At 64.3% G+C, this 55844-nt stretch carries 50 protein-coding genes, 1 tRNA gene and 2 pseudogenes (1 of these 53 cut by a window edge); 26 read left to right on the top strand and 27 right to left on the bottom strand.

What is annotated here, in order from left to right:
• From UW3_RS29365 to UW3_RS0108080, 3 genes are all read left to right on the top strand, one after another.
• Positions 1-505 (top strand): fimbrial biogenesis chaperone (locus tag UW3_RS29365; protein ID WP_010221827.1); only part of this gene is annotated, 505 nt, incomplete at its 5' end.
• A gap of 55 nt (positions 506-560) precedes the next feature.
• Positions 561-2894 carry a fimbria/pilus outer membrane usher protein gene (locus UW3_RS0108075; protein ID WP_010221828.1) on the top strand — a complete coding sequence of 778 codons (2334 nt, stop codon included), beginning with the start codon at positions 561-563 and terminating at the stop codon, positions 2892-2894.
• Complete coding sequence (locus UW3_RS0108080; protein ID WP_010221829.1) at positions 2891-3856, top strand: Csu type fimbrial protein; 966 nt, start codon at positions 2891-2893, stop codon at positions 3854-3856. Before UW3_RS0108075 ends, UW3_RS0108080 begins: the two co-directional genes overlap by 4 nt.
• Here the strand turns inward: UW3_RS0108080 and UW3_RS0108085 are convergent.
• On the bottom strand, positions 3820-5028 hold the full coding sequence (locus tag UW3_RS0108085) for an MFS transporter (protein ID WP_010221830.1): 1209 nt from the start codon (positions 5026-5028) through the stop codon (positions 3820-3822). The two genes, UW3_RS0108080 and UW3_RS0108085, sit on opposite strands and share 37 nt — an antisense overlap.
• A 92-nt stretch (positions 5029-5120) precedes the next feature.
• Here UW3_RS0108085 and UW3_RS0108090 point away from each other — a divergent pair, with 92 nt between their 5' ends.
• The 6 genes from UW3_RS0108090 to UW3_RS0108115 all read left to right on the top strand — a co-directional run bounded on the left by UW3_RS0108090 (position 5121) and on the right by UW3_RS0108115 (position 10751).
• Positions 5121-5570, top strand: coding sequence for a winged helix-turn-helix transcriptional regulator (locus UW3_RS0108090; protein WP_010221831.1), 450 nt, complete (start codon positions 5121-5123; stop codon positions 5568-5570).
• A 105-nt stretch (positions 5571-5675) separates the two neighbouring features.
• Positions 5676-7178, top strand: coding sequence for an APC family permease (locus tag UW3_RS0108095; RefSeq protein WP_010221832.1), 1503 nt, complete (start codon positions 5676-5678; stop codon positions 7176-7178).
• Positions 7138-7722 (top strand): DUF3156 family protein, encoded by a 585-nt coding sequence (locus UW3_RS0108100; RefSeq protein ID WP_010221833.1) that lies wholly within the window; start codon positions 7138-7140, stop codon positions 7720-7722. Before UW3_RS0108095 ends, UW3_RS0108100 begins: the two co-directional genes overlap by 41 nt.
• A 117-nt stretch (positions 7723-7839) precedes the next feature.
• Positions 7840-8784 (top strand): transcriptional regulator FeaR, encoded by a 945-nt coding sequence (gene feaR / locus UW3_RS0108105; protein ID WP_010221834.1) that lies wholly within the window; start codon positions 7840-7842, stop codon positions 8782-8784.
• Positions 8785-8915: 131 nt separating this feature from the next.
• A complete protein-coding gene (locus UW3_RS0108110) occupies positions 8916-10139 on the top strand; it encodes a multidrug effflux MFS transporter (protein WP_010221835.1) in 1224 nt (407 codons plus the stop codon).
• 27 nt (positions 10140-10166) lie between these two features.
• Positions 10167-10751 (top strand): TetR/AcrR family transcriptional regulator, encoded by a 585-nt coding sequence (locus UW3_RS0108115; protein ID WP_010221836.1) that lies wholly within the window; start codon positions 10167-10169, stop codon positions 10749-10751.
• An 82-nt stretch (positions 10752-10833) separates the two neighbouring features.
• Here the strand turns inward: UW3_RS0108115 and UW3_RS0108120 are convergent, their stop codons facing one another.
• Both UW3_RS0108120 and UW3_RS0108125 read right to left on the bottom strand, forming a co-directional pair.
• Complete coding sequence (locus UW3_RS0108120; RefSeq protein WP_010221837.1) at positions 10834-11199, bottom strand: cupin domain-containing protein; 366 nt, start codon at positions 11197-11199, stop codon at positions 10834-10836.
• A gap of 34 nt (positions 11200-11233) precedes the next feature.
• On the bottom strand, positions 11234-12532 hold the full coding sequence (locus tag UW3_RS0108125; protein WP_010221838.1) for an NAD(P)/FAD-dependent oxidoreductase: 1299 nt from the start codon (positions 12530-12532) through the stop codon (positions 11234-11236).
• A gap of 164 nt (positions 12533-12696) precedes the next feature.
• Here UW3_RS0108125 and hpaR point away from each other — a divergent pair, with 164 nt between their 5' ends.
• The gene (gene hpaR / locus UW3_RS0108130; RefSeq protein ID WP_010221839.1) at positions 12697-13119 is read left to right on the top strand and encodes a homoprotocatechuate degradation operon regulator HpaR; all 423 of its coding nucleotides are present in this window, start codon (positions 12697-12699) and stop codon (positions 13117-13119) included.
• 86 nt (positions 13120-13205) lie between these two features.
• Here the strand turns inward: hpaR and hpaI are convergent, their stop codons facing one another.
• From hpaI to UW3_RS0108170, 8 genes are all read right to left on the bottom strand, one after another.
• On the bottom strand, positions 13206-14009 hold the full coding sequence (gene hpaI, locus UW3_RS0108135) for a 4-hydroxy-2-oxoheptanedioate aldolase (protein ID WP_010221841.1): 804 nt from the start codon (positions 14007-14009) through the stop codon (positions 13206-13208).
• 10 nt (positions 14010-14019) lie between these two features.
• Positions 14020-14823 carry a 2-oxo-hept-4-ene-1,7-dioate hydratase gene (gene hpaH, locus UW3_RS0108140; RefSeq protein WP_010221844.1) on the bottom strand — a complete coding sequence of 268 codons (804 nt, stop codon included), beginning with the start codon at positions 14821-14823 and terminating at the stop codon, positions 14020-14022.
• A gap of 11 nt (positions 14824-14834) precedes the next feature.
• Positions 14835-16139, bottom strand: coding sequence for an MFS transporter (locus tag UW3_RS0108145; RefSeq protein WP_010221845.1), 1305 nt, complete (start codon positions 16137-16139; stop codon positions 14835-14837).
• Between the two features lie 51 nt (positions 16140-16190).
• A complete protein-coding gene (locus UW3_RS0108150) occupies positions 16191-16583 on the bottom strand; it encodes a tautomerase family protein (protein WP_010221846.1) in 393 nt (130 codons plus the stop codon).
• Between the two features lie 119 nt (positions 16584-16702).
• On the bottom strand, positions 16703-17560 hold the full coding sequence (gene hpaD, locus UW3_RS0108155; protein ID WP_010221847.1) for a 3,4-dihydroxyphenylacetate 2,3-dioxygenase: 858 nt from the start codon (positions 17558-17560) through the stop codon (positions 16703-16705).
• A gap of 103 nt (positions 17561-17663) precedes the next feature.
• Entirely contained in the window at positions 17664-19124 is a 1461-nt protein-coding gene (hpaE, locus tag UW3_RS0108160) for a 5-carboxymethyl-2-hydroxymuconate semialdehyde dehydrogenase (protein WP_010221848.1), read from the bottom strand.
• Between the two features lie 5 nt (positions 19125-19129).
• Positions 19130-19903 (bottom strand): fumarylacetoacetate hydrolase family protein, encoded by a 774-nt coding sequence (locus UW3_RS0108165; RefSeq protein ID WP_010221849.1) that lies wholly within the window; start codon positions 19901-19903, stop codon positions 19130-19132.
• Positions 19903-20574 (bottom strand): fumarylacetoacetate hydrolase family protein, encoded by a 672-nt coding sequence (locus UW3_RS0108170; RefSeq protein ID WP_010221850.1) that lies wholly within the window; start codon positions 20572-20574, stop codon positions 19903-19905. Before UW3_RS0108170 ends, UW3_RS0108165 begins: the two co-directional genes overlap by 1 nt.
• Before the next feature lie 143 nt (positions 20575-20717).
• Here UW3_RS0108170 and hpaA point away from each other — a divergent pair, with 143 nt between their 5' ends.
• Complete coding sequence (hpaA, locus tag UW3_RS0108175; protein WP_010221851.1) at positions 20718-21620, top strand: 4-hydroxyphenylacetate catabolism regulatory protein HpaA; 903 nt, start codon at positions 20718-20720, stop codon at positions 21618-21620.
• On the opposite strand, the gene UW3_RS0108180 is transcribed toward hpaA, so the two are convergent.
• The 3 genes from UW3_RS0108180 to UW3_RS0108190 are packed head-to-tail and all read right to left on the bottom strand — an operon-like array spanning position 21617 to position 25612.
• Positions 21617-23176, bottom strand: coding sequence for an ABC transporter substrate-binding protein (locus tag UW3_RS0108180; RefSeq protein ID WP_010221852.1), 1560 nt, complete (start codon positions 23174-23176; stop codon positions 21617-21619). The two genes, hpaA and UW3_RS0108180, sit on opposite strands and share 4 nt — an antisense overlap.
• Before the next feature lie 4 nt (positions 23177-23180).
• Entirely contained in the window at positions 23181-24377 is a 1197-nt protein-coding gene (locus UW3_RS0108185; RefSeq protein ID WP_010221853.1) for an LLM class flavin-dependent oxidoreductase, read from the bottom strand.
• Between the two features lie 11 nt (positions 24378-24388).
• Positions 24389-25612, bottom strand: a complete 1224-nt coding sequence (locus tag UW3_RS0108190; protein WP_010221854.1) for a lipase family protein — start codon at positions 25610-25612, stop codon at positions 24389-24391.
• Between the two features lie 273 nt (positions 25613-25885).
• Here UW3_RS0108190 and UW3_RS0108195 point away from each other — a divergent pair, with 273 nt between their 5' ends.
• The 6 genes from UW3_RS0108195 to UW3_RS0108220 all read left to right on the top strand — a co-directional run bounded on the left by UW3_RS0108195 (position 25886) and on the right by UW3_RS0108220 (position 32644).
• Positions 25886-26959: a sigma-54 interaction domain-containing protein gene (locus tag UW3_RS0108195; RefSeq protein WP_010221855.1), complete on the top strand. Its 1074-nt coding sequence runs from the start codon at positions 25886-25888 to the stop codon at positions 26957-26959.
• A gap of 184 nt (positions 26960-27143) precedes the next feature.
• Positions 27144-28826, top strand: coding sequence for a nitrite/sulfite reductase (locus tag UW3_RS0108200; RefSeq protein WP_010221856.1), 1683 nt, complete (start codon positions 27144-27146; stop codon positions 28824-28826).
• The gene (locus tag UW3_RS0108205; RefSeq protein ID WP_010221857.1) at positions 28814-29308 is read left to right on the top strand and encodes a DUF934 domain-containing protein; all 495 of its coding nucleotides are present in this window, start codon (positions 28814-28816) and stop codon (positions 29306-29308) included. The genes UW3_RS0108200 and UW3_RS0108205 overlap by 13 nt, the downstream gene beginning before the upstream one ends.
• A 198-nt stretch (positions 29309-29506) precedes the next feature.
• Positions 29507-31345, top strand: coding sequence for an amidohydrolase (locus tag UW3_RS0108210; protein WP_010221858.1), 1839 nt, complete (start codon positions 29507-29509; stop codon positions 31343-31345).
• Positions 31346-31393: 48 nt separating this feature from the next.
• A complete protein-coding gene (locus tag UW3_RS0108215; RefSeq protein ID WP_010221859.1) occupies positions 31394-31900 on the top strand; it encodes a GNAT family N-acetyltransferase in 507 nt (168 codons plus the stop codon).
• A 48-nt stretch (positions 31901-31948) separates the two neighbouring features.
• Positions 31949-32644, top strand: a complete 696-nt coding sequence (locus UW3_RS0108220) for a glutathione S-transferase N-terminal domain-containing protein (protein WP_010221861.1) — start codon at positions 31949-31951, stop codon at positions 32642-32644.
• A 71-nt stretch (positions 32645-32715) separates the two neighbouring features.
• On the opposite strand, the gene UW3_RS0108225 is transcribed toward UW3_RS0108220, so the two are convergent.
• A complete protein-coding gene (locus tag UW3_RS0108225) occupies positions 32716-34332 on the bottom strand; it encodes an inorganic phosphate transporter (protein WP_010221862.1) in 1617 nt (538 codons plus the stop codon).
• Positions 34333-34460: 128 nt separating this feature from the next.
• Between UW3_RS0108225 and UW3_RS0108230 the strand changes: the two genes are divergently transcribed.
• Together UW3_RS0108230 and UW3_RS0108235 are read left to right on the top strand one after the other, a co-directional pair.
• Positions 34461-34859, top strand: coding sequence for a DUF488 domain-containing protein (locus UW3_RS0108230; RefSeq protein ID WP_010221863.1), 399 nt, complete (start codon positions 34461-34463; stop codon positions 34857-34859).
• Positions 34860-34921: 62 nt separating this feature from the next.
• Positions 34922-35353: a GNAT family N-acetyltransferase gene (locus UW3_RS0108235; RefSeq protein WP_026001234.1), complete on the top strand. Its 432-nt coding sequence runs from the start codon at positions 34922-34924 to the stop codon at positions 35351-35353.
• Between the two features lie 240 nt (positions 35354-35593).
• On the opposite strand, the pseudogene UW3_RS29370 reads toward UW3_RS0108235, so the two are convergent.
• The 11 genes and pseudogenes from UW3_RS29370 to UW3_RS0108290 all read right to left on the bottom strand — a co-directional run.
• Positions 35594-36799 (bottom strand): annotated as a pseudogene (locus UW3_RS29370) (right-handed parallel beta-helix repeat-containing protein); the annotation flags it as partial.
• Positions 36800-36816: 17 nt separating this feature from the next.
• Positions 36817-37932 (bottom strand): polysaccharide lyase, encoded by a 1116-nt coding sequence (locus UW3_RS0108245; RefSeq protein WP_010221866.1) that lies wholly within the window; start codon positions 37930-37932, stop codon positions 36817-36819.
• Positions 37923-39332 carry an alginate O-acetyltransferase AlgX-related protein gene (locus tag UW3_RS0108250; RefSeq protein WP_010221867.1) on the bottom strand — a complete coding sequence of 470 codons (1410 nt, stop codon included), beginning with the start codon at positions 39330-39332 and terminating at the stop codon, positions 37923-37925. Before UW3_RS0108250 ends, UW3_RS0108245 begins: the two co-directional genes overlap by 10 nt.
• Before the next feature lie 3 nt (positions 39333-39335).
• Positions 39336-39980: an alginate O-acetyltransferase AlgF gene (locus UW3_RS0108255; RefSeq protein WP_010221868.1), complete on the bottom strand. Its 645-nt coding sequence runs from the start codon at positions 39978-39980 to the stop codon at positions 39336-39338.
• Positions 39981-39990: 10 nt separating this feature from the next.
• Positions 39991-41085 (bottom strand): alginate O-acetyltransferase, encoded by a 1095-nt coding sequence (locus tag UW3_RS0108260; RefSeq protein WP_010221869.1) that lies wholly within the window; start codon positions 41083-41085, stop codon positions 39991-39993.
• Positions 41086-41094: 9 nt separating this feature from the next.
• Positions 41095-42522, bottom strand: coding sequence for an MBOAT family O-acyltransferase (locus tag UW3_RS0108265; protein WP_010221870.1), 1428 nt, complete (start codon positions 42520-42522; stop codon positions 41095-41097).
• 14 nt (positions 42523-42536) lie between these two features.
• Positions 42537-43988 (bottom strand): alginate export family protein, encoded by a 1452-nt coding sequence (locus UW3_RS0108270; RefSeq protein ID WP_010221871.1) that lies wholly within the window; start codon positions 43986-43988, stop codon positions 42537-42539.
• Positions 43985-45436, bottom strand: a complete 1452-nt coding sequence (locus UW3_RS0108275; protein ID WP_010221872.1) for an SEL1-like repeat protein — start codon at positions 45434-45436, stop codon at positions 43985-43987. The genes UW3_RS0108270 and UW3_RS0108275 overlap by 4 nt, the downstream gene beginning before the upstream one ends.
• A 24-nt stretch (positions 45437-45460) precedes the next feature.
• A complete protein-coding gene (locus tag UW3_RS0108280) occupies positions 45461-46612 on the bottom strand; it encodes a PilZ domain-containing protein (RefSeq protein ID WP_010221873.1) in 1152 nt (383 codons plus the stop codon).
• 15 nt (positions 46613-46627) lie between these two features.
• Positions 46628-48160 carry a glycosyltransferase gene (locus UW3_RS0108285; RefSeq protein WP_010221874.1) on the bottom strand — a complete coding sequence of 511 codons (1533 nt, stop codon included), beginning with the start codon at positions 48158-48160 and terminating at the stop codon, positions 46628-46630.
• Positions 48161-48322: 162 nt separating this feature from the next.
• Positions 48323-49630 carry a nucleotide sugar dehydrogenase gene (locus UW3_RS0108290; protein ID WP_010221875.1) on the bottom strand — a complete coding sequence of 436 codons (1308 nt, stop codon included), beginning with the start codon at positions 49628-49630 and terminating at the stop codon, positions 48323-48325.
• A gap of 660 nt (positions 49631-50290) precedes the next feature.
• Between UW3_RS0108290 and UW3_RS0108295 the strand changes: the two genes are divergently transcribed.
• The 6 genes and pseudogenes from UW3_RS0108295 to UW3_RS28100 form a co-directional block, all read left to right on the top strand.
• Entirely contained in the window at positions 50291-50677 is a 387-nt protein-coding gene (locus UW3_RS0108295) for a helix-turn-helix domain-containing protein (protein WP_010221876.1), read from the top strand.
• Between the two features lie 99 nt (positions 50678-50776).
• Positions 50777-51415: a response regulator transcription factor GacA gene (gene gacA, locus UW3_RS0108300; protein WP_010221877.1), complete on the top strand. Its 639-nt coding sequence runs from the start codon at positions 50777-50779 to the stop codon at positions 51413-51415.
• A gap of 8 nt (positions 51416-51423) precedes the next feature.
• Complete coding sequence (uvrC, locus tag UW3_RS0108305) at positions 51424-53247, top strand: excinuclease ABC subunit UvrC (RefSeq protein WP_010221878.1); 1824 nt, start codon at positions 51424-51426, stop codon at positions 53245-53247.
• Between the two features lie 32 nt (positions 53248-53279).
• Positions 53280-53840 (top strand): CDP-diacylglycerol--glycerol-3-phosphate 3-phosphatidyltransferase, encoded by a 561-nt coding sequence (gene pgsA / locus UW3_RS0108310; RefSeq protein WP_010221879.1) that lies wholly within the window; start codon positions 53280-53282, stop codon positions 53838-53840.
• A 63-nt stretch (positions 53841-53903) separates the two neighbouring features.
• A tRNA-Gly gene (locus UW3_RS0108315) sits at positions 53904-53979 on the top strand.
• A 220-nt stretch (positions 53980-54199) separates the two neighbouring features.
• Positions 54200-54511: pseudogene (locus UW3_RS28100) on the top strand (Arm DNA-binding domain-containing protein); the annotation flags it as partial.
• A 45-nt stretch (positions 54512-54556) separates the two neighbouring features.
• Here the strand turns inward: UW3_RS28100 and UW3_RS0108325 are convergent.
• Entirely contained in the window at positions 54557-55453 is an 897-nt protein-coding gene (locus UW3_RS0108325; protein WP_010221881.1) for a LysR family transcriptional regulator, read from the bottom strand.
• Between the two features lie 98 nt (positions 55454-55551).
• Between UW3_RS0108325 and UW3_RS0108330 the strand changes: the two genes are divergently transcribed.
• Positions 55552-55844, top strand: partial view of a cyclase family protein gene (locus UW3_RS0108330; protein ID WP_010221882.1) — the 5' end (the start) only. Its footprint extends 706 nt past the window's final position; only the first 293 of its 999 coding nucleotides appear in the window; the start codon lies at positions 55552-55554; its stop codon lies beyond the right edge, outside the window.

Below are 55844 nucleotides of genomic sequence, written 5' to 3' on the forward strand. Positions count from 1 at the left end.
CGGGCAAAAGCAGTTGATCCGCCTGACCCGCACCGGCAACTCGCCGGTCGGCCAGGAGCAGGCCTACCGCATCATCATCGATGAAATTCCCCCGGCCTTGCCGGCGGTGGCCAGCGCCGACAAGGCCCAGGCCGCGATCCGCTTTCAGATGCGTTACTCGGTGCCGCTGTTTGTCTATGGCGAGGGACTGTGGGGCAAGCCGGACGCCAGCGGCCCGCGCGGCGACAGCGGGGTGGGCAAGCCGGCGCTGAGCTGGCGCCAGGTGTCGGTGCAGGGCAAGCCCTATGTGGAAATCCGCAACAGCGGGCCGGTGCACGCACGCCTGACCGATGTGGTGCTGCAGCAGGGCGGCCAGAGCCGGCCGCTGGTCGAGGGCCTGCTCGGCTATGTGCTGCCCGGCGCGGTCATGCGCTGGCCGGCGCCGCAGACGATGAGCGCCGCCTCGGTGCTCAAGGGCCGGGTCAATGGCCAGGAGCCGGCGCAAACCTTGAGTCAGGGCCAATGAGCCACTGCTAGCAGCAAGGGGCCAGGGAGGACCCGGTAATGGTCGGATACGGTGTGTGAGGCTCTTTTCGGCGCTGCAGGCCTGTGGCCTGACCGTGCTGGTTTGTGGCTCGCTGCTGGCCGGCGACCTGCCGCCGCCCCCGGCCAGCCTCGAAGCGGTTGCCGATGCGCCGTTGTTCCTGGAACTGCTGGTCAACCAGATGAGCAGCCCTGAGCTGGTAGCGGTGCAGCAGCGCGCCGGGCGCCTGTACATGGCCACGGCCGATTTGCACGCGGCCGGTATCGAACTGCCTGGAGAGTACGGCGCCGAAGTGGCCCTGGACAGCATCCCCGGGCTGCATACCGACTACGACAGCCAGGGCCAGCGCCTGCTCTTGCAGGTGCCGGCCAACTGGCTGCCGACCCAGCGCATCGGCAGCAGCCAATTGTACCCGGCCAGCGAAGCGCGCAGCAGCTTCGGTGCATTGCTCAACTATGACCTGTACCTCAACGACACCGACGACGGTGGTCGCTATCTCGCGGCCTGGAACGAGCTGCGCCTGTTCGACAGCTGGGGCACGCTGTCGACCACCGGCCAGTGGCGCCAGTCCCTGGGTGGCAACGATTACGCCGCCAGCCAGGAAGGTTTTCGCCGCTACGACACCACTTGGCGCTATACCGACGAAGCGCGCCTGCTGACCCTGGAGCTCGGCGACGTGATCAGTGGCGCCTTGCCCTGGACCGGCTCGGTGCGCCTGGGCGGCCTGCAACTGTCGCGTGATTTTGCCGTACGCCCGGACCTGGTCACCTACCCGTTGCCGGCCTTTGCCGGTGAAGCGGCGGTGCCGTCCTCGGTGGACCTGTTCATCAACGGCTACAAGAGCTCCAGCGCCGAGCTGCAACCGGGCCCTTACACCCTGACCAATGTGCCGTTCATCAATGGCGCCGGTGAGGCCGTGGTGGTGACCACCGATGCCCTGGGCCGCCAGGTATCGACCACCTTGCCGTTCTATGTCACCAGCAGCTTGTTGCAGAAGGGCCTGGCGGATTTCTCGGTCGCTGCCGGTAGCCTGCGCCGGGATTACGCGATTCGCGACTTTGCCTACGGCCCGGGGGTTGCCGCCGCCAGCCTGCGCTATGGCCTGAGCGACAGCTTCACCCTCGAAAGCCACGCCGAGGCGGCCGAGTCCCTGGCCCTCGGCGGGCTGGGCGGCAACTGGCAGGTGGGCAACTGGGGCGTGGTCAACACGGCCCTGAGCCAAAGCCGTTTCGACAGCCGCAGCGGCGAGCAGCTGAGCTTCGGCTACCAGTACAACAGCCAGCGCCTGGGCTTTAACTACCAGCGCCTGCAACGGCGGGGCGACTACGCCGACCTGTCGCTGGTCGACAGCCCCTACACGCGCCTGAGCCAGCGCAGCGAGCAGGTGACCTTGAGCCTTAACCTGGAGCGGTACGGTAGCCTCGGTGCCGGCTACTTTGATGTACGTGCCGGCGACAACTCGCGGACCCGCTTGCTCAACCTCAGCTGGAGCAAGCCACTGTGGGGCAATAGCAGCCTGTACCTGTCGGCCAACCGTGAAATCGGTGACAGCCAGTGGGCGCTGCAGGCGCAACTGGTGGTCCCGTTCGACCTGCGTGGCACCCTGAGCTTCAGCGTCGAGCGCAACAAGGACGGCGAGCGCCAGCAACGGGTCAACTACAGCCGCGCGGTGCCCAGCGAAGGCGGGGTCGGTTTCAACCTCGGTTACGCCGATGGCGACCGCGAAGCCTATCGCCAGGCCGACGTCACCTGGCGTCTGCAGTCCGTGCAACTGCAGGCCGGCGCCTATGGCAGCAGCGCCAGCATGACCCGCTGGGCCGATGCCAGCGGGTCGCTGGTGTGGATGGACGCCGGGGTGTTCGCCGCCAACCGCATCGACGATGCCTTTGTGGTGGTCAGTACCGAAGGCTTTGCCGACGTACCGGTGCGTTACGAGAACCAGCTGGTCGGTCGCACCGACCGCAACGGCCACCTGCTGGTGCCCTGGAGCAGCGCCTACTACCGGGCCAAGTACGAGATCGACCCCATGGAGCTGCCGGCCAATGTCCAGACCCCTGAGGTCGAGCAGCGCGTGGCCGTGCGTCGTGGCAGCGGCTACCTGCTGGAGTTCCCCCTGCAACGGGTGGTGGCGGCGAGCATCGTCCTGGTCGATGGCCACCACCAGGAACTGCCCTTGGGCAGCCAGGTGCGCCACGAGCAGAGCGGGGCGCTGGCGGTGGTCGGTTGGGACGGGCTGGTGTATCTGGAGGGGCTGGCTGCGGACAACAGCCTGCAGGTGCAGATTGCCAATGGCGGCAGTTGCCGGGTGCAGTTCACGCTGGCGCCCGAGCAGGACCAGGTGCCGCTGATCGGCCCGCTGGTGTGCCAATGAAGCGCCTGCTCGCGCTGCTGGCGTTATTGCTCAGCCAGCAGGTGCAGGCGCTGTGCTCGGTGGTCGATACCGCGCCGGCAAGCTTTGGCAGCGTCAGCTCGACCCTGGTGCGCACCACCGTACAGTCGGCTTCGACCCTCAATGCCGGGCTGCAATGCACAGGTTCCCTGGCGAGCCTGCTGGCCAGCGACGATCATTTCTATGCCACCTTCACCCCGCCCGCAGGCAGTACCGGCTTGCTCGGGCCCTCCGGCGATGTGATCACCTATACCCTGTACGCCAACAACACCAGCAACTTCCCGATCGCCCGCAGCCTGCCCTACGATTTTGCCCGCAACGGCATCATCGATGCCCTCGGCCTGCTCAACGGCACCACACCCAAGGCGGTGCCGATCTACCTCAAGAGCCTGACCGGCAGCAACGTCGCCGCCGGTTTCTATCAGGAAACCTTCTCGGTGTACTGGGACATCAGTTACTGCTGGGGCCTGGGCGTGGGCAGTATCTGCCTGGGCCGGCAGAACCTCACCGGCACCACCAGCCTGACCGTGAGCCTGACCGTGACCAATGACTGCCAGATCACCAGCCCCAATATCAGCTTCGGCAGTGCGCCGGTGGTCGGCGGCTTCAGCACGGTCAACAGCAACGTCAACGTCTCCTGCACCAAGGGCAGCAACTACAGCGTGGGCCTGGACGACGGCCAGAACGTTTCCGCCGGGCGGCGGCGGATGAAATCGGCGGCCAACAATTACCTCGCCTATGACATCTTCAAGAGCGCCGGCAGCGTGCGCTGGGGCAGCGTTACCACTGCCCGTCGGGCCAGCACCGATGCCGACATCAATCCCGGCGCGGGCACCGGTACCGGCAGCCAGGTGTTCAACTACAACGCCAAGGTCTACACCGACCAGAGCACCCCCCCAGCCGGTACCTACCTGGACAACGTGATACTCGACGTGCAGTTTTGAGCCCGCGCCCCTTCAGTCAGCCACCAGTAACCCAGGGCCAGGGCGTTGAGCAGGGCGCCGTAGGCACACACCCACAGCCAGCCGCCCCAGGCGTAGACCAGGGTCGAGGTCAGCGCGCCGAAGGCACTGCCCACTGAATAGAACAGCATGTAGGCGGCAGTCAGGCGGCTGTGGGTGGCTTCGGGCAAGCGGTAGATCAGGCTCTGGCTGGCGACGTGCACGGCCTGCAGGCCCAGGTCGAACAGCACCACGCCGAGCAGCAGCGCCCACAATGAGTAGCCGGTCAGGGCGATGGCCGCCCAGGACGCCAGCATCAACAGCAACGAGCCGCCACTGACCCACTGGCCCAGGCCGCGATCCACCAGCGCCCCGGCCCGTGCCGCAGCCAGCGCGCCCGCCGCTCCTGCCAGGCCGAACAGGCCGACTTCGCCGGTCGACAACGACAGCGGCGGGGCGCTCAGGGGTAGCACCAGCGGCGTCCACAGCACCATCGCCGAGGCGAAGCTGAGCAGGGCCAGCACCGAGCGTCGGCGCAGCAGCGGTTCATCGCGCAACAGCAGCGCCAGTGAGCGCATCAGTTCGCGGTAACTGCCCGCAGCCTGCGCCGGTTCCTGGCGCGGCAGCACGCGCCAGAGCAGGGCGGCAATCAACAGCGTCAGGGCCGCCGACAGCCAGTAGATCGAGCGCCAGCCGGCCAGGTCGGCCATGGCCCCGGACAAGGTGCGGGCGAGGAGGATGCCGATCACGATACCGCTGGTGATCACCCCCACCACCTGGCCGCGTTCGCTGGCCGCCGACAGCGTGGCGGCATAGGCCACCAACACTTGCGTGACCACTGCCAGCAAGCCGCTCAAGCCCATGCCGAGCAGCAGCCAGGGGGTACTCGGTGCCCAGGCAATCAGCAGCAAGGCCAGGGCCGACAGCAGTGACTGGCCGACAATCAGCCGCCGCCGGTTGAGACGATCGCCCAGCGGCACCAGCAGCAACAGGCCCAGGCCATAGCCGACCTGGGTCAGGGTCACCACCAGGCCGACCAGGCCCGGGTCGATGGCAAATTCCCGGGCCATGGCTTCCAGCAAGGGTTGCGCGTAATAGACATTGCCCACCGCCAAAGCGCAGGCCACGGAAAACAGCAAGACAACGGCGGACGACAATCGATGTGCGGGCTGCATGGGGTTCAATCCTTCTGGTTGCATAATGAAACCAGTTGTACGCTAGATAAACTGGTTTTATATTGCAACCACTTTCATTGGCGAGATTTCCCATGGTCCAACGCACCCGCCTGCAAGACGCCGAATGCCCGGTGGCCCGTTCCCTCGACGCCATTGGTGACTGGTGGTCGCTGCTGATCGTGCGTGATGCCTTCGATGGCTTGAAGCGCTTCAGTGAGTTCCAGCGCAACCTCGGCCTGGCCAAGAACATCCTCAGCACCCGTCTGCGCCAGTTGGTCGAGCACCAGATCTTCGAACTGGTGCCGGTGTCCGAGGGCAGTGCCTATCAGGAATACGTGCTCACCGAAAAGGGCCTGGGCCTGTTCCCCTTGATCGTCGGCTTGCGCCAGTGGGGCGAGGCGTTCTACTTCGCTGCGGGTGAAGCCCATTCGCAACTGGTCGACCGGCAACACGGCCAACCGGTCAAGGCCCTGGAACTGCGTGCGGCCGACGGCCGCCTGCTCGGCCCGCACGACTGTGTACGGCTGCCGGCCAGGGGCTGAACCTGGCAGCCAGCTACAACCGTCACGGCAGCCATGGGCAAGACGGCCATTGCCTCAACGCGCAGAGTAGGACCACTGTCATCCTTCTGCTCGAGGTCTTTTGCCATGTCGCTCAACGACACGCTCAGTGCGCACCTGAATCGCGGCACGGTCGGCTTTCCCACCGCCCTTGCCAGTACCATCGGCCTGATCATGGCAAGCCCGGTGATCCTCACTGCGACCATGGGCTTCGGCATTGGCGGCAGTGCCTTCGCCGTGGCCATGCTGATTGCCGTGGTGATGATGCTGGCGCAGGCGACCACCTTTGCCGAGGCGGCGTCGATCCTGCCGACCACCGGTGCGGTCTACGACTACATCAACTGCGGCATGGGGCGCTTTTTCGCCATCACCGGCACGCTGTCGGCCTACCTGATCGTCCACGTCTTTGCCGGCACCGCCGAGACCATGCTGGCCGGGGTCATGGCCCTGGTGAACTTCGAGCACCTCAACACCCTGGCTGAATCGGCCGGTGGTTCGTGGCTGTTGGGTGTGGGGTTCGTGATCATCTTCGCCATCCTCAATGCTTTCGGCGTCAGTGCGTTCGGCAAGGCCGAGATCATCCTCACCTTCGGCATGTGGACCACCTTGATGGTCTTTGGCGTGCTCGGCCTGGTGGCCGCGCCAGCCGTGGAGCTGGAGGGCTGGTTCGGGGTGTCGCTGGTGGGCACCGACCTGGTGACCATCCTCTCGCTGGTGGGCATGGCGATGTTCATGTTCGTCGGCTGCGAGTTCGTCACGCCGCTGGCCCCGGACCTGCGCCAGTCGGCGCGGAGCATGCCGCGAGCCATGGCCCTGGGCCTGCTCGGGGTGGCGGCGTGCATGTTCATCTACGGCGCGGCGATGAAGCGCCAGGTCGAGAACCTGTTGCTCGATGCCGCCAGCGGCGTGCACCTGCTGGATACGCCCATGGCCATCCCGCGGTTTGCCGAACAGGTGATGGGCGATATCGGCCCGCTGTGGCTGGGTATCGGCTTTCTGTTCGCCGGTGCTGCGACCATCAACACGCTGATGGCCGGGGTACCGCGGATTCTCTACGGCATGGCCGTCGATGGCGCCTTGCCCAAGGTCTTCACCTACCTGCACCCGCGCTTTAAAACGCCGCTGCTGTGCATCCTCGTCGCCGCCTTGATTCCATGCCTGCATGCCCTGTGGCTGGGTGGCAACACCGACCGCATCATGCACCTGGTGCTGGCGGCGGTGTGTGCCTGGAGTACCGCGTATTTGCTGGTGACCCTGTCGGTGGTGATCCTGCGCATCCGCCGCCCGGACCTGCCACGGGCCTACCGCTCACCGCTGTTCCCGCTGCCGCAGATCCTGTCGAGCGTGGGGATTGTCCTGGGCATGTGGTTCATCACCCCGCCAGGCATGGACCCGGCCGACATCTACGTGCCCTTCGGCCTGATGCTGGCCGGTACGGCGGTGTACGCGCTGTTCTGGACGCTGGTGGTACAGAAGGTCAATCCGTTCAAGCCGGCCTCGGTGGAAGAGGTGCTGGCGCGGGAATTCGCTCATCAACCGGGGACTGCACATGGCCATTACCCTGCGTCATCTGTGGCAAAGGCTGTCTGAACGGGCGCCGGCCGGCTATCGGCCGGGGCTGACCCTTGAGCGGGTGCGGCGCAACCTGGGTCTGGAGCGCTTTGAGGTCGTCGCCCCCGGCCTGGGCCGCTTCGACTGGGCCGGGCAGGCGGTGCAGGTGCGCGAGCGCTGTGAAGCGCAATTGCTCATGCACCTGGTGCTGACCGAGTTCAGCCTGACCCTGCCTGCCACCGGCCAGGGCAATGCCCGCCTGGTGCTGCACCACCGTGGGTCACTGCGGCGCACCGGGCTGCAGGTTCGCCTGCGCAAGGGCGAGCTGGCATTGCAGGCTGAACTGCAACGCCGCCTGCAGGCAGATAGCGCATTGCTGCAAGCGTTGATGCCGCTGGACTTCAAGCGCCTGTTGCTGCAACGGTGCGACGGCCAGTGGACCCTGAGCCTCGAACACATCGGTGCCAGCGAGGTGGTCAACCGCCTGCCGGCCTTTCGTCGCTACATTCGCCTGAGCCCCGAGCAACGCCAGCACCTGCTGGCCGCGCTGCAAGGCTTGCCGGCGCTAGTGGCCGGGCTCTGACCCGGCCACCTGGCATCAAACCTGCTTTCACCCTGGCTGCTTGACGCAAGTTGCGCGCACATAGATAACATGTTAACTATTGCCCAACAAAAACAAGATGCCACTGTGGAGGTACCCATGAGTATCCATCACGCCAGCAGCCCTGCGCTGGAACGCTGGAACGCAACGATGCAGAACATCTGCGGGGTGTACGAGACGGAACTGGCGTTCAACCCCTCGCTGTTCATCGGCGAGATTTCCACCTGGTCGCGCGGCGGCCTGGCCCTGGCCAACCTGCGCACCAATGCCGGGCTGATCCGCCGCAAGGGCCTGAACAGCGACCGCGACAACGACCAGCACTGCTTTCTGGTCAGCCAGCGCACCGGCTTTTCGCAGATCACCCAGAACGGCCTCAGCATCCAGCTGGCACCGGGCGAAATGCTTCTGATGGACGCTGCCGGCGCTTGCGAAATCATGCCCTTCGGCCTGATCGAACACGCCTCGCTGTCACTGTCGCGGGCCGAGGTGTGCAAGCAACTGGGCAGCGACAGCCGCACCTTCGGCAAGATCTCCCAGACCCGTGCCTGCGGGCGCATGCTGCACCTGTTGATGGACCAGCTGTGCAAGGAGCAAAGCGCCGGCGAAGACGAGCAGGGCGAGGGCCAGGCGCTGCACAGTGCCTTCCTGTCGTTGCTCGGTTCGGCACTTGAGGGCAGCGACGATCCGGCGGCCCTGCCGGCCTCGTTGCAGGGCGCCAACTTGCGCAGCTATGTGCAAAAAATCATCGATGACTCCCTGGGTCAGGCCAACCTGACCCCGGTCAACCTCGCCAACCGCCTGAACATTTCCGTGCGCCACCTTTACCGCCTGTTCGAAGAGCAGGGCGACAGCGTCTGCCGTTACATCCAGCGCGCGCGCCTCAAGCGTAGCGCCGCCGACCTGGCCAACCCGGTGCTCAAGCGCGAGTCGATCACCACCATCGCCTACAAATGGGGCTTCACCGACTCGGCGCACTTCAGCCGTTCGTTCAAGAAGCAGTTCGAGCAGTCGCCCAAGGACTACCGCGCCAGCAGCCTGGCCTGATCGTTGTTTCAACTGTGCTGACTTGACCGCAGGATGCGGTCTGTATAGGCTCGCTCGGGCTGGCTACCTACCGATAGGTAGGTTTAATGGTAAATGCCAGCCAGTTGCCGTTTTTATCTGGAATCGAGCCTATGCACAGTACAGCCCCCACGCCGACCGCCCAGGTCGGCTTCGCCATTTCCCTGGCCCTGATCGGCGCCCTCGGGCCCTCGGCAGTCGACATGTACCTGGCAAGCATGCCGAGCATTGCCAGCGAGTTCGCCACCTCCTATGCCGGGGTGCAGCTGACCCTGACCGTGTTCCTCCTGGCCATGGGTGCCGGGCAGTTGTTGTTCGGCCCGCTGGTCGATACCCTCGGCCGGCGCCGGCCATTGCTCGCCGGTTTGCTGGTGTTCGTCTGCAGCTCCCTGGCCGCTGCCGCCGCGCCAGACCTCAACAGCCTGCTGCTGGCGCGCTTCATCCAGGGCCTGGGCAGTGCCCTGACCCTGGTGGTGATCATGAGCATGGTTCGCGATGTCGCCGAAGGCGCAAGGGCGGCGCAGATCTTCGCCTTGCTGATGACCATCGAGGGCCTGGCACCGGTGATCGCCCCGGCGCTGGGCGGCTTTGTCGGTGCGCACTTTGGCTGGCGGGCGATCATGCTGGTGCTGGCGGCATTGGCGGTGCTGGTACTGATCAACTCGGCCGTGATGCTCAAGGAGACCTTGCCCGAGGACCAGCGCATGGCCTGGCAGCCCCGGGAATTCCTGCGTACCTATGGGCGTATCGCCTGCGACCGCCAGTTCCTGCGCCCGGCCCTGGCCTTGTCGGCGGTGTTCTTCTTTCTGTTTGCCTACATCGGCGGTGCGGCCTTGGTTTACCAGGAGCATTTCGGGCTGTCGGTGGAAGCCTTCGGCACACTGTTCGGGGCCACCGGCGTGGCCATTTTGCTCGGTGCCGTCAGCGCCGGCCGCCTGGTGGCGCGCAAGGGCCTGGTGCGTCTGGCCCGCTGGGGCGCGGCGTGCATGTTGGTCGGTGCCGTGCTGGTGCTGGCTGGCGCACTGAGTGCGGCGGGGCTGGTGGGTATCGTTGCCGGCATGGCCGTGGCCATGTTCGGCCTGGGCATGGCCGAGGCGACCCTGATGTCGCTGGTGATGGCGTCGCAGAGCAAGGCCCTGGGCTCGACCGCCGCCTTGCTCGGCGCCTTCCAGTTGATCATTTCGTCGTTCGCCACGCCATTGTCGGGCATCATGGCGCCTTTGGGTGCGGCGCACTGGGCGCTGTTGCTTGGCGTCTCGGCGGTGTGCGTCGCGCTGCTGGTGCACATCAGCACCCGCCATGCCGAGCCGCACCTGCACAGCCTGGCTGGGCATTGATCCGTATTTGTTGTGGGAGACACCGCTATGAGAAGCCTGACGCCGTCGGCGGAAAAAATCTGCGCGATTGCCGTCGAGCAGTTTGCCGAACTGGGTTATGACGCCTCGTCGCTGAACGATATCGCCGCCGCTGCAGGCATGCGCAAGCCGTCGTTGTATGCGCATTTCGCTGGCAAGGATGACCTGTTCCAGGTGGTCTATGCACGGGCCCTGCACGCCGAGCATGAGTACCTGGAGGCCTGCTTTGCCGAGAAGGTGACGGCCGGGGAATTGCCGGGGCAGCGCTTTGCCGAGCGTTTGAACCAACGTTACCAGGCGTCGGCGCACTTGCGCTTCATGCTGCGCACGGCGTTCTTTCCGCCGAGTGAATTGCGGCCGGTGATCTGCGCCGGGTTCGAGGCGTACCTGGCGCGTTTGGGCGAGTTGTTCACCCAGGCATTGCGCCGCTATGCGCCAGCGCTGGATGAGCAGCAGCAACGCTTGTATGGCGATGCCTACCTGGGGATTGTCGACAGTTTGAATGTCGAATTGATCTATGCGGGGGCGGGGGCGTTCGAGCGGCGCTTGGCGGCATTGTGGCGCTTGTTTGGGGAATCGTTGGCCAGGCTTTAGGGCCTCATCGCTGGCAAGCCAGCTCCCACAGGTTCGGTGCATGCAGTCCTTGTGGGAGCTGGCTTGCCAGCGATGCTTTTTGTCAGGCTACTGCAAAGTAATGCTTCACAAAGCTCTCGCTGAGAATCTCCCACAACACCGGCGTGCCCTTGGTCACGAACCAGCTGTCACCCTGGTTGTAGGTGCGGCTGACGCCGCTCGCTTCGTCGGTCAAGCGCACTTGGCCGGTGACCACCACGGCCTGTTCATTGAACGGGTAGACCATGCGGAATTTGCCCGTGGTGGTGCCAAAATAGGCGCTGCTGACCGGGTCGGTGGGGGCGCCGAAGGTCATTTTGCCGAAGGCGCGCACTTCGCCTTCGAGTATCTCAGAGCCCAGGTCGGCAACGGTGCCCCAGGCGTCGAGTTCGCTGAGCTGGAGGTTCTGTTTAACGGCAGTCAGGGTCATGGCAGTGTTCCTTGAGGGTTGAAAACAATGGGTTTCAGCGCCGGCCATTCCAGTAGCCGGACAACTGGTGCCAGGACTTGCCGGCGGTCAGCAGCACCGCGCGCAGTGAGTCCTTGGCCGGGATGGTCGGGCGTGGCACCGAACTGATCAGGTCATAGCGCGCAGAGCCTTCGCTCATGCCTTCGGCCAGTACCTTGCAGATGATGTGGCTTGGGGTGACGCCAAAACCGGAATAACCTTGCACGTAAAACGCGTTGCGCCGACCGGGCAGGGTGCCGATCTGCGGGAACAGGTTGGGGCTGCACGCCATCGGCCCGCCCCAGGCCAGGTCGATCTTCACGTCCTTGAGGTAGGGGAAGATCTTCAGCATCAGGTTGCGGTTCCAGGCCTTGAGGTCGCGCGGGATGTGCTCGACCAGCGGTGTGGCGGCACCGAACAACAGGCGGTTTTCGTTGGTCACGCGGTAGTAGTCGATCACCGGGCGGATGTCGCTGTAGGCGCCGCGAATCGGGCTGATGCGCTGGATCAGTTCGTCCGGCAGCGGCTCGGTCATCATCTGGAAGGCGTAGGTGTTGATGGTCGAGCGGTGCAGCTCCGGCTCCAGTTTGTTGAGGAAACTGTCGCAGGCCCACAGCAGCTTGCTGGCGGTCACCGAACCGCGCCCGGTGCGTACGCGAATGCGCTCGCCGTACTGCACCTGCAGCGCCGGGCTGTTCTCGAAGATGCGCACGCCGTGTTCGCTGAGGGCCTTGGCTTCACCGAGCAACAGGTTCAGCGAGTGCACATGGCCACCGCCCATGTGCAGCAGGGCACTGCTGTAGGCGTCGGAGCCGATGATCTGCTTGACCTCGCTGCCACCGAGAAAGCGGATCTCGTGCTGGGAGTTGACCGACTTGAAGTCCTTTTCCCAGGCGCGCAGGGTCTTTTCCTGGCGGGCATTGAAGCCCATGTAGCCGTAGCCATGGCAGAAGTCGGCATCGATGGCGTACTTGGCAATGCGCTGCTTGATGATGTCGGCGCCCAGGTCGCTGATCTCGAAGATCTGCCGCAAGCCATCGTCGCCGACGTGCTGCTTGATCTTCTCCAGGTCGTGGCCGATGCCGGCCATGATCTGCCCGCCATTGCGCCCGGTGCCGCCAAAGCCCAGGTACCGGGCTTCGAGCACGACGATGTTGGTGATGCCTTTTTCCGCCAGCTCCAGGGCCGTGTTGATCCCGGAAAAACCGCCGCCGATGATGACCACGTCGGCGTCCACGTCTTCTTCCAGGGTCGGGAAGCTGAGGTTGTATTTTTTGGTGGCGGTGTAGTAGGTCGGCGTTTCGATGTTGATCATGGCGCTGCCTGAAAAGTGAAGTACTGATGGGCTCTATTAAGGCCCTGCGCCGCGCTGGCGTCTTGATCCTGCCTGCCGCCGGGCTTGACTGGCGGTGCCAGGGCTGTGGCAAGGCGTTGATTTTGTTAAAGTGTTAACAAAATAGCCTGATGATTAGCCAAGCCATGCCCCAACCGCGCCCGTCCCTGACCCTGACCTTGTTGCAAGCCCGCGAAGCGGCCATGCGTTTCTTTCGACCCTCGCTCAACCAGCACGGGCTCACCGAGCAGCAGTGGCGGGTGATCCGTATCCTGCACCAGCAGGGCGAAATGGAGATCTACCGCCTGGCGGAACTGGCCTGCATCCTCAAGCCGAGCATGACCGGGGTGCTGGTGCGCATGGAGGCGGCCGGGCTGGTCAGCCGGCGCAAGGCCGAGCAGGATCAGCGCCGGGTGCTGGTCAACCTGGCGGCCAAGGGCGAGGAGATTTTTGCCTCGATGAGCCAGTGCATGTCGAGCAACTATCGGCGTATTCAGGAGCAGTTCGGGGAGCAGAAGCTGCAGGCGTTGCTGGGCTTGCTGGAGGAGTTGAAGCAGGTGGGGCGGTGACCGCATCGCTGGCAAGCCAGCTCCCACAAGGTCTTCTGTAAACCTAACCTGTGGGAGCTGGCTTGCCAGCGATGAGGCCAGTACAGTCAATACACAGAAGGGCCGGATGAAGCCGGCGCCACCCCCCCCTTGAACCTGCCCGCCAACCCCTGCAAGCCGCGCATCAGCACCGTGGTATCCACCCCCACCGCGACAAACCCGGCGCCCAGCTCCAGGTAGCGCCGTGCCAAGGCCTCATCGGCACTGAGAATCCCTGCTGCCTTGCCGGCCTTTTGAATCTGCCCGATCGCCTGTTCAATCGCCGCCTGCACCTCAGGGTGCCCGGGATTGCCGCGATACCCCATGGACGCACTCAGGTCCGCCGGGCCGATGAACACCCCGTCAACCCCCTCGACGGCGGCAATCGCATCCAGGTTCTGCAGCCCTTCAAGGCTCTCGATCTGCACCAGCAAGCACATCTGCTCATCGGCCTGGTCGAGATAACCGGGGATGCTGTTCCAGCGCGATGCCCGCGCCAGGGCACTGCCGACGCCGCGCACGCCGTTGGGCGGGTAGTGCATGGCGCGTACCAGTTGGCGTGCCTGTTCGGCGCTTTCGACCATAGGCACCAACAGGGTTTGCGCGCCGATATCCAGCACCTGCTTGATCAGCGCGGTGTCGCCGATCACCGGGCGGATAATCGCCTGGGCCGGGTAGGGGGCGATGGCCTGCAACTGGCCGAGCATGCCGCGCAAGTCGTTGGGGGCGTGCTCGCCGTCGATCAGCAGCCAGTCGAAGCCTGCGTTGGCGGCAAGTTCTGCGCAGTACGGCTCGGCGAGGCCGAGCCACAGGCCGATTTGCGCCTCGCCGCGTTGCAGGCGTTGTTTAAAACGGTTGATGGGCATGTCCATGGGCAAGTCCTCAAACGAAACGGCAGGCAATCGAACCGAGCATGTCGTAGTCGACATGGAAGGTATCGCCCGGGTTGGCCGCCACCGGGCGGGTGAAGGAGCCAGCGAGGATGATCTGCCCGGCTTCGAGGGTAACGTCGTACGGCGCCAGTTTGTTGGCCAGCCAGGCGACACCCTTGGCCGGGTGATTGAGCACCGCCGCCGAGACCCCGGACTCTTCGATCACGCCATTGCGGTAGAGCACCGCCGGCACCTTGCGCAGGTCGATATCGCCCGGGCGCACCGCGCGCCCGCCCATGACCACGCCGGCGTTGGCGGCGTTGTCGGAGATGGTGTCGAAGACCTTGCGCGTGGCCTGGGTCTGCGGGTCGATCTGCTGGATGCGCGCATCGATGATCTCCAGCGCCGGGATCACCCATTCGGTGGCGTCGAGCACATCGAACAGGGTCACGTTCGGCCCCTTGAGCGGCTTGCCGAGGACAAAGGCCAGCTCGACCTCGACCCGCGGCACGATAAAGCGCTGGAAGGGGATGTCGCTGCCTTCGTCGAAGAACATGTCATCGAGCAGCGCGCCGTAGTCCGGCTCGCTGATGTTCGACGACACCTGCATGGCCCGCGAGGTCAGGCCGATCTTGTGGCCGACCAGCTTGCGCCCGTCCTGGATCTTTTGCGCGACCCAGGCACGCTGGATGGCATAGGCGTCTTCGATGCTGATGCCCGGGTGCTCCAGGGAGAACTGCCGCACCTGTTCGCGGCTGCGTTCGGCGCGGTCGAGCTGGGCGGCGGCTTGTAGGATCTGGCTGTGGTCAAGCATGGCTGAATCTCTTACTGAGGGTTGACGATGGCAGCCTTGGTGCGCAGCACCAGCAAGCCGCCGAGGGTGATGAACAGCGCCAATACGTACAGGGCCAGGCTGGCGCTCTGGGTGGTGTCGCGCATCCAGCCGATCAGGTAGGGGGCAAGGAACGAGGCGATGCTGCCGAACGAGCTGATCAGGGCGATACCGGCAGCCTGGGTGGTGTTCGAAAGGAACGCCGGTGGCAGTTGCCAGAACATCGGCAAGGCGGCGCTGGCGCCCATGCCGGCGATGATCAGCCCGCCCAGGACCATGACGGCATTGCCTGGCGCCAGGCCCGCCACGGCAATGCCGATGGCCGACATCAGCAGCGGTACGCACAGGTGCCAGCGGCGTTCACGCTGACGGTCCGAGGAGCGGCCGCAGGCGATCATGAAGAAGCACCCGGCCAGGTACGGCACGGCGCTGAGCAACCCGACCCGGCCATCGCTGCCGATGCCGGCGCCGTGGATCAGGGTCGGCATCCAGAACGCCAGGGTGTTGACCGCCAGCATCACCGCAAAGTACACCGCCACCAGCAGCCAGACCTGGCTGTCGCGCAGGATGCCGGCGAACGAGGTGATGGATTTGCGCTGTTCTTCCTGGCTCAGTTGCTCGCGCAGTTGCTGTTTCTGGTTGCCGTTCAGCCAGCTGACGCTTTCGAAGCTGTCGGGCAGGCACTTGAGCACCACCAGGCCGAGCAACACCACCGGTGCGCCTTCGATCAGGAACATCCACTGCCAGCCACGCAAGCCGGCGGCGTCGTGGAACAGCTCGAGGATGCCGCCCGACAGCGGCCCGCCGACCACGCCGGCCATGGGCACGGCAATGGCGAACAGCGCGGTGATCTGCCCACGGCGGCGGGCCGGGTACCAGCGGTTGAGGTAAACCAGGATGCCGGGGAAGAAGCCGGCTTCGGCGACGCCCAGCAAAAAGCGCAGGACGTAGAAGCCCGAGGCCGATTCAACCCAGAGCATGCTGGTCGACAACGTGCCCCAGACCACCATCAGGGTGGCGATCCAGCGCCGTGGGCCGACCCGGTCCAGGGCCATGTTGCTGGGCACGCCGAACAGCGCGTAGGCGATGAAGAACAACCCGGCACCAAAGCCGTAGACCGTGTCGCTGAAGTGCAGGTCGCTGCTCATCTGCATCTTGGCAAAACCAATGTTGATGCGGTCAAGGTGAGCGAACAGGTAACAGATCAGTAGCAGCGGCATCAGCCGCCAGGTGATCTTGCTGTGGGTCGAGTCATGTTGGGCAAGGGCAGCGTGTTCGGCAGTATTGGCTGTGCTCATGATCTTGTACTTTTTGTCAGAGGGCCGTTGGGGAGGGCGGGTGGCTGTGGCTCAGCCCGCCTGGTTGCGCAGAAAGGCGTGAACATTGTTCTGCTTGAAGTTCAGTTGCGGGTGCAGCTCGATCATCTCGAACGACAGGGCCAGCAGGCGCTGGCTTTGCAGCTCGGCAAAATGCGCGGTGATCACCTCGAACAGCGTCTGGGCGACCTGGGTGCGGGTGTCCAGGTCGCGGCCATGGCCGACTTTCAGGGTCATGTGGACGAAGGCGTAGTCATGCTTGCCATCGGCCATGCGCCAGCTGTCCAGGCGCACGCCGCGGCTGCGGATGCCACCCAGGGGGAACACGCCGCTGGCGCCCAGGCTGGCGTGGACCTTCTCGAACAGGCCGGGCAGGTCGGCCTGTTGCTCGATGTTGTCGGTGTACTCAATGATGAAATGCGGCATGAAGATCTCCGTTTGAACGGCGGCAAGCGGCAAGCGGCAAGCGGCAAGCTACAAGCGGCAAGAGCGCGTGCTCTTCACTTGCAGCTTGTGGCTTGAAGCTTGTGGCTGCTGCCTTCGCGCTACAGCGGGAAGACAGCGTTGATCTGGCCGGTGCCGGAACTGCCGAACGGCTCGGTCAGCACCTCGACCGGCTTGTTGTAGTCGGCGCCGCCGAGCAGGCCCAGGAGCATCGCCGTGTCGTGCATGCCGCCTTCGCCGTAGCAGTGAGTGGCGTAGTCCGGAAGCATTGCGCAGAACTCCTTGAAGCGGCCCTGCTTCCACAGCTCGACCACCCGCATGTCCATCTGCTTGTCGAATTCGCGGGTCCAGTTGTGGATGTTGGCTTCGGCCTCGCGGTCGTCCGAGAAGCGGTGCGAGAGCGAACCCGAGGCCAGTACCAGGACCTTGCGGTCGCTCTTTTCAATGGCCCGGCGCACGGCGGCGCCGAAGGCGAAGCTGTCTTCCAGGCGGTGCCAGGCGCACCAGGCGGCAATCGACACGACCTTGAGCTTTTGCGCCTCCGGTACATCCATGTGCATGTAGCGCATCGGTACCAGGGTGCCGTACTCAAGCTCAAGGCTTGGGATGTTGTGAGCCAGGGTGCGCACGCCGGCGGCGTTGGCTTCAAGGCCGATCAGCTCGCCCAGCTCCGGGCAGCCGGGGTACTCGAAGTCCATGTTCTTGATGAAGTGCGGCAGTTCGTTGCTGGTGTAGGTGCCCTTGAAGTGCTCGCCGCAGTTGATGTGGTAGCCGCTGTTGACCAGCCAGTGGACGTCGAACACCACGGCGGTATCGGCGCCCAGCTCGCGGGCGCGGCGGCCGATTTCCTTGTGTCCGGCGATCGCCGCCTCGCGGCAGCCATGATGCTTGCCGGGCAGTTCGGACAGGTACATCGAGGGTACGTGGCAGACTTTGGCTGCCAGGACGACTTCGCCCATGATGGAACTCCTGGTAATTGTTGTTGGAGCGGGCTTGCCCCGCGATGTGGTTTAGGACCGAAGCAAGATCGCGGGGCAAGCCCGCTCCTACAGGGATCTGCTTTTAGACGCCCCAGCGCGGAATATGATGACTGCCCATCGAGATACACACGTTCTTGATCTCGGCAAACACCTCGAAGCTGTATTGCCCGCCCTCACGGCCGGTGCCCGAGCCCTTGACCCCGCCGAACGGCTGGCGCAGGTCGCGCACGTTCTGGCTGTTGATGAACACCATGCCGGCCTCGATACCGCGGGCCAGACGATGCGCCTTGCCGATGTCCTGCGTCCAGATGTACGAGGCCAGGCCATACTCGGTGTCATTGGCCAGTTGCAGCGCCTCGGCTTCGTCCTTGAACGGAATCAGGCACACCACCGGCCCGAAGATTTCTTCCTGGGCGATGCGCATGTTGTTGTTCACGTCGGCAAACACCGTCGGCTGGATGAACTGCCCACGGGCCAGGTGCGCCGGCAGGTTGGCCGGGCGCTCCAGGCCGCCAGCGAGCAGGGTCGCGCCTTCCTCGATGCCGATCCTGATGTAACCGGTGACTTTGTCATAGTGGGCTTGAGTAATCATCGAGCCTACCTGGGTTTTCGGGTCTTGCGGGTCACCAACGATCAGCCGTTTGGCCCGTGCGGCGAACTCGGCGACGAACTGCGGGTAGACACTCTCCTGGATGAAAATGCGGCTGCCGGCGGTGCAGCGCTCGCCATTGAGCGAGAAGATGGTGAACAGCGCCGCATCCAGGGCGCGCTCCAGGTCGGCGTCTTCGAAGATCAGCACCGGCGACTTGCCGCCCAGCTCCATGGAGTACTTCTTCAGGCCTGCGGTCTGCATGATCTTCTTGCCGGTGGCGGTGCCGCCGGTAAAGGAGATCGCACGTACGTCCGGGTGACGCACCAGGGCGTCGCCGGCGGTGGCGCCGTAGCCCTGGATGACGTTGAGCACACCCTTGGGGATACCGGCTTCGACGGCCAGGCGCCCCAGTTCGTTGGCGGTCAGCGGCGACAGTTCGCTCATCTTCAGCACGGCGGTGTTGCCCAGGGCCAGGCACGGCGCAGTCTTCCAGGTCGCGGTCATGAACGGCACGTTCCACGGCGATACCAGCCCGCACACGCCCACCGGCTGGGACAGGGGGTAGTTGAGCATCTGGTCGTCGACCGGGTAGGTGTGGCCGTCCATGCGCGTGCAGACTTCGGCGAAGAAGTCGAAGTTGTGCGAAGCACGGGGGATCAGCACGTTTTTGGTCTGGTGGATCGGCAAGCCGGTGTCGAGGGTTTCCAGCTCGGCCAGGTGCGGCACGTTCTGCTCGATCAGTTCGCCGAGCTTGCGCATCAGCCGGGCGCGCTCCTTGGCCGGGGTGTTGGCCCATTTCGGGAAGGCTTCCTTTGCCGCCGCAACAGCCTGGGCAACCTCGTCGGCGCCGCCGCTGGCGACTTCGCCAATGGCCTCGCCGGTGGCCGGGTTGTAGTTGACGAACACGTCTTTGCTTTCGACCTCGCGGCCGTTGATCCAGTGTTTGATCATGTTGCTCATGCCTCTTGGCGGTTGAGGGCGAAGAACTCGGCTTCGCTGACAATTCGGTTGACCAGGCGCCCGACGCCTTCGACTTCGACCACCACTTCGTCGCCCGGCACCACGTCGGCCAGGCCCTCGGGGGTGCCGGTGGCGATCATGTCGCCCGGCTGCAGGGTCATGAAGCTGGACAGGTATTCGATCAGGTAGGGGATGTCGAAAATCATGTCCTTGGTACTGCCTTGCTGCTTGAGTTCACCGTTGATCCAGGTGCGCAAGGTCAGGTTGCCGGCATCCGGCACATCGGCGACGTCGACGATCCACGGCCCGACCGGGGTGGTGGCGTCGCGGTTTTTCACTCGCAGGTTGGGCCGGTAGTAGTTCTCCAGGTAATCGCGGATGGCGTAGTCGTTGCACACCGTGTAGCCGGCCAGGTACTCAAGGGCATCCTCGCGCTTGACGTTGCGCGCAGGCTTGCCGATCACCGCCACCAGCTCGCACTCGTAGTGCATGTAGGCGACGTTGTCCGGGCGCCAGCTGACCTGGTTGTGGCCGGTGTAGGTGCCCACCGACTTGACGAACGCCAGCGGTTCGGTGGGCGGCGTGAAGGCCAGTTCCGCGGCGTGGTCGGCGTAGTTCAGGCCCAGGGCGAACATGTTGCCGGTGGCCGGTGGCAGCCACTCGACCTGCTGCTCCGGCAACAACCGGCCATCAGCCAGGCGCACGGCGTTGTCGGCCTCGACGGTGACGGCGTGGACTTCACCCTGGTAGCGGATACGTGCGTGTTTCATCAGCGCTTCTCCTGCGCGGCAACGATGCTGTTGGTCAGGCGCCCGAGGCCGCTGATCTCGACTTCTACCTGGTCCCCGGGCAGTACATCGACGCGGCCTTCGGGGGTGCCGGTGATCAGCACATCACCTTCGTGCAGGGTCATGAACTCGCTGATCTCGGCAATCAGCTGGGCAACGCTGCGGACCATGTTGGCGGTGCTGTTTTGCTGGCGCAGTTGGCCATTAATGAACAGCTTGATGCTCAGTTGCTGCGGGTCGGCAACCTGCGCGGCGGGTACCAGCTCAGGGCCCAGGGCGCAGAAGCCGTCGCGGCACTTGGCCTTGACCGCCGGGCGGTAGTAGCTGTCTTCCGGCAGGCTGAATTCGTTGACGATGGTGTAGCCGGCAACATGCGCCAAGGCGTTGTCGACGCTGACCCGGGTGGCACGCTTGCCGATCACCACACCCAGGGCCGGGCCCGGTTGCAGCTGCTCGATGCCCTGCGGGTAGACCACCGGCTGGCCGTGGCCATTACGGGTATTGGGGGTCTTGATGAACAGCACCGGCTTGACCGGCGGCTTTTGATACGGCGGCTGTTCGAATTCGGCGAGACGCTGGTTCAGCAAACCCTGATAGTTCAGCGCAACGCCGAACAGGGTACCGCTGGCAGCATCGTGCAAGGCACGGCTCATGGGCTTCTCCTGGCTGGGGCAGGGGCAGGGTCCCTGCTCGAATAATTGTTAATGTATTAACGTTATAATTAAGATGTTAACGAAATGCAAGCGGCTTGCTGCAGGAGTAAGCTGGCGGCACAACAATAAGAGTGAGCAGGGCCATGAGCGAGCGCCAACCAATCCCCAACATCAACATCGGTCAGGTCTACGATCAGCGCTACAGCGATGCCGAGGTGCACTACGACAAGCTCGGCAACCTGGCCGGGTTCTTCGGCCGCAACATGCCGGTGCACCGCCATGACCGGTTTTTCCAGGTGCATTACGTCGAGAGCGGCACGGTGCGGGTGTACCTGGACGACCAGCAGTACGTCGAATCGGGGCCGATGTTCTTCCTCACCCCGCCGACCATCCCGCATTCCTTCGTCACCGAGCCCGATGCCGACGGCCATGTGCTGACCGTGCGTCAGCAACTGGTCTGGCAGTTGCTCGAAGCCGATCCTGGGTTGGCGCCGGGGCCGCAGGTGGCGCCGGCCTGCGTGGCCTTGAGCGGCCTGGAGCCGAGCTACGCCGCCGAGGCGCGGCGCCTGGCGCTGCTGTTCGATGAGCTGCACAGTGAGATCAACGCCAGCGCAGCCGGGCGCGCGGCGGCGCTGGAAAGCCTGACGCGGCTGATCATGACCAGCCTGCTGCGCCTGTGCGCGCGCTCGCTGCCGGCCCGGCCAACCCGGCATGAAGACCTGCAGGTGTTCCATCGTTTCAACGAACTGATCGAGGCCCACTACCTCGAACACTGGCCGCTGGCGCGCTATGCCCAGGGCATCGGCGTCACCGAGGCGCGGCTCAACGAAGTGTGCCGGCGCATCGCCGACTTGCCGTCCAAGCGCCTGATCCTCGAACGGCTGATGCAGGAGGCGCGGCGCCTGCTGCTGTACACCGGCAGCTCGGCCAACGAGATCTGCTACCGCCTGGGCTTCAAGGACCCGGCGTATTTCAGCCGGTTCTTTTTGCGTTACGCGCAACTGACGCCGGGGGAATACCGCCAGCGTCAGGCGGGGTTGCGCTAGGCCTGGCCGCGTAGCCAGAGATTGTCGAAACGCCAGGTGCTGAACAGCGTCTGCTCGGCTGCGGCGCCGCCGACCTGGCGCGAGAAGGCATCAAGCAGATTCACATAGCCCCAGATCAGCAAGCCGCCGCGCTCGTACTGGATCTGCTGGGCCTGGTGCACCAGAGCGCTGCGCTTGGCCAGGTCCGGCTGGGCCATGGCCTGGAGGAACAGTTGGCTGAACTGCGGGTCGTTGAAGTGGGTCTTGTTGGCCACGGCAAAGGGCGCATCGATGTGCATGGCGCTGGCCAGAAACGGCGCGCCGATGGTACCGCCGGTGCTCAGTTGCCACTGATCGTGCTGCGGGCCGTCGAAGGTGGCCTGGTCGACCTGACGCACCTTGAGGGTCACGCCGATGGCCTTGGCCTGTTCGGCGAACACCAGGGCCGAAGCCAGGGCCGGGCCGCTGGTGGTTACCAGCTCGACTTCGAGTTTGTCATAGCCGGCTTCGCGCAGCAGTTGCGCCGCCCGTTGCGGGTCATGCGGGCGTGGGCCGAGGCGGTGGTTGAAGGTCGGGTCGTTCGGTGCGTACAGGTCGTTGGCTACCCGGCCCTGGCCATTCAAGGCGCGGCGCACCAGCTCCGGGCGGTCGGCGAGCAGGCGCAACGCCTCGCGGACTTTCGGGTTGTCGAACGGCGGCTTGCTGGTGTTCATCTCGAACGACAGCCAGTTGCCGCTGACCGAAGTCACCAGTTGCAGGCGCGGGTCGCGTTCGATGATCTGCAACTGCTCGCTGGGCAGGCCGTTGGCCATGTCGATCTGCCCGGCGCGCAAGGCGGCCAGACGCGAGACCTGGTCCTTGAAGTCGATGATCTCCAGTTCGTCGGCGTAGGGTCTGCCGTCCTTGTAGTAGTTTTCGAAGCGGCTGAACACCGAGCGCTGGCCGGGGGTGAAGCTTTTCAGCTTGTAAGGGCCGGCGCCGACCGGGTTGGTCAGCGGGTGGTAATCGACCGGGACGATGCCGCCGAAGTTGACCCAGGTTTCTGCCAGCGGCAGGTAGCTGCGCCCGTCCTTGAAACGGATGCGCACGGTGCGCGCGTCGAGCTTTTCCAGGTTGTCGCGGTCGACCCAGTGCAGCAGCGCAGCATAGGGCGAGGCCAGTTGCGGGTCGGTCAGGCGGCGAATGGAGAAGATCAGGTCGTCGGCGTCGATGGTCTTGCCGTTGTGAAATTCCAGGCCCTGGCGCAGGCGCACGGTCCAGGTGCTGGCGTCGGCGCTGGCTTCGGCCTCTTCGGCCAGGGCCAGGCGCGGCTGCATCTGCTCGTCCCATTCCCACAGCTTGCTGTACAGGGCAAAGCCGCGGACGATGCCGCTGCCGATCGGTTTGTGGGCATCGAGGTTGCCGACCTGGCCGCCGGACAGCACGCCCAGGCGCAGGCGCCCGCCGTGGCGCGGCGGGTCGTTGGCAACAGGGCTGGCGGCCGGCTGCTCGGGGCCGCAACCACTGAGCAGCAGCCCGCCGCCCAGCGCCAGGCTATAGCCGAGAAAGCGCCGGCGCTGGTAATCAAAAGGGTCCATGGCCTCAGCCTCCTGCTGCACGCAGGGCCGGCGCCTGGGTGTCGATCCGCCGTAATGGCGCTCGCTCGCCGCGAAAGTGCGGGAGGATGTGCTCGCCCAGGCGGTAGGCTTCTTCCAGGTGCGGGTAGCCGGCGAGAAAGAACAGGTCGATGCCTAACTGGTTGTACTCGCGAATCCGCGCCACCACGTTCTCGTAGCTGCCGACCAGCGCCAGGCCCGGCGGGATGCCGATGTAACCGAAGCCGGCCCAGACGTTGGGGTAGATGAAAAAGTCGTCGAACGGCCGGCTTTGATCCTTGGCCGAGTACTCATTTTCGTAACTGAGCTTGCGCGCAGTGCGCAGCCCGGCATGGGCGGCCACGGCCTTGACCGCGCCCTTGGCCACGCCTTCGTCGAAGAAGCGCTTGGCCTCGGCCAGGGCCTGGGCTTCGGTCTCGCGGGTGATCACATCGATCGACAGGCCGAAGCGGATGTTGCTGCGGCCATGCTTGAGCGCCCGTTCACGGATATCGGCGATCAGTGCGCGGATCTCGTCCGGATGCTCGGCGCGCATCAGGTAGAAGTCGGCGTGACGGGCGGCGAACTCCCGCGCCGCGATCGACGAGCCGGCAGTGCAGATCAACGGCAGTTCGGCCTTTTTCTGCGGCCCGCGCAGGCCGCCGCCTTCGGCCTGGTAGAAGCGCCCCTGGTAGTGGAAGTTCTCCGAGTGCCAGTAGCCCTTGACCACGTCCATGAACTCGATGGCGCGTTCGTAGCGTTCATCGTGGTCGCTGAAGTCACCGACCTGGCGCTGGATCACGTCCGAGCCGCCATTGATGATGTTCCATACCAGGCGGTTGCCGGTGGCGCGCTGGTAGGTGGCGGCCTGCTGCACGGCGACCCAGGGCGTGTAGTGGTAGGGCTGGAAGGCGGTGACGTAGCTTAAGGTGCGGGTCTCGCGGGCCAGCAGCGAGCACACCGTCCACGGCTCTTCGCCAGACGGCGCGTTGACCATCAGCGCGCCGCCAAAGCCGTTGATCTCGGCGGCGCGGGCGATCTGCCCGAGGTAGTCGATGTAGGTGAAGTGATCGCCCACGGCAAAGTTCGACACCGCGCCGGTGCTGTCGCTGCCGGCATGCCAGTCGCCGCGGTTGCGCGGATCGCCAGGGAGGAACTGGGTTTCGCCGTGCAACGGCAGGCGGGTAAAAAATTCAATGCTCACGGTGATTGTCCTTATTGCACGGTGGGGTTGCAGATTGCGCTGATGGGCTGGTCGCTGAACACCTTGCGGGCGAAGGGCAGCGAGTCCTTGAGCGAGGCGTTGACCGTCTCGCTGTGGCCCAGGCCCTTGTACAGGTGGCCTTCGACAATCGAGCCGGTCTTGCAGGCGTCCTGCATCAAGGCCACCTGGGTGGCGGCGGCCGGGGTCTTGTCTTCGGCGCCGGTGCCGATGAAGATCGGCTGCTTGAGTTTCAGGGTCGGGTAGGACACCTGCGCCAGCCACGGCTTGAGCTGTTCGCCGCTGTTGGTCTTGCGGGTGTTGGCCGGGGTCAGGCCGGTGCCGAGCACATCGGCCACCAGTGATGACAGGCAGGTGCTGCGCGCCTGTTCGAACAGCGGCAGGGCCTTGTCGGTGTAGAAGTCGCGCGGGTCGATGCGCGGGTCGTACTGCTGGGCCGCCAGCAGGGTGTAGAAGCCGTAGGCCAGGGAGGCGTCGACCTTGTCCGGGTCCTGCTCGCCGACGTTCTTCGTTCCCACGGTGTAGATCACCCCGGTGCCGACGCTGCCCTTCAGGCCCAGGTCCGGGGCGTAGGTCGGCGCATAGGCGGCCGAGGCAAAGGCGCCGGCGCCGCCCTGGGACTGGCCGACCACCAGCACCTTGTTGGCCAGCCCCGGCACCCCGGCAATCACCGCGCGGGCGGCGTCGAGGATGCCGTAGGCGGCCATGCGGTTGTTCAGCAGCGGGTGGCCGCCGGGCACGCCCAGGCCCTGGTAGTCGGTGGCGACGATGGCGTAGCCCTCGTTGAGCCAGCGCGCCAGGTACTGCACGTCGCGGTACGAGCGCCCGGCCCAGGACGGCGCGCAGACATCCGCCACGCCCACCGTGCCATGGCCCCAGGTCACCAGCGGCCAGCCGCCTGCCGGTGCCTTGCCCTTGGGAATGAACAGTGCACCAGACACTGCCACCGGGGTCTTGCCGTCGATGCCGTCGGTGGAGCTATAGAGGATGCGCAGTTGCGACGCCGCGCCGGGCAGGCTCAGGGTCTGTTCCAGCGGCTCGCTGCGCAACAGTTTGCCGGGGCTGGCGGGGATGGCCTGGCCCCAGCTGTAGAACGCCGAGACCCGGCCATCGCCTTGCAGCGGGTCGGGTTTGGGCGCGAAGGTGTCAGCGGCCATGGCGCTGAGCGACAGGGCCAGCAGGCTCAGGCCGAAGGCGAATGTGTTCTGCAGTTTCATCGAGAGGTCCTTGCACGGTGCGTGTGCCAGGCTTGAGCGAAATGCGTGCCAGGGCGCTGCAGGCCTTGGTTTTCAAGGGCTGCGTTGCCAGCAAGGGGGTTGCCTGAGGGCGTCGATGCTGGCCAGCCACCACGCGTTGCTGGCCGACTGTTGCTGGAGCAGCAACGCAGAGCGCATATCTCTAATAGGTATATATAAATACTAATTAATAATTATTTGTTCTAATTTGTTTCGGGCACTATGGCCCTGCGCTTTCACTGCCAGGAATGCACCATGTCGCTGATAACCCATCCCCACGCCCGGGAACTGACCAAATCCGTTCGCGCCACCGTCCTGGTGTTCAAGGACCCGCGCTCCCAGGAACTGCTCAGTCGCATCGAACGCCTGGCGCCGAGTGAAGCCAACACCCTGATCATCGGCGAGACCGGCACCGGCAAGGAGCTGGTGGCCCGCCATATCCATCAGCTCAGCCGTCGCGGGCGCGAGCCGTTCGTGGCGGTCAACTGCGGCGCCTTTGCCGAAACCCTGGTCGAGAGCGAGCTGTTCGGCCACGAGAAGGGCGCCTTTACCGGCGCCACCAACAGCAAGGCCGGCTGGTTCGAAGCGGCCAACGGCGGCACGCTGTTCCTCGATGAGATCGGCGACCTGCCGCTGAACATGCAGGTGAAACTGCTGCGGGTGCTGCAGGAGCGCGAAGTGGTACGCCTGGGCTCGCGCACGCCGATTCCGATCAACGTGCGCCTGGTGGCGGCGACCAACGTCAACCTCGCCGATGCGGTGGTGGCCGGGCATTTTCGCGAAGACCTGTTCTACCGTCTGCACGTGGCGACCATCCGCCTGCCGCCGCTGCGCGAACGTCCGGGGGACATCCTGCCGCTGGCCGAGTTCTTCCTTGAGGAGCACTGCCAGCGCCTGGGCTACAGCCGCGCCAGCCTGAGCCTGGAAAGCGAACGCAAGCTGCTGTCGCACAGTTGGCCAGGCAACATCCGCGAGCTGGAAAACGCCATTCACCACGCGCTGCTGGTGTGCCGGCAACAGGTGGTGCAGCCGGCCGACCTGCACCTGGTGGACATGCGCTCGGTGGGCATCCGCCAGGAAGAACACAGCCAGCCGCTACGCCTGGCCAGCGAGCCGCCGAACCTTGAGGCGGCGCTGACGGCGCTGTTCGAGCAGAACATTCCAGACTTGTACGAGCATATCGAGGAAACGGTGTTTCGCACCGCGTACCGCTTCTGCCATGGCAACCAGTTGCAGACCGGGCGCTTGCTGAACATCAGCCGCAACATCGTGCGGGCGCGGTTGGAGAAGATTGGTGAGTTGAAGCGTACGGAGGGTGCTGTGCATTAGCGCCTCATCGCTGGCAAGCCAGCTCCCACAGGGGCCGGTGCATGCAGTGCCTGTGGGAGCAGGCTTGCCAGCGATGGGCACAGCACGATTTAAGCATCTGATCCGTATAAATACCCCCAACCTGAATCTGTAACCCAGTACACCCAAAAGCCATAGTAACGGCCTCCCTGATGAGGTCCGAACCATGTATCACTATGACGAGTATGACCGTGCGCTGGTGTTCGAGCGCGTGGCGCAGTTTCGCGATCAGGTGCGCCGGTTCATGGCTGGCGAACTGAGTGAAGAAGAGTTCCTGCCCCTGCGCCTGCAAAACGGCCTGTACCTGCAAAAGCATGCCTACATGCTGCGCGTGGCCATTCCCTACGGCACCCTCGGCGCCCGGCAGATGCGCACCCTGGCGCAGATCGCCCGCGAGTACGACCGCGGCTGTGGCCACTTCACCACGCGCCAGAACATCCAGTTCAACTGGATCGAACTGGCCCAGGTGCCGGACATCCTCCAGCGCCTGGCCGAGGTCGAGATGCATGCGATCCAGACCTCCGGCAACTGCGTGCGCAACATCACCACCGAAGCCTTTGCCGGCGTTGCCGCCGACGAGTTGCTCGACCCGCGGCCGCTGGCCGAGATCCTCCGGCAGTGGTCGACGATCAACCCGGAGTTCCTGTTTTTGCCACGCAAGTTCAAGATCGCCATCTGTTCGGCGATTGAAGACCGCGCGGCGATCATGATGCATGACATCGGTCTCTACCTGTACCGCGACGGTCACGGCCAGATGTGCCTGCGGGTCATGGTCGGCGGCGGCCTGGGGCGCACGCCGATCCTCGGTTTGCAGATTCGCGAGGGCCTGCCGTGGCAGCACCTGTTGTCGTATGTCGAAGCCATTTTGCGCGTGTATAACCGCCATGGCCGGCGCGACAACAAGTACAAGGCGCGGATCAAGATCCTGGTCAAGGCGCTGGGCATCGAGGCGTTTTCCCGCGAGGTGGAGGAGGAGTGGCAACACATCAAGGACGGCCCGGCGCAACTCACCGAGGACGAGTTCCAGCGCGTGGCTGCGGCCTTCGAGCCTCCAGCCTACGACAGCGTCATTGACGATGACCTGGCCTACGACACCCACCTGGCCCAGGACCATGCGTTCGCCCGCTGGGTGGCCTGCTGCGTCAAGGCGCACAAGGTTCCGGGTTATGCCAGCGTGGTGCTGTCGACCAAGCCGGGCGATGCCTCGCCACCGGGCGATCTGACCGATGCGCAGATGGACGCGGTGGCCGATTGGTCGGAGCAGTTCGGCTTCGGCGAAATCCGCATTGCCCACGAGCAGAACCTGATTCTCCCGGACGTGCGCAAGCGTGACCTGCACGCGCTCTGGCGCCTGGCCTGCGAACGCGGCCTGGGCACGGCCAACATTGGTCTGCTGACGGACATCATCGCCTGCCCGGGCGGCGATTTCTGCGCCCTGGCCAACGCCACGTCGATCCCCATCGCCCAGTCGATCCAGCGCCGCTTCGATGACCTGGACTACCTGCACGACCTGGGTGAGCTGAGCCTGAACATCTCCGGCTGCATCAACGCCTGCGGCCACCACCACATCGGTAACATCGGCATCCTCGGCGTCGACAAGAACGGCAGCGAGTGGTACCAGGTGACCCTCGGCGGCGCCCAGGGCAAGCACAGTACCCTGGGCAAGGTCATCGGCCCGTCGTTCAGCGCCGCCGAGATCCCGCAGGTGATCGAGCAGATCATCGCCACCTATTGCGCCTACCGCGAGCAGGACGAAGCCTTTGTCGACACCGTGCGCCGGGTCGGCCTGGAACCCTTCAAGGAACGGGTCTATGCCAAGCGCCCGGAGGAGCTGATATGCGTAATGTGATTGGCCTGCGCAATGGTGAGGCGCAGTTGATCGAGCACGATCCCTGGCAACTGTTGCGCGAACCCGGCGAGGTGCTGCCCGACGGCCTGCTGATTCTGCCGCTGGCCACCTGGATTGCCCGCCGCGCCCAGCGGCCCCTGGGGCGTGACGGCTTGTGGCTGGGCCCGGACGATGATGTCGAACCGTTGCGCCCGTGGCTGGCACAGGTGCCGTTGATTGCGGTGGACTTCCCCAGCTTTCGCGACGGCCGTGGCTACAGCCAGGCCTACTTGCTGCGCAGCCGGCTGGGTTGGCATGGTGAACTGCGAGCGGTGGGCGATGTACTGCGTGACCAGCTCAGCCATATGCGCCAGTGCGGTTTTGACAGCTACGCGGTGCGTGAAGACAAATGCGCGCAGGATGCCTTGCTGGGCCTGGCTGGCATGAGCGTGCTGTATGGGCGTTCGGTGATCGAGCCACGGCCGTTGTTTCGTCGTCGCTGACTGGTACGGCGCCGGCACTGGTCTATCGTTTAGCTTTTGTTTGCCCGGCAATGCCGTGCCTCAGGAGCCGCCATGAACCAGGATCGGGAAAGCCGTCGCCGTTTTATCGCTGCAAGTTCGCTGCTCGGCGCCGCCGGAGCCATGTACTCGGCGGTGCCGCTGGCCGCCGGGGCCCTTCTGCGCGGGACCGAAAAGGCTATGCCGGCCGAGCTGATCCTGCACAATGGCCGCGTGCACACGGTGGACCGCGAGCGGCCGCAAGCAACCGCAGTGGCCATTCGCGACGGGCGCTTCGTGGCAGTCGGCGATGATGCCCAGGTCATGGCCTTGCGCGGGCCGGCGACCCAGGTCATCGACCTCAAGCAGCGCACAGTGATCCCCGGGCTCAATGATTCGCACCTGCACCTGATCCGCGGCGGCCTGAACTACAACCTGGAGCTGCGCTGGGAAGGCGTGCCGTCCCTGGCCGACGCCTTGCGCATGCTCAAGGACCAGGCCCTGCGCACGCCTGCGCCGCAGTGGGTGAGGGTGGTCGGCGGCTGGAACGAATTCCAGTTCGCCGAGCGCCGCTTGCCGACCCTCGACGAGCTCAACCAGGCGGCGCCGGACACCCCGGTGTTTGTCCTGCACCTGTACGACCGCGCCTTGCTCAACCGCGCAGCCCTGCGCGTGGTCGGCTATGACCGCAACACGCCCAACCCGCCGGGTGGCGAGATCCAGCGCGACGCCAACGGCAACCCGACCGGCATGCTGATCGCCCGGCCCAATGCGATGATCCTTTACTCGACCCTGGCCAAGGGGCCGAAGCTGCCGCTGGAATACCAGGTCAACTCGACCCGCCAGTTTATGCGCGAGCTCAACCGCCTGGGCCTGACCAGCGCCATCGATGCCGGTGGCGGCTACCAGAACTACCCTGACGATTACGCGGTAATCGAGCAACTGGCCAAGGCCCGGCAGTTGACCGTGCGCATCGCCTACAACCTGTTTACCCAGAAGCCCAAGGAAGAACTGGCCGATTTCAAGCACTGGACCGGCAGCGTCAAGTACGGTCAGGGCGACGATTTTCTGCGCCACAACGGCGCCGGCGAGATGCTGGTGTTCTCCGCCGCCGACTTCGAAGACTTCCTCGAACCGCGTCCGGACCTGCCCGGCGCCATGGAGGGCGATCTGGAACCGGTGGTACGCCATCTGGTCGAGCAGCGCTGGCCGTTTCGCCTGCACGCCACCTACGACGAATCGATCTCGCGCATGCTCGACGTGTTCGAGAAGGTCAACCGCGACATCCCTTTCAACGGCCTGCCGTGGTTCTTCGACCATGCCGAGACCATCAGCCCGAAGAACATCGAGCGGGTGCGGGCGCTGGGCGGCGGCATCGCCATTCAGGACCGCATGGCGTTTCAGGGCGAGTACTTCGTCGAGCGCTACGGCGCCAAGGCGGCGCAGCACACGCCACCGATCAAGCGCATGCTTGGCGAAGGCATCCCGGTCGGCGCCGGCACCGACGCCACCCGGGTGTCCAGCTACAACCCCTGGACCTCGCTGTACTGGCTGGTCAGCGGGCGTACCATTGGTGGGCTGGAGCTGTACCCACAGGGGCTGGACCGCGACACGGCGTTGTCGCTGTTCACCCACGGCAGCGCCTGGTTTTCCAGCGAGCAGGGCAAGAAGGGCCAGATCAAGGTTGGCCAACTGGCAGACCTGACGGCCTTGAGCGCCGACTATTTCAGCATCGACGCCGAGGCGATCAAGCACCTGGAGTCGGTGCTGACCCTGGTCGATGGCAAGGTGGTGTATGGCGCCGCCGAGTTCGCCCGGCTCGACCCACCGACCTTGCCGGTGCTGCCCGACTGGTCGCCGGTGGCCAAGGTCCCCGGGCACTGGCGCCAGGGCGCGCCGCTGACCGCCCAGGTGCATCAGTGCGTCGGTGCCTGCGCGGTGCATGCCCACGCGCATCAGCGCGCGCGGCAATCGTCGGTGCCGGTCAGCGATTTTCAGGGCTTTTGGGGCGCATTCGGTTGTTCCTGTTTTGCCTTCTGAGGGTTCGGGCTACCATGCCGGTTCGCCCGATCGACAGGATGTTGCTTAATGCCTTTCAGTACCCGTGTTGCCCGGCCCAGTGATGCCGAGGCGCTCAGCCATGTCGCCGGCCTGACCTTCGCCCTGGCCAGCCCGCCGGATGCTGCGCCCCAGGCGTTGCAGGCCTACATCGACAGGCAGTTGCAGTCCGAGCATTTCGTCCTCCACCTGCTCAATCCGCGCAAGCGCCTGCGGGTGCTGGAGTACCTGGGTAGCGTGGTCGGCTACAGCATGATCGACAGTGCACCTGAAGCCCTGGGGATTGCCGAGGCTGATGGCCTGCCGGAGCTGAGCCGCTGCTATGTGCTGCCCGAGCACCATGGCCACGGCGGCGCCCAGCTGTTGCTCGACGACACCCTGGCGCCGGTGCGCGGGGCGATTCGCCTGACCGTCAATGAACAGAACACCCGGGCCATCCGTTTTTATCAGCGCAATGGTTTTAGCAAGGTCGGCGAGGCGCTGTTCGAATGTGGCCCGGAGCGTCACCGCGACTGGGTGATGGTCGCGCGGCGATGACAAAACTGGTTACAGTGTCTTCCTCAATTTCTGCTCAAGGTTCTGTTCATGACTGATCTCAGTGCATTCCCGATCACCCGCAAATGGCCGGCCAAACAGCCCGAGCTGCTGCAGCTGTACTCGCTGGCCACGCCCAACGGCGTGAAGGTGTCGATCATGCTCGAGGAGATCGGCCTGGCCTACGAGGTGCACAAGGTCAGCTTCGAGAGCAATGACCAGTTGACCCCGGAATTCATTTCCCTGAGCGCCAACAACAAGATCCCGGCGATCCTCGACCCCAATGGCCCGGGTGGCGAGCCGCTGGCGTTGTTCGAGTCCGGGGCGATCCTGGTTTACCTGGCGGAGAAGAGCGGGCAACTGCTGTCGGCGGACCCGGCCCAGCGCTACGAGACCCTGCAGTGGCTGATGTTCCAGATGGGCGGGATCGGGCCGATGTTCGGTCAGGTGGGTTTTTTCCACAAATTCGCTGGCAAGGCGTACGAAGACAAGCGTCCGCGCGACCGTTACGTGGCCGAGTCGCGGCGCTTGCTCGGGGTGCTGGACCAGCGCCTGCAAGGGCGTGAGTGGGTGATGGACGCCTACAGCATTGCCGATATCGCCATTCTGCCCTGGGTGCGCAACCTGGTCGGCTTTTATGAGGCGGGCGAGCTGGTGGGCTTTGATGACTTTGCCAACGTCAAGCGGGTACTGGCGGCGTTCGTGCAGCGGCCGGCGGTGGAGCGCGGGTTGAAGATACCTGCATAGGCCTCATCGCGGGTCAAGCCCGCTCCTACAGGATCGGCGCAATCACTGTAGGAGCGGGCTTGACCCGCGATTCAGAACACCTGCCGCAACAGCCAGTACAACCCCCCCGCCAGCATCATCGCCGCCGGCAAGGTCAGCACCCAGGCCATCATCAGGTTGAAGAGGGTGCGCATCTGCAAGCCCGAGCCATTGGCGACCATGCTCCCGGCCACCCCGGACGACAGCACGTGGGTGGTCGACACCGGCAGCCCGTACATGTCCGCGGCACCAATGGTGCACATCGCCACCAGCTCCGCCGACGCGCCCTGGGCGTAGGTCAGGTGGGTCTTGCCGATCTTCTCGCCAACGGTCACCACGATCCGCCGCCAGCCGACCATGGTCCCCAGCCCCAGGGCGATAGCCACGGCGATCTTCACCCACAGCGGAATGTAGCGGGTGGCGTTGTCGATCTGTTGCTTGAATACCTGCACTTTGGCCTGGGTATCGGCATCGAACCGCCCCAGTTGGTGCTTGTCGATCAGGCGGATGGCCTCGGAGGTCAGGTACATGTCGTTGCGCACGTTGGCCATCGCTTCTGCCGGCACCCGGTTGAGCGAACCGTAGCCTTTGACCTCGGCGCCGATCATCCCGGCCAGCGCCGCCAGGGCAGGCACCAGTTCGTCGCTGGCCTGCGGCTCGCGAATGAAGCTGCTGAGGGTTTGTCGCGGGTCTGCCGGTGCGGCCTGCGGGGCGCTGCGCTGCAAGGCCTGCTGGGTGACCTCGGCCACCGCGACGAACTGCAGCGACTGGTCAGCCGGCATGGTCCGGTTCAAGGCATAGGCCATGGGCAGGGTGCCGACCAGGATCAGCATGATCAGGCCCATGCCTTTCTGCCCGTCGTTGGAGCCATGGGCGAAGGACACGCCGGTGCAGGTAAGGATCAACAGCCCGCGAATCCACCAGGGCGGCGGCGTATTGCCGACCGGTGCCTGGTACAGCTCGCGACGCTTGATCAGCATGCGCAGGGCCAGCAGCAACAGCGCCGCGCAGGTAAAGCCCACCAGCGGCGACAGCAACAGTGAGTAACCGACCTTGCTGGCCTGGCTCCAGTCCACGCCGCTGGTGCCGTCACGCCCGTGCATCAGGGCGTTGGCGATGCCGACGCCGATGATCGAGCCGATCAAGGTATGCGATGAGGACGCTGGCAGGCCCAGCCACCAGGTGCCCAGGTTCCAGATGATCGCCGACAGCAACAGGGCAAAGACCATGGAGAAACCGGCCGAGGAGCCGACTTGCAAGATCAGCTCCACCGGCAGCAAGGCGATGATGCCGAAGGCCACCGCACCGCTGGACAGCAGCACGCCGAGAAAATTGAAACAGCCGGACCAGACTACCGCCACCGACGGGGGTAGCGAATGGGTGTAGATCACCGTGGCCACGGCGTTGGCGGTGTCGTGAAAGCCGTTGACGAACTCGAACCCCAGGGCAATCAGCAACGCCAGGCCGAGCAGCACAAAGGGTGTCCAGGTGGTGACCACGGTGCCGGTGGCGTCAATGTCGCGGAACAGGCTCCAGGCGGTATACACCAGGCCGGCCGCCAGCAGGCCGAAGAACAGGGTCAGGGTGGTGCGGCCGGGTTTGTGATTCAGACGCGGGCGTGGATCGTGGTTGGCCAGCGAGGGGCTGCCAGCCAGGGTCGGGGTGGTCATGATGACGGGTCCGGGTTACCAGGAAGGGTCTAGCCTTGCCCGGCCATGATAAAAACAATCGCTGACAGCACCGTGACCTCGGTCAAGGAAAGTCCTAGGATCAACAGAGCATTCGATGGAGTGAAGCGATGATCCGCTGCAAACGCGTCTACGAGCCGCTGGAGCCTGGCGATGGCCAGCGGGTGCTGGTCGACCGGCTGTGGCCGCGCAACCGGCGCAAGGACCAGCTGCAAGCCTTGTGGTTGCCGGAGGTGGCGCCTTCAACGGCGTTGCGTCAGGCTTTTCATGCCGGTGAAGTGGATTTTGCCGGGTTTGCCGAGCGCTACCGCCAGGAGCTGACGGCGCGGCCCGAGCATTGGTGGAAGTTGCTGGGCATGGCCGGGCAGGGGGATGTGACCTTGCTGTATGCTGGCAAGGATACCGAGCACAACAATGCGGTGGTGCTGGCGCAATGGCTCGAGGATGAGCTGGAGCGCCAGGGGCCGGGCAGTTCGCCGGTGTGTTATGCCGATGAGTTCAAACCTTGAGTCAATGGGGCTGCTTTGCAGCCCATCGCCGGCAACGCCGGCTCCCACATATCCTGGCCCTTATGACTGTGCAACTAACCCCCGCCACCGACCAGCACCGCACCTTCGCCCGCGACCTCACCCGCCGGGCCATGCTGCCTTATTACCGCGAGTTCGACCTGCTCTGGCAGGAAGAAGCCTTCGACCAGGCCTGGACGTGGCGCGAGCAGTGGCTGATCAGCGAAGCCCGGCAGCCGTTGGGTTACTTCAGCCTCAGTCAGGACCGCCAGGCTCTGTTCATCCGTGAACTGCACCTGCTCGAAGGCTTTCGCGACCGCGGTATCGGCCGCTGGGTGTTAACGCAACTGGCCGACTGGACCCGCCAACGGCAATTGCCGCTGCTGCGCCTGATGGTGTTCAAGAGCAACCCGGCACGGCGCCTGTACGAGCGCGAGGGCTTCGTCTGCATGGGCGAGGACGAGTGCTTTTTGCGCATGCAACGGGCGTTCGCTTAGCTCGACCCGCACCACGCAGCCCTGACGCTGGGTCGCCTGCAGCAACAGGCCCTGCACCGGCAACAAGTCACCAATCAGCAGGTTCTGCAAAATCGGCTTGCCCTCGAAGGTGTTCGGCCCCAGCACCACCTGCTGCAAGCCTTCGACTCGCACCACAGCCTTGCCGACCTTGCCCAGGGTGTTGCCGCTCAAGGTCAGCGGCCCGGCCAGCGGCGCGGCGTTGCGCAGGCTGACGGCGTACTCCGGGCTGTTGCCGATGCGGTTGCCGATCAGGCTCACGGCGCCGACCTCGCTGGCATCCACGGCGCTGCCCTGGCTGTTGCCGATCAGGTTGTCGCTGATCAGCAGCGGCGCGCCAGCCGTCGGCGCCAGGTTGCGTAGCTGGATGCCGTTGCCACGGCTGTCGCCGATCAGGTTGCCAGTGAGCAGCAGGGCGCCCTGTTGCTCGCTGACCTCGATGGCCGCCTTGTGCGCGCCGAGGATCAGGTTGTGCTCAATGCGTGCGCGGGTCTGGCCGCGCAGGCGGATGCCGCTGTTGTTGTCGATGCCGCGCAGCTGGTTGTTGCGCACTGTCACTTGGCTGTCGCGCACGTCGATGGCGTACTGCCGAGACTGGCCGAACTGGCTGTTGTCGATCTGCGCCTGACTGTGTTGCAGCTCCACGGCGCTGGCCAGTTCAGTGAACTGGCTGTCGCGGATCAGCAGCGTGGCCGGGCGGGTTGACGCTGCCTGCTGGCTGCTCAAGGCGGTGGTCAGGCCGCGCGAGAGGTTGGCGTTGTAGCCCAGGCGGTTGAGGGTCGAGCCCAGCACCTGGGTATGGCTGCCGGCCCAGGCCACCACGAACGGCCGCCAGGCGCGGTCGGTGCTGCCCGGTTTGTCGCCGGCGACGCTTTCCAGGCGTGACTGGTTCAGGCCCAGCCAGCCCTGGTTGATCAACGCCGTGCCGGAGTAGCTGTACAGGTACAGGCTGGTGCCCTCAAGCAACAGGCCGCCGTCGTTGGCGATCAGCAGCGGGTAGCTGAGCAGATAGCCGTCCTTGTAGCGCTTGATGATCTTCGGGTCGTTCAGGGCATCGTGCAACTGCGCGAGGGTAATGCTGCCGCCGCGCACCATTACCGCTTGCGGGTGATGCGCCTGGTAGCCGGCAATGGCGCGGAACAGGCCGTTGTTGACGAACGGCTCGAACGGCCAGCTGCCAGCCTGGGACGAGAACATCGGTTGCAGGCTGACACTGGCGCGGCCAGCCGGGCGCGGGCGTTCGTCGACCTGCAGCTGCACGGCCTGGCTGACTTGTTGCTGCAACTGCTGCAGGTCGCGCTGGTGTTCGGCACTGTTTACCGCGCTCAGTGTTTGCTGCAGTGGCAGGCTCTGGCTGGCGGCCTGGGCCATGGCGCTGAACAGCAGCGCCAGGCAGGAAAGGGTAAGCGGGCGGGCAAGCATGGCCATGACGGTTCGTCCTTGGGTTACGGCAGTTTGGGATAGAACGGCTTGAGCGGGCCGCCGATCTGGCTGTAGTTGTCGACCTCGCCGTCCTCGCTGTCATACAGCTGGCGAGCCAGGCGGTTGCCGGGGGCGCGCTGCAGGAAGGGGATCAGCCAGGCCAGCTTGTACGGGGCGACGTCGGTCTGCGACTGGCCCTTGAGCTCGGGCAGGCCGTCGGGGTCGAGGATGCTGCGGGCGGCGAAGTTGGCCAGCAGTTCCAGGGTCTGCTGATCGTCGCTGCTCCACGGCAGGCCATTGGCCCGCGCCGATTCCGCCAGCAGTACCAGTGGCACCAGGGCGTACTGGCTGTAGGTGGCGGCCAGCTTGCTGCGCGCCACTTCCAGCGGCAGGTAGGCGTAGTTGCCATCGCTGGATTTCACCGCTTGCTGCAGGCCGCGACGCAGGTTGCCGTCGGCCCACTGGATGAAGTCGTCGCGCTGCACCAGCATGCCGGTGGCGGCCACGGCCCAGGCCGCCCAGTAGTCATGGTTGTTGAACCAGGTAAAGCCCGGCGTACGGCGCGGCTGGTACTCGGCGATGATGCGTTCGCCGAGCTGGCTGAACCAGGCCTTCTGGGCCGGCGACAATTGCAGCTTGGCGTCGCTGGCGGCCTGGGTCAGCAGCAGGGTCGAGGCCATGGCCGCCACCGCCCATTTGCGTGCGGCCATGCCGGTGCTGCTGGCGTCGGGGTTGAGCAGTGCACCGGCCTGGGCCCAGCGCTCCAGCCACTGGTCCTGGCAGGCCAGGGCCATGTTCGCCTCCTGCGGATTCTTGGCCCGCTGGAAGCGCTTGCTGGCGTAGATCAGGCCGCCGATGAACTGTTTGACCTGCTTGCCGATCTGTTCGCTGTTGGCGTCCGGGCTGCTGCGCAGGGTCGACTTGCTGGCGTCGCGCTGGTCGTACTTGCTTTGCAACTGCAAGCTGCCGGTGTAGGGCGCTGGTACTTGCTTGCTGCAGCTCAGGGTCCGGTAGTCGGCAATCATCGCCGACTGCGCGGTGGCCCGCGGCGGCCAGATCGAGCTGGCCGCCAGGCTGTTGCTCAACTGCAGGCTGGCGCACAGGCCCAGGCCCAGCGCGGTCCAGGTCTTTACAGGCATACGCGGGTTTCCACTTGGGTGGCGGCAGTGCCGGGCTTGGTCGGTTCCATGAACACCGACAGCAGGTTGGCGCCGGCAAATTCCTTGGCGCGGCTCAACTCAAGGTAGTACTGGCCGCCGGTGACCACCGCTTCGCGGCGGAACCAGACTTTGTCGCGGGCACCGTTGTCGTAATAGACGATCAGGTAGAAGTCCTTGACGTTCTTGTCGCTGATACGGATATCGAGAAAGCCCTGGCCGTTGCCGAGCTGCTTGCGGCCATCACCTGCGTTGCTGAGCAGCTCGATGCGCTCGTTGACCCGCAGCGGCGGGCGCTGCACACGGTTGGCCAGGACCTCGGTGGACACCGGGCAACCGCCTTTGACCGCCGGGATCAGTTGGCGGTACATCGACTCGGATTCCAACGGGTAGTTGGCCGGCAGCTCCCAGATGATCAGCTTCGGCGGCGCCTTGGGCTTGTAGTTCTCCGACAGCAGGTATTCGAGCAGCGAGCCGTCCTGGCCAACACCGGGCAGGGCGTAGTTGAGGATGTCGACCTCCAGGTACTGTTTCAGGTAGCCGTCGAAGTTGAACTGCTTGCTCTCGTCCTCACGGGCGGCGGCGTTACTGTCGCCGACCAGGATCACTTCAGGATCCGGCGCGTCGTCGAACAGCGCATCGGCGCCGTCGGCTTCGGGGATGGTCTGGTAGCCACGCACATACTGGAAACCATAGTTGTTGCCGCAGATATAACTCAACGCCAGGTTCAGCGTGCCGTCCTTGGGCACCATGACCCCGGGCTCGGTGCGGTAGCGCTTCTTGCTCAGCTGGGCATAGAACGGCTGGCGCCGCACTTCCTCGGCTACCAGGCGTGCCGTGGCTTCGGCACCGGCGGGGGTCCAGTGGTGGTCACGGCGAAAGAAGAACTCGCCCTTGGGCGGGGTGTGCACCAGTTGCATCAATGGCGGCACCACCGCGCCAGCGGCGCGCAGTTGTTGCAGGTAGCTTTCGAGGTTGCTGCTGGCGCGGGCAAAGTCGAAGCCGTGCAGCTTGTCGGCGTAGAGTTTGTCGCGGTGCATCAGGCCGCGGGTCGGTTGTACCGCCATGGCCACGTGGATGCCCTGCTGGCGGAAGGCGGCCATCAAACGGGCGAATTCCGCGCGCATCGGCGCCGGGATGCCAAAATCATTGGTCAGGTCGACCGCCGAGCGAAACAGCCAGCGGTCCTTGGCCGGGACGATTTCACGCATCAGCTTCATGCGCCCTTCGGCGTAGTTCTGTGGGTTGCTCAAGCCCGGGCAGACCATGCACTCAAGGCTGCTGCAGGCGGCCTTGCCTGGCTCTGCGGCTACGCCTGGGGTGCTCAGCAGAGGGCCCAGCAGTGCGGCCAGGCCAAGGGGAAGAATGCGCTTCATGGCCATGGATCACTCGCTCGGGTCGATGCTGTTGGCCAGGCTCATGCTGCGATAGCCGGCGCCCTGGGGCAGCAGCACGTAGCTGTAGGAGCGGCCTTTTTTCAGGAACAGCTCATCGAACCTGGCCACGTTCTGCTCATCGACGTAGGCGGCAAAGCCGATCTTGATCTCGTTGACCATGCGGCTGCCGGTCTGGTCCTTGCCCAGCGGCTCGACGATCACGTGCTTGCCGTCGACGGTTTTCAGCGCCGCCTGGGCCGCGGTCAGGTTGTAGAAGGCGACCTGGGCTTTCTTCGGTTCGTTGACGTATTTGTCGGCGATCAGGGTCAGCTTGCTGCCATCAAAGACCACGGTGCTGGCGGCATTGGCCTTGAGCTGCGGCTCGATGGCGGTAGCGCCGACGGCGATCTTGTGCGCGCCGGCCGGGGTGAAACGGTAGCCGCTGAGCTGGCCGGCGGCGACCCGTTGCGGGCTGATCTTGCCGCTCAGGGTCACGTCGATGTTGGCGTTGGACAGGTTGAGCACGCGGACGAAGGCCGAGTCGGCCGGGGCCACGGCGTCGTACAGGTCGGCATTGCCTTCGGCGCCATGGGCTGCGGCGCTGCCCAGCAGCAGGGCGGAAGTGGCGAGCAGGCGTTGCAGTGCAATGTTCATCAGTCTCTCCTTAGAAATGTTGGGTCTGGCCGGGGCGGCTCAGGGAGCCGAGGCGGTGGGCGAGCAGGGTGCGCAGGGGGAACTCCCAGACCACGGTGTCGATCTCGGGGTTGCTCAGCTGGTCGCTGGCAAGGAACTGGCTCATGGCCTCGAACGGCCCGCGGGCTTCCACCGAAACACTGAGCAGGTCGCGGTTGAGCGCCTCCTTGAGAAAGCCGACGAAGTTCCAGTCATCGATCTTGCTGTAGCTGGTGCCGACCAGCATCAGGCTCTGGTTTTCGCTGGCGAACAGGTCGCCGGCGTTCTGTTCGGCCTTGAGGGTTTCGTACAGGGCGATCTGGCTGGGGCCGAACTGCGGCGCCAGTTGCGCATGGTTGAACTGGATGTAGTTCATCAGGTCGCCCTTGACCGTCTTGTCGGCGACCTTGTGCGACAGGTAGCGCTCGTCGCCGAGCAGTTCCGGGTGCTGGCGCGCCAGCTCGTAGGCGCTCAGGCGCGCGCCTTCCGGGCTCCAGTGGGTGTCGGACTTGAGGAACAGCCCGGGGCCGGCGAGGTTGGCCAGAAACGCCGAACGCAGCGGCGTGACGGCAATGTTCTGCGCCTGCAGGCGTTCGACGAAACGGTCGTACAGGCTGATTGCCCGCGGGTCGATCGCGCGTTCGGCGTGGGCGGCGTACACGTCGGCTTTCATCGGCAGCGGCAGCAGGATCAGGCGCTTGTTGTGGGCCTTGAGCTGCTGCCCGATCTCGGCGATCTGCTTGAGCTGGCCGTCCAGATTGGCCTGCAGATCATTCGGCACGCGGTACTCCTGGTTGGTGTAGAGCCAGCCGTCCTTGCCCAGCACCACGCCCTTGGTGCCTTCGTCGAACAGCCGGTACTGGGCGTTGGCCCACAGCTCGACCGACGGTTCACGCAGGAAAAAGCGCTTCTCGTAGACCTGCTCGAACTTGCGCAGCAGCTTGCCGTCGACGAACAGGTTCCAGGCGTCGGTCTGGTTGCGGGCAAAACTGAACACTGGCGGCAGCGAGTAGACGAACATGCCCGCCAGCAGGAAGCCGAAGGCAATGCCGTTGACCTTGCTGGCCGAATTCATGACCGGGTACATGGCGCTCTCCTAGAACTGAAAGTACAAAAAGGGCGAGAACGAATGCGCCGCCAGGCTGCTCAGCGCCAGGGTAAAGCCTGCCCACAGCAGCAGCGCCTTGAGGCCGCCGACATGGCGCATGAAGTACTGCTCCTTGTGGCCGGCGTAGAAGCGCACGTTGTTGCTGCCGGCCAGCACCAGCCAGCACAGGGCAATGGCGGCGAACGACATGGCCATCTTCGAGGCGCCGAGCACGTACAGGTCCAGCGAGCCCAGGCCGTTGAGGCCGAACAGCGCCTGGTAGATGTCGATGCTGTGGCGCAGGTCGTTGGTGAAGAACAGCGGCATGCTCAGGATGATCAGCACGAAGGTGCGCAGGTTGCGGCCCAGGTGGTAGGGCGTGGTGATCTTGGTGGCGAGGTTGAACTTGCGCTCGATGACCATGCCGAAACCGAAGAACAGCCCCCAGCAGATAAAGGCGAAACTGGCGCCATGCCACAGGCCCGACAGCAGCATGGTGTAGACCAGCGCCGGCAGCGCCCCGGCGATGCGCTTGCGCACCAGCGGCATGTACACGTAGTCGCGCAGAAAGTGCGCCAGGGTCATGTGCCAGCGGGCCCAGAACTCGGTGATGCTCTGCGACACATAGGGCTGGTTGAAGTTCTCCGGAAAGCGAAAACCCATCATCAAGGCCAGGCCCAGGGCCATGTGGCTGTAGCCGGCGAAGTCGAAGTACAGCTGCAGGGTCGAGACCACCAGGCCGAACCAGGCATCGCTCAACTGCAGGGTGCCTTCGCTGATGAACAGCACGTTGATCGGCGCCAGTTGGTCGGCGATCAGCACCTTCATGATGAAGCCGAGCATGAAACGGCACACGCCCAGGGAAAACAGCTCCAGCGAGTGGCTGCGCTGGCGCAGCTGCGGCGCCAGTTGGCTGTAGCGCAGGATCGGGCCGGCGACCAGGTGCGGGAACAGCGCGACGAAGGCGGCGAAGTCGATGAAGTTGTTGGTTGGCGTGGCGTCCTTGCGGTAGATGTCGACGATGTAGCTCAGGGCATGGAACACATAGAACGAGATGCCCAGCGGCAGGAAGATCGTTTCCAGGGTGAAGGTGTTGATGCCCAGCGGCGCGAGCAGGGCGGCCAGCACCTCGGCGCCGAAGTTGGCGTACTTGAAGTAGCCCAGGGTCGACAGGTTGCCGATGATGCCGATCCACAGCAGGCGAAAGGCCCAGCGCTTGTCGCCGGCATCCAGGCGCGCCTTGATGCGCAGGCCGAACCAGTAGTTCCAGTAGGTAATGGCCACGAACAACAGGAGAAAGTCCGGCCGCCACCAGGCATAGAAGATGTAGCTGGCGGCGACGATCACCGTCGAGCGCCACGGCGCCCGGGCGAGGAAGTACACGGCCAGGAACAGCGGCAGGTAGAGGAACAGGAACACGTTGGAGGCGAAGATCATCTCGGGTTCCGTCCTTAGTAGCTGACCACGACGCCGAAGGTCAGCTGGTAGTCATCACCACTTTCCAGGGCGTTGCCGGCATTGAGGTAGCTGGCGCTGACCAGGGCGTTGACGTCCAGGTGCTTGCCGTCGATGGCCACCGGAAACATCTTCCAGTAGTAGTTGAGGTCGAGCATCTGCCCGACGTCCTTGCCGTTGCCGTGGCTGCCCTGGGCGATGGCGCGGTTGCGCTCGCTGCGCTGGTCGCCGTCGAGGCGGATCGGCAGGGTGCCGTTGGCGTCGCGCAGCTTGAGTTCGGTCAGGCGAAAATCGAGGGCGCTGCGCGGCGTCGGGTTGGTTTCCAGGGCGATGCCGTAGTAGCTCAGGTTGCGCAGGTCGAGGCTGACGAAAGAGCTGGCCAGGCGCGTGCTGTAGCTACCCTGCCGGGTGATGCGGTCGGACTGGATGGCATTGAGGCGAAAGCCGTCGTTGTCGTTGCTCGGCTTGTCGGTCAGGCCGCCGCGCAAGGCCACCCGTGGTGTCCACGGCAGGTCGTGAAAGCGTTTGCCGATTTCGCCCAGGGCCGCCCAGCCGCTGGCGTTGTGGCCGCTGCTGGTGACGCCGTTGACGTCGGTGTTGTCGACTTTGCCGTCCAGGCCCGCGAGTTCCAGGTGGTAGTCGCTGAACAGCGGCGTCACGTCCAGGTCGTCAGCCTTGAAGAACAGCCCGTAGCGCATGCCCTTGAAGTCGTAGCGGTCTTCGGCGTCGTGGCCGCTGTGGTCGTTCTCGTGCATCAGGCGCACGCCAGCCCAGTTGTGCTCGCTCCAGCGGTAGGCGTATTCGCCCATCAGGTAGGTGGTGCGCTCCTCGCTGTCGGCCAGGCGGTTGACGTCGCTGTTGTAGTTGTAGAACTTCTGCGCCACGGCCACGAAGCCACGGGAGAAGGTGTCGTTGTAGTTGAAACGCAGCGACTCGATGCTGTCGTCCCACCAGATGCCGTAGTCGTCGAAATAGCGCTGGCGCCCGGCCGACAGCGAGAAGCGCGGGTCGTCGCCGAGCAGGTTGCGTTTCACATACAGTTCGCGCAGTTCGGCGTACCAGCCTTCGGGCTGGTCGCGGTCGAGGTTGTTGGCGTTTTCGTTCTGCACGCTGGCCGACTCGCTGGAGTCATAGTTCAGCCAGACGCGGCCGTAGACCATCCACTTGGCCCAGCGTTTTTCCGGCGAGTACCAGGCGAACGACGGCTCGTAGCGCAAGCTGTAGAACATCTCGCGGCTGCGGCCGACTTCGGAGTTCTCCGGGCCGTAGCCGGTTTGCACGGTGAGCTTGTTGAAGAACTCCGAGGTGATCACCGGCTCGCTGCCATCGGCGACCCGCACCGGCTCGCTGCTGTCGGCCTCGGGGCCGGTGACTTCTTCCAGGGCGTGTGCCGGGTACAGCGGTGCCAGGGCCAGCAGGGCGCCGAACAAGGGGTGGTGGGCTTTCACAGGGTTGCCTCCTTCAACAGATCGTTGCGTGCCGCCAGGGCGCGCACGATGTCATCCTTTTTCAGGGTCTTTTCCAGGCGCTTGACCAGGCTGCGGGCACCGTTCTCGCCCAGTGCCAGGGCCACCTGGGCATAGGTGTAGGCCTTGACCGGGTCGTGGCAGATGGCACGCCCGTAAGCGTGCAAGGTGGCCATGCGGTACCAGGCGGCGGTGGAGCCTGCCCGGGCCTGGGCCTGGAAAATCTCCAGGGCCCTGTCCTGGTCGGGCTGGTCGGCCACGCCCTTGCTGTAGTACTCGGCCAGCAGCAGTTCGGCGTCGGGGTAGCGGTTGGCGAGCAGCTCGTCGATCAGCGCGCGGGCCTTGTCCGGGTCCAGGGTCAGCCAGTTGTTGACCATGTAGAACGAGGCCTGCAGCGCCTTGGCCCGGGTCGCTTCGCGAGCCTGGACCTGGTCGATCAGCGCCTGGGTCTCTTCGGCGTTGTGCTCGGTGGGGTTGGAGATCATGAAGTTGGCCTTGGACACCATCGCCGGCACAAAACCGCGTTCGACGGCGTTGTCGCGCCAGCGGTGGGCTTCGGCGCGGGCCAGGTCCAGGGCATCGCTGCGCTGTTTCTCCAGGGCCAGTTGCGCGGCGTCCGGTGGCACCCGCGCCGGGCCCATGGCGCTGGCCTGACGCTCGTAGCGGTCGGCTTCCTGCTCGGCGCGCTGCACGCTGTTGATGCTGTCGAGCAACGAGCCGATGCGATGCACGATCTCCACGGCCAGGGTCGGGCGCAGGGGTTCGAGGCTGCGGGCAAAGGCCGCGAAGGCGCGGTCCTGATCGTCGCCGAGGAAGCGGTAGTAGCGATCAATCGCCCGCACATCCACCCGCACCGCCTGCTGGTACCAGCGCTCGGCGCCGGCGCGGTCACCCTGGCGCTCGGCCAGCACGGCCTGGTACAGCTCGGGGCGGCAGTTGAGCAGGCACGACTGCTGGTACAGCGCCAGCAACTGCCCGGCCTGTTCGGTGGAGACCAGTTGCGGGTAAACCAGGAACACCTCCAGGGTGGTGCTGGCATTGCGCGGGTCGAGGGTCGCCGGGTAGCGCGTCAGGGCCAGGGCCATCCACTCGCGCTGACTGTTTTGCAGGCTCGGGGTGCGGTCCAGCAGGCGCGCCAGCGAGGCCAGCGCCGGGACCTGGCCACGGCCATCGGCAAACGCCTCTTTATACAGGCCGATGATTTCCGGGCGGCTGGCGCCATCGCTGTTGGCCAGCACATCACCGAGCAGCAGCTTGGACGCCAGGTCACCGCGGTCGGCCAGGGCGCGCAGGTCGGCACTGACATTGGCGCTCGGGTCCTTGTACAGCGCGTAGCGGATCTGCTCCAGGCTTTGTCCGGCCAGGGCGCTGCTGGCGCAGGCCAGGCCGATGCTGGCCAGCAGCAGGCGGGAGGGCGTCTTCGCATTCATTGCCTATTCCTTCCTTGCGGGTGCTTAGCGCGAAGCCGTGAACGGCAGGCCCAGGTACAGGTCCACCGCCACCGGCTTCTGGTACGCGGCGCGGGGCAGCGGGCTGTCGGGGGCGATGGTCAGGGCCAGGTTCTTGTTGGCTTCATCGACATGGGAGTCAATGACCTTGCCGCTGAAGGTCTCATCCAGCCCGAACACCTTGAGGTCCACCGAGGTCACCCGGCCGATGTCGGCGAGCTTGTCGAACGGCACGTTGGCGGTGACGAACAGGCCTTCATCCCTGGGCAGCAGATGCACCAGCGGTGCTTGCTTGTAGCCGTAGCCGTCCAGGGGTTTGCTTGGGAAGTACACCTCGCAGTCGCACGGGCTGTTGATCACGGTCTCGATGGTGGCGCGCCCGAGCAGGGTCTGCAGGTCGCCCGGCGAGAGGTCGGCGACCGCTTTCATGTCGGCCGGGCTGGTGAAACTGGTGGCCAGCTGGGTGGAGATGCTCGCCACCGGCGTGCCGGCCTTGACCTCGGTCTGCCCCGGCGCCAGGAGGAACTTCACATAGCCGTTGTCGGGCATGCTGATGACCTGGGCGTTGGCCGAGACCTGGGCCTGCACGGCGGGGATGCGAAAGAACAGCAGGTAGCACTTGTAGGCGACAAAACCCAGCGCGGCGAGGCCGGCAGCGGCATACAACAGGGTGCCGAGGGTGGCCTTGAGGCGCTCGCCCGAGCTGCGTGCGCTGGCGTACTTGTGCTTGCGTTCCTTGATGTAGTTTTCCCGTTGCATCACGTTGAACAGGCCATTGATGTCGGCGATCTCGCCCGACAGGTAGGCGCTGATGATGTAGCGCAGGATGTCGCGTTTTTGCGAGTCGAGCTCGACGAACTGGGCGCCGACTTCCTGGCCACGCTGGGAGACGATCTTGATCTGGCTGTCGATGTTCAGGTCGACCTGGTTCAGGCGCAGCTGGATCGAGGCGTGGTACAGGCTGCCGATCTTCAGCGGCTCGGAGTGAACCAGGCCGATACCGCCCAGGGAGATATCCTGCAGGGTGCTGTCGAACGGCGGCTGGCCGGTCGCGCTGAGCGTGACCCGGGCATTGAGTTTGGTGCGCACGTACTGGCGTTCGTCGATCGCTTCGTGGACTACGTTCGCGGGTACTGCGGGTGTGCTTGAGCTACTCATGGCAGGCGCCTTTCCTTAACGTTGCGTGAGTTCGAGAAGAACCGAGATGACCCCGAAGAAAATCGCGATGGATGAAAACAGCATCGCCTTGGAGGACCAGCGGTTCAGGGCGGCATCGAAGTTGACGGCGCCGTTGCTTAATGTGGTTTTTTGCCGGGTCCAGCTCTGCTGGTCCATGTGGAACAGGGCATAGACTTTCATCAGCGAGCCGATGATCTGGTTGTAATAAAGAACGAACGGGTACACCGGGCTGACCGGGTGGCCGGCGAACAAAAACAGCACGGTGACGAGGCTGCGCGACAGCAGTACCCAGAACAGGTACACCAGCAGGTACTGGATGCCGAACACGATGCCGGCGACCACCGAGGCGCTCAGGCCCATCAGGCAGGTCCACATCGACACCCGCTGATCGAGCAGTACGTACAGGGTGAACAGGCCCAGGCGGGCGCGGCCGAGCAGGGCGGTGGCGCGAAAGTTCTGGCGCAGCGAGTTGCCGTACCAGCGGAACATCAGCTGACGGGTGGCACGCCAGAAGCTGTTGTCTGGCGGATGCTCGACGGTCAGGGTGTTGCTGTCGGGCACGTAGAAAGTGTCCCAGCCGGCGCGCATCAGGCTCAGCCACGACGACTTGTCGTCCCCGGTGAGAAACTGAAACCGCCCAAGGCGCCAGTGCTGGAGAAAATCCGCCTCGACGTCGCGGATGAAGTCCGGGTCGGTCATGACGCTGGCGCGAAAGAACGACAGCCGCCCGGTCAGGGTCAGCACCCGGTGCGACAGGGCCATCGAACACATGTTGATGTGCCGCTGGACGAAGCGCATCGAGTGCCATTGGCGCATCAGGTTGCTGCCTTCGACTTCGCAGAACTCGTTGGTGGTCAGGCCGCCGACGTTGGGCAGGTAGGCGAACAGCTTGACCGCGCGCTCGACGCAACCGGGCAGCATCATGGTGTCGCCGTCGACCACGCCGACCACCGAATCTTCCAGCGGCATCTGCCGTGACAGGGCGCGAAAGGCATGGGCCAGGCCGTCACGCTTGCCGGTGCCGCGGGCGCGGACGATCACCAGCTTGATGTCGTCGCGATCCTTGACCTCGTTGCGCATGATCTCTTTGATGAACTGCTCGTCGCCTTTCTCGACGATCGAGGCAATCACCGTGCACGGCACCTTCAGCCGCTGCACCTCCTGGAACACCGACTGGTAGACCTTGAAGGTGGTGTGGGTGGGGATGCGAAAACTGGTCACCACCATGAACATGTGCGCCGGCAGCGCCGCATCGCCCATGCGCTCGACCGCCTTGCGCATGCGCGGGAACTTCCAGTGCAGAAAGTACATGCCGCGCAGGTAGTGGACGATAGCGTTGCCGTAGCGCCACATGCCCAGTGCACCGATGATGAAGATGAACTTATGGTGCGCAGGGTCGAGGTACTGCGGTGCGACCATCTCCGACGCCAGCGCGATCAGGCCGAACAGGCAGGCCCAGGCGCAAAACCGCGCGCCTGCCTGCAGGTAGTCCGGCCGGCCCGAGGGCGGCTGTTGCTGTCGTTCCATGTAGTCGTTGCTCCTGTGTTCGGGCCACGCCCGGCTGAATGACATGCGCACTTTTCGCGCCTGGCCAAGACAAGGTCGGCCGGGCAGGAGGCAGGTGGGCAGTCAGTCAGGCGGGGTGCCTGGGTCAATCGCCGGGTACTCTCTGGATGGAGTACTGGGGCCTTACCAGCAGATACCTTCACGCTGGGCATCGCTGCCGTGGGCCATGAAGCCGACCAGGTCGATGATCTGCTTGCCGCCGCTGGCATCCAGGGCCTGGGCGAAACGGTCATCGTTGTTGCCCAGCACCACCACCTCGGCTTCGCGGATCACCTGCTGCAGGTCGTTGCACAGCAGCGACGAAACGTGAGGGATCTTCGACTCGATGTACTCGCGGTTGGCGCCGAACACCCGTGCGTACTCGACGTTGGCGTCGTAGATACTCAACTCGTAACCCTTGCCGATGAGCATTTCCGCCAGCTCCACCAGCGGGCTCTCGCGCAGGTCGTCGCTGCCGGCCTTGAAGCTCAAGCCCAGGAGGCCGATGCGGCGTTTGTCCTGGCGGGTGATCAGCTCGAAGGCGTTCTTCACCTGGTTGCGGTTGCTGGCCATGATCGAGGCCAGCAGCGGGTGCTCGACGTCCAGCTGGCCGGCGCGGTAGGTGAGGGCGCGCACGTCCTTGGGCAGGCACGAGCCACCGAAGGCAAAGCCCGGGCGCAGGTAGTAGCGCGACAGGTTGAGCTTGTAGTCCTGGCAGACCACGTCCATCACCTCGCGGCCATCGACGCCGGAAGCCTTGGCAATGTTGCCGATCTCGTTGGCAAAACTGACCTTGGTCGCGTGCCAGACGTTGCAGGTGTACTTGATCATCTCGGCGACTTCGATCGACTTGCGGATCACCGGCGCGTCCAGGCCCTGGTACAGCGACTGCAGCAGGTCGCCCGATTGCGTGTCCAGCTCGCCGATCACGGTCATGGCCGGGAAGTCGTAGTCCTGGATCGCGGTGCTTTCACGCAGGAACTCGGGGTTGACCGCCACGCCGAAGTCAATGCCGGCGCGCTTGCCGGCGTATTTTTCCAGGATCGGGATCACCACGTTCTTCACCGTGCCGGGCAGCACGGTACTGCGCACCACCACGGTGTGGCGGCTGGCCTTGTCGCGCATGGCGGTACCGATTTCGCGGCACACCGCCTCCATGTAGACCAGGTCCAGGTCGCCGTTCTTCTTGCTTGGGGTACCGACGCACAGCAGCGACATCTCGGTGGCCAGCACCGCGGCCTGGACATCCGTGGTGCCACGCAGGCGGCCGTGGCGCACGCCATCGAGCAGCAGTTGTTCCAGGCCGGGTTCGACGATGGGTGACTTGCCCTGGTTGATCATGTCGATCTTGGCTGGCGAGATATCCACGCCCAGCACCTGGTGCCCACGCGCGGACAAACAACCGGCACAGACAGCGCCTACATAACCCAATCCAAAGATGCTGATATTCATAGTTCCCTCTCCCAAGGTTCAGCAAAAGCTGACCGAGATACTCAGTTAAACGGCATGGTTGACGCGGCAGATGCGCAAGAAAAAGCAGCGCGCTAACAGGAGGCGATGCAGGCGTTTTCGTTGTCTTATTACATCCTAAGGGAGTTTTTTAAACTTCGGCAAGCTGTCTCTAACTCTGAGTTGGATAAAGTTTAAAAATGTTTTGTTAAAGTTTAAAAACCCTTATAAATCAACAATTTAAAGTTTGATATTAGTTGGGCGTCAAAAAACCGATATCGTCTTTTTGCCGTTAAAATGACGTCAGAAAGCCGTTGCTTCGACGGCTTTTGGCGTTTTTCAAGGTTTTTTTGACGGGCTTTTCCGGTGTCCTCTTGAACTTCTTTATTCTCTGCGCGCTGTTGTAGTAGAACGTTGAAATTCCCCGGGTGATGGCATTTTGGCTAGCAAGGGAAGTTGTCCGGAATTATTAATGCCTTGTGCATGAAGTTCAGGCGTGAATTACAGGGTTTGCGGCGCTTGTCCTGACAACTGTGGACAGGTAGAGCGGGCGTCGACTTGTGCAGCGGAGCTGATCGCGGCATAGTTCTGGCTTCGTTCGAGGCACGCCATTGAAGGTTGTGTGCTCATCCATCCGGATGCTGGATAAGGGACGCCAAGCAAATGAACGGAATCGGTTCGCGTATCAGGGAAGAAAGAGAACGGCTGGGCCTGACCCAGCGGGTATTTGGCGACATCGGCGGGGTCGAGCCCAACGCCCAGGGCAAATATGAAAGCGGCGAGCGTACGCCCAAGGCCGACTACCTGGCGGCGGTGGCGGCGCGCGGGGTCGATGCGCTGTATGTGTTGAGCGGGGTACATACTCCGGTTGCGCACGGCAGCCTGAACGCCGAAGAAGAACAGCTGCTCGGCAGCTTTCGCCTGCTGCAAGCAGCCGACCAGGCTGCCGTCCAGCAATTGCTGGGCAGCCTTGCCGAGCGTGTACAGCGCCCGCCGCTGAGGGTTGGCGGCCATGAGCGGGGTATCTATGGGCGGTTGTCTGGCAAATGAAAAATGACATCAGGCAAATGACCTGTTCCGTTAGGTCTACAGCTCTATTTTTTGCTAAGGTGGCGGGATCCAATTACCGCCGCAGTGCGAGGTGTCTGCTTGATTAGGGTGCTGGTGGTCGATGACCACGATCTGGTGCGTACGGGCATCACGCGCATGCTGGCCGATATCGACGGTCTGCAGGTGGTGGGCGAAGCCGACTCTGGCGAGGCATCGCTGAAGGTTGCGCGCGAACTCAAGCCCGACGTGGTCCTGATGGATGTGAAAATGCCCGGTATTGGCGGCCTGGAGGCGACGCGCAAACTGCTGCGCAGCCACCCGGACGTGAAAGTGGTGGCGGTGACCGTCTGTGAAGAAGACCCGTTCCCCACTCGGCTGTTGCAGGCCGGCGCCGCGGGTTACCTGACCAAGGGTGCAGGGCTGGATGAAATGGTCCAGGCCATCCGTCTGGTGTTTGCCGGGCAGCGCTACATCAGCCCGCAAATTGCTCAGCAGCTGGCGCTCAAGTCGTTCCAGCCGCAAGGCTCGCCGTTTGACGCGCTGTCGGAGCGGGAAATCCAGATTGCCCTGATGATCGTTGGCTGCCAGAAGGTGCAGATCATCTCCGACAAGCTGTGCCTGTCACCGAAAACGGTCAATACTTACCGTTACCGGATCTTCGAAAAACTCTCGGTCACCAGCGACGTCGAGCTGACGCTGCTGGCGGTCCGCCACGGCATGGTTGACGCCAGTCTCTGAGCGCATTCATGACAGCTGTGTTCGATTCAAGCGCATTCCTGGCGACCTGCAGCGGCCGCCCGGGCGTCTACCGGATGTTCGACGGTGAGGCCCGGCTGCTGTATGTGGGCAAGGCCAAGAACCTCAAGAAGCGCCTCGCCAGCTACTTTCGCAAGACTGGCCTGGCGCCGAAGACGGCTGCCCTGGTGGCGCGCATCGCCCAGGTCGAGACCACCATCACCGCCAACGAGACCGAGGCGCTGCTGCTTGAGCAGACCCTGATCAAGGAATGGCGGCCGCCGTACAACATCCTGCTGCGCGACGACAAATCCTATCCTTATGTCTTCCTCTCCGATGGCGACTACCCGCGCCTGGGCATTCATCGCGGGGCCAAGAAGCAAAAAGGCAAGTATTTCGGCCCTTACCCCAGCGCCGGCGCCATCCGCGAAAGCCTGAGCCTGCTGCAGAAGACCTTTTTCGTCCGTCAGTGCGAAGACAGCTATTACAGCAACCGCACCCGGCCGTGCCTGCAATACCAGATCAAGCGCTGCAAGGCGCCCTGTGTCGGCCTGGTCGAGCCTGAGGAATACGCGGTCGATGTGCGCCACTCGGTGATGTTTCTTGAGGGCCGCAGCCACCAGCTGACCAACGAGCTGAACGCCGAGATGGAACAGGCGGCCATGGCCCTGGAGTTCGAGAAGGCCGCCGAACTGCGCGATCAGATCGCCTTGCTGCGCCGGGTCCAGGACCAGCAGAGCATGGAAGGCGGCAGCGGCGACGTCGATGTTGTCGCGGCGTTCGTCAACCCCGGCGGCGCCTGCGTGCACCTGATCAGCGTGCGCGGCGGGCGGGTGCTGGGCAGCAAGAACTTCTTCCCCCAGGTGGGCATCGAGGAGGAGGTGGCCGAGGTCATGGCCGCGTTCCTCTCGCAGTATTACGTGGGCAACGCCGAGCGCGAGCTGCCCGGCGAACTGATCGTCAACGTGGTGCACGAGGACTTCCCGGCCATCACTGCCGCCATCGAAACCCTGCGCGGCCGTGAACTGACCATCAGCCACCGGGTGCGGGGCACCCGTGCGCGCTGGCAGCAACTGGCGGTGACCAACGCCGAACAGGCGCTGGGTGCACGCCTGGCCAACCGCCAGCACATGGCTTCGCGCTTCGAGGCGCTGGCCCAGGTCCTGGCCCTGGACGAAACCCCGCAGCGCCTGGAATGCTACGACATCAGCCATTCCAGCGGCGAAGCCACCGTGGCCTCGTGCGTGGTGTTTGGCCCGGAAGGGCCGCTCAAGTCCGACTACCGGCGCTACAACATCGAAGGCGTGACCCCGGGCGACGACTACGCGGCCATGCACCAAGCTCTGACCCGGCGCTTTGGCCGGCTCAAGGACGGCGAGGGCAAGCTGCCCGACGTGCTGCTGGTGGACGGCGGTAAGGGCCAGTTGAACATGGCCCGGGAAGTGCTGCAGGAACTGGCGGTGCCCGACCTGATCCTGCTCGGGGTGGCCAAGGGCACCACGCGCAAGGCCGGTTTCGAAACCCTGTACCTCAATGACGTGGCCCACGAGTTCACCCTCAAGGGCGACTCACCGGCGCTGCACCTGATCCAGCAGATTCGCGACGAAGCGCACCGTTTTGCCATCACCGGCCACCGTGCCCGCCGTGGCAAGACCCGCCGCACCTCGACCCTCGAAGGTGTCGCTGGCGTCGGCCCGAAACGCCGCCGCGACCTGCTCAAGCACTTCGGTGGCCTGCAGGAACTGACCCGCGCCAGCGTCGAAGAAATCGCCAAGGCACCGGGAATCAGTAAAAAGCTTGCCGAGTCGATTTATGCCAACCTGCATAGCGAGTAGAATGCTCGCTCACTTTGCAGCCAGTTGTGCCGATGAATATTCCAAATCTGCTTACCGTTCTTCGCGTCCTGCTCATTCCGATCTTCATTTTGCTGTTCTATGTTCCGTATCACTGGAGCTATATCGCAGCGAGCAGTGTCTTCGCCATCGCCGCGGCCACTGACTGGCTGGACGGTTACCTGGCCCGTCGCCTGCAGCAGAGCACGCCGTTCGGTGCCTTCCTGGACCCGGTGGCCGACAAGCTGATGGTGGCCGTGGCCCTGGTCCTGCTGGTGCAAGTGCACGCCAACTTCTGGCTGACCCTGCCGGCAGCGGTGATCATCGGCCGCGAGATCGTGGTCTCGGCCCTGCGCGAGTGGATGGCGGAGCTGGGGGCCAGGGCGCACGTCGCGGTGTCGAACCTGGGCAAGTGGAAGACCGCGGCGCAGATGCTCGCCCTGGTGATTTTGCTGGCCAACCCGCCGGTGCTGACGTTCTGGGTGATTCTGGGCTACGCCTTGCTGATGATCTCGGCCGGCCTGACCCTGTGGTCGATGGTGCACTACCTGCGCGCCGCCTGGCCGCACCTGCGCGAAGGCTCGGAACAAAAATAAAGCTTTTTTGAATCAAGGGCTTGACGAGATTTATTGATTCGTTACAATAGCCTCCATCACGACGCGGGAATAGCTCAGTTGGTAGAGCACGACCTTGCCAAGGTCGGGGTCGCGAGTTCGAGTCTCGTTTCCCGCTCCAAATATGGCGCTACAGCATTCAGCAGAGTGCTGTGGTGATAGAAATAAGGCCCTTCGGGGCCTTTTTTCGTTCCAGCGAAAACTACCGAGAACCAGTAGTAGCCGGACATTTTAAGGCCAGATTTGAGGCCAGATTGGGAAAGACCTCAATTCGGTATTTCGATGGAGCAGGATTGTGGACGAGATGAGCATTTGGCTTCCGGCAGGTTCAGGAGGTCACCATGGCTCTTTCGGAAATGGCAATTCGGCATGCCCGAGTCACCGGCAAGGACTACACACTTGCCGACAACGATGGGCTGATTCTGCACGTCACCGCCCAGGGCGCAAAGCTCTGGCATTTTCGCTTCTATTGGGATGGCAAGCAAAAGCGCATGTCGTTCGGCAGCTATCCGCAGGTGGGTTTGCGTGATGCGCGGATGCGGCGGGATGAAGCGCGGAGACTACTTGCTCAGGGCACAAATCCCAGCGAACAACGCAAGCAGCAACGGCTTGCAGTGCGCCTGTCCAGCGATCAGACCTTTGATGCCGTATTCAATCATCATGTCGAAGCCATTGGTTCGGTAGTGCTCAACCGCAACCTATCGCCCGCCTGCTTCCAGCGCATCGGCCAGAAAGTCCACAAACACCCGCACCTTCTGCGGCACATGCCGATGACTCGCATACAGCGCAAAGATCGAGCGTCGCGGCATCGATTGCCCAGGAAGCAATTGCACCAACTGCCCACTGTCGAGCAAGGGCTGGGCAATGAACGAGGGCAGGGCGCCAACACCCAGGCCGGCCAGGAGCATGTCGCTCAACATCAGGCTGTTATCTACCGTCAGGCGCACGGGTAGCTCCAGGCGGCTGTTGCCTTGTGGCCCCTGCAAATGCCAACTGCCGGGATGCTCCGCCAGACGATAGGCCAGGCAGCTATGCGCGCGCAGGTCGTCGACGTTCTGCGGCGTGCCATTGGCCTGCAGGTAGGTCGGCGCAGCACAGATTATCTGCGCAACGTCGCCCAGGCGCCGGGCAACTAGCGAGGAGTCCGGCAAGTGGCTGCGAATCCGCAGCGACACATCAAACCCCTCGCTCACCACGTCCAGCAGGTGGTCATCGAGCGTGAGCTCGACCTTGAGTTCCAGGTAGCGCTGCATGAATTCCACCAGGATCGGCGACAGCACCTTGAGCCCAAACGATAGCGGTGCGTTCACCCGCAAACGCCCGCTGGGCTCGCTGGAACCGCTTTGGGTCGCGCGCTCCAGGGCGTCCAGTTCGTCGAGCAGGTGGCAGCATTCGCTGAAGTAGGCTTGGCCCGCCTCCGACAGGCTCATGCGGCGGGTGGTGCGCAGCAGCAACAGGCTGCCCAGGCGCGCCTCCAGTTGCCGCACTTGCTTGCTCACCGCCGCAGTGGATTGCTCCAAGTCGACAGCCGCCAGGCTGAAGCTGCCACGCTCAACCACACGGCGAAAGGTACGCATGCCCAGCAATACATCCATATATTTTCTCTTGGGTTGAATATCAATTAACCAGACGCCTGATTATCTATTATTTCACGGCTAATACCATGGGCACTTCCCCAATGAGGAGTAATCTCATGCAGCAGCGTTCGTGGATAAAAAAACTTGCCGGACTGACCGTCCTGTCGGTGCTCGGCGCACTGGGCAGTGCTGTGGCACTGGCCAAGCCCGAGGTAGGTATCAGCCCCTGGGGCGAGAAGGACGAAATCGGCCGCCTCAACCTGATGACCCCGCAATCGCAGGCGGCAATCATGGCCCGGGTCAACGGCGCCCAGGCCTACGATCTCGCGGTGGAGTACTTTGTCGGCATGCCCAGCTGGCAAGCTGCAGGAGATCCGCCCTACCAGATGTGGATGACCCACACCCCCCA

Source organism: Pseudomonas donghuensis (assembly GCF_000259195.1).
GTDB lineage: Bacteria > Pseudomonadota > Gammaproteobacteria > Pseudomonadales > Pseudomonadaceae > Aquipseudomonas > Aquipseudomonas donghuensis.

What these genes read in the sequence shown, in the direction of transcription:
- UW3_RS0108145 (WP_010221845.1), bottom strand. Translation starts at nt 16,139, where the DNA reads ATGAGCACAGCCAATACTGCCGAACACGCTGCCCTTGCCCAACATGAC.
- UW3_RS0108120 (WP_010221837.1), bottom strand. Translation starts at nt 11,199, where the DNA reads ATGACCCTGACTGCCGTTAAACAGAACCTCCAGCTCAGCGAACTCGAC.
- UW3_RS0108260 (WP_010221869.1), bottom strand. Translation starts at nt 41,085, where the DNA reads ATGTACCCGGTCATGAATTCGGCCAGCAAGGTCAACGGCATTGCCTTC.
- UW3_RS0108195 (WP_010221855.1), top strand. Translation starts at nt 25,886, where the DNA reads ATGTCGCTGATAACCCATCCCCACGCCCGGGAACTGACCAAATCCGTT.
- UW3_RS0108190 (WP_010221854.1), bottom strand. Translation starts at nt 25,612, where the DNA reads ATGAAACTGCAGAACACATTCGCCTTCGGCCTGAGCCTGCTGGCCCTG.
- UW3_RS0108150 (WP_010221846.1), bottom strand. Translation starts at nt 16,583, where the DNA reads ATGCCGCATTTCATCATTGAGTACACCGACAACATCGAGCAACAGGCC.
- feaR (WP_010221834.1), top strand. Translation starts at nt 7,840, where the DNA reads ATGAGTATCCATCACGCCAGCAGCCCTGCGCTGGAACGCTGGAACGCA.
- UW3_RS0108125 (WP_010221838.1), bottom strand. Translation starts at nt 12,532, where the DNA reads ATGATCAACATCGAAACGCCGACCTACTACACCGCCACCAAAAAATAC.
- UW3_RS0108090 (WP_010221831.1), top strand. Translation starts at nt 5,121, where the DNA reads ATGGTCCAACGCACCCGCCTGCAAGACGCCGAATGCCCGGTGGCCCGT.
- UW3_RS0108110 (WP_010221835.1), top strand. Translation starts at nt 8,916, where the DNA reads ATGCACAGTACAGCCCCCACGCCGACCGCCCAGGTCGGCTTCGCCATT.
- UW3_RS0108170 (WP_010221850.1), bottom strand. Translation starts at nt 20,574, where the DNA reads ATGAGCCGTGCCTTGCACGATGCTGCCAGCGGTACCCTGTTCGGCGTT.
- UW3_RS0108220 (WP_010221861.1), top strand. Translation starts at nt 31,949, where the DNA reads ATGACTGATCTCAGTGCATTCCCGATCACCCGCAAATGGCCGGCCAAA.
- UW3_RS0108210 (WP_010221858.1), top strand. Translation starts at nt 29,507, where the DNA reads ATGCCGGCCGAGCTGATCCTGCACAATGGCCGCGTGCACACGGTGGAC.
- UW3_RS0108245 (WP_010221866.1), bottom strand. Translation starts at nt 37,932, where the DNA reads ATGCCTGTAAAGACCTGGACCGCGCTGGGCCTGGGCCTGTGCGCCAGC.
- UW3_RS0108285 (WP_010221874.1), bottom strand. Translation starts at nt 48,160, where the DNA reads ATGGAACGACAGCAACAGCCGCCCTCGGGCCGGCCGGACTACCTGCAG.
- UW3_RS0108290 (WP_010221875.1), bottom strand. Translation starts at nt 49,630, where the DNA reads ATGAATATCAGCATCTTTGGATTGGGTTATGTAGGCGCTGTCTGTGCC.
- UW3_RS0108325 (WP_010221881.1), bottom strand. Translation starts at nt 55,453, where the DNA reads ATGGATGTATTGCTGGGCATGCGTACCTTTCGCCGTGTGGTTGAGCGT.
- UW3_RS0108265 (WP_010221870.1), bottom strand. Translation starts at nt 42,522, where the DNA reads ATGATCTTCGCCTCCAACGTGTTCCTGTTCCTCTACCTGCCGCTGTTC.
- pgsA (WP_010221879.1), top strand. Translation starts at nt 53,280, where the DNA reads ATGAATATTCCAAATCTGCTTACCGTTCTTCGCGTCCTGCTCATTCCG.
- UW3_RS0108250 (WP_010221867.1), bottom strand. Translation starts at nt 39,332, where the DNA reads ATGGCCATGAAGCGCATTCTTCCCCTTGGCCTGGCCGCACTGCTGGGC.
- UW3_RS0108280 (WP_010221873.1), bottom strand. Translation starts at nt 46,612, where the DNA reads ATGAGTAGCTCAAGCACACCCGCAGTACCCGCGAACGTAGTCCACGAA.
- hpaA (WP_010221851.1), top strand. Translation starts at nt 20,718, where the DNA reads ATGAGCGAGCGCCAACCAATCCCCAACATCAACATCGGTCAGGTCTAC.
- UW3_RS0108100 (WP_010221833.1), top strand. Translation starts at nt 7,138, where the DNA reads ATGGCCATTACCCTGCGTCATCTGTGGCAAAGGCTGTCTGAACGGGCG.
- UW3_RS0108275 (WP_010221872.1), bottom strand. Translation starts at nt 45,436, where the DNA reads ATGAATGCGAAGACGCCCTCCCGCCTGCTGCTGGCCAGCATCGGCCTG.
- uvrC (WP_010221878.1), top strand. Translation starts at nt 51,424, where the DNA reads ATGACAGCTGTGTTCGATTCAAGCGCATTCCTGGCGACCTGCAGCGGC.
- hpaR (WP_010221839.1), top strand. Translation starts at nt 12,697, where the DNA reads ATGCCCCAACCGCGCCCGTCCCTGACCCTGACCTTGTTGCAAGCCCGC.
- hpaH (WP_010221844.1), bottom strand. Translation starts at nt 14,823, where the DNA reads ATGCTTGACCACAGCCAGATCCTACAAGCCGCCGCCCAGCTCGACCGC.
- UW3_RS0108205 (WP_010221857.1), top strand. Translation starts at nt 28,814, where the DNA reads ATGCGTAATGTGATTGGCCTGCGCAATGGTGAGGCGCAGTTGATCGAG.
- UW3_RS0108235 (WP_026001234.1), top strand. Translation starts at nt 34,922, where the DNA reads ATGACTGTGCAACTAACCCCCGCCACCGACCAGCACCGCACCTTCGCC.
- UW3_RS0108230 (WP_010221863.1), top strand. Translation starts at nt 34,461, where the DNA reads ATGATCCGCTGCAAACGCGTCTACGAGCCGCTGGAGCCTGGCGATGGC.
- UW3_RS0108080 (WP_010221829.1), top strand. Translation starts at nt 2,891, where the DNA reads ATGAAGCGCCTGCTCGCGCTGCTGGCGTTATTGCTCAGCCAGCAGGTG.
- hpaI (WP_010221841.1), bottom strand. Translation starts at nt 14,009, where the DNA reads ATGGACATGCCCATCAACCGTTTTAAACAACGCCTGCAACGCGGCGAG.
- UW3_RS0108095 (WP_010221832.1), top strand. Translation starts at nt 5,676, where the DNA reads ATGTCGCTCAACGACACGCTCAGTGCGCACCTGAATCGCGGCACGGTC.
- UW3_RS0108085 (WP_010221830.1), bottom strand. Translation starts at nt 5,028, where the DNA reads ATGCAGCCCGCACATCGATTGTCGTCCGCCGTTGTCTTGCTGTTTTCC.
- UW3_RS0108295 (WP_010221876.1), top strand. Translation starts at nt 50,291, where the DNA reads ATGAACGGAATCGGTTCGCGTATCAGGGAAGAAAGAGAACGGCTGGGC.
- UW3_RS0108200 (WP_010221856.1), top strand. Translation starts at nt 27,144, where the DNA reads ATGTATCACTATGACGAGTATGACCGTGCGCTGGTGTTCGAGCGCGTG.
- UW3_RS0108215 (WP_010221859.1), top strand. Translation starts at nt 31,394, where the DNA reads ATGCCTTTCAGTACCCGTGTTGCCCGGCCCAGTGATGCCGAGGCGCTC.
- UW3_RS0108115 (WP_010221836.1), top strand. Translation starts at nt 10,167, where the DNA reads ATGAGAAGCCTGACGCCGTCGGCGGAAAAAATCTGCGCGATTGCCGTC.
- UW3_RS0108165 (WP_010221849.1), bottom strand. Translation starts at nt 19,903, where the DNA reads ATGAAACACGCACGTATCCGCTACCAGGGTGAAGTCCACGCCGTCACC.
- hpaE (WP_010221848.1), bottom strand. Translation starts at nt 19,124, where the DNA reads ATGATCAAACACTGGATCAACGGCCGCGAGGTCGAAAGCAAAGACGTG.
- UW3_RS0108255 (WP_010221868.1), bottom strand. Translation starts at nt 39,980, where the DNA reads ATGAACATTGCACTGCAACGCCTGCTCGCCACTTCCGCCCTGCTGCTG.
- hpaD (WP_010221847.1), bottom strand. Translation starts at nt 17,560, where the DNA reads ATGGGCGAAGTCGTCCTGGCAGCCAAAGTCTGCCACGTACCCTCGATG.
- UW3_RS0108180 (WP_010221852.1), bottom strand. Translation starts at nt 23,176, where the DNA reads ATGGACCCTTTTGATTACCAGCGCCGGCGCTTTCTCGGCTATAGCCTG.
- UW3_RS0108225 (WP_010221862.1), bottom strand. Translation starts at nt 34,332, where the DNA reads ATGACCACCCCGACCCTGGCTGGCAGCCCCTCGCTGGCCAACCACGAT.